The sequence below is a fragment of the Petrimonas mucosa genome, assembly GCF_900095795.1.
In the GTDB taxonomy this organism is placed as follows: domain Bacteria; phylum Bacteroidota; class Bacteroidia; order Bacteroidales; family Dysgonomonadaceae; genus Petrimonas; species Petrimonas mucosa.
The window spans coordinates 3,557,767-3,615,437 of record NZ_LT608328.1 but is presented as its reverse complement, the minus strand read 5'-3'; the positions used below and the strand labels follow the sequence as shown (position 1 = coordinate 3,615,437).

The following is a 57,671-nucleotide window of genomic DNA, read 5'->3' as shown; positions in this document are numbered from 1 at the left end:
TTCATCATGAACATAATTGCTGCATTGGTGGCATATTGTTTCTTTCCCAAAAAGCCTTCAATCAAATTTGAAGTGGAAAAGTCAAGTCAATTAACCATTTGGGGATAATATGTTATCCCGAACTCACGTTATTAACGGGAGTCGATTTTTTAAGATTCCAGATTCGTCCGATTCGATTCAATTTACTTTCTTTGTAACGGATAATCCTTGAGCGGATATGAATGAAAAGACGTTCGAAAAACTGAAAATTCTTGCCGACGCGGCCAAATACGACGTCTCGTGCGCATCGAGCGGTACATCGCGGGGAGGAGTGAAGGGCGGCATAGGTACAGCTGCAGGCTGGGGTATCTGTCACAGTTTCACGCCCGACGGTCGATGTATCTCGCTCTTCAAGATACTGCTCACCAACCACTGTATTTACGACTGTGCCTACTGTTCCAACCGGCGGAGCAACGATGTGGTGCGTACTGCTTTCACGGCCGATGAGTTGGCCAACCTGACCATCGAGTTCTACCGGAGGAATTATATCGAAGGGCTTTTCCTCAGTTCCGGTGTAATGCGTAACCCCGATTATACGATGGAGCGGATGGTGCGTGTGGTGAAACTGTTGCGCGAAACCCACCGGTTCAACGGCTATATCCATATGAAAAGCATTCCCGGCGCGAGCCGTGAACTTGTAGCCCAGGCGGGAGTCTATGCCGACAGGATGAGCGTCAATCTCGAGATTCCGTCAGAACAGAACCTGAAACTGCTTGCCCCAGACAAAGATTACGAATCGGTTTTTGCTCCCATGCGTTTTATCCAGCAGGGGATGTTGGAAAGCGTGGAAGACCGCAAAAAATTCCGTTCGGCCCCCAAATTTGTACCGGCGGGGCAGAGTACCCAAGTGATCATCGGTGCTACCCCCGACAACGATAAGCAGATACTTTCGTTAGCTTCGGCATTATACAAACGTCCCTCTTTTAAGCGGGTCTATTATTCGGGCTATATTCCGGTAAATTCCGGGGACATCCGCTTGCCCGCACTGGCCAAACCACCATTGGTACGGGAGAACCGGCTGTACCAGGCAGATTGGCTGATGCGGTTCTATGAGTTCAAGGCAAACGAATTGGTGGATGACTCCCATCCCGATCTGGATCTGGATGTCGATCCGAAGATGGGATGGGCACTACGCCATCCCGAATTTTTCCCGATTGATGTGAACACGGCACCTTACGAGATGATCCTTCGTGTGCCGGGTATCGGTGTGAAGTCGGCTAAACTGATCGTCACTTCGCGACGATATGGCAGGCTAAGTTCCGAACAACTTAAGAAGATAGGTGTAGTGATGAAGCGTGCCCGGTATTTTATTGTGTGTCGTGAACTACCCATGCAGACCGTCAATGAACTCACGCCCCAGTATGTACGTCGTCAGATTTCACAAAAGCAGAAGAAAGCAGCGGCAGAACTGTTGCAATATTCAATCGATTGGGGGGAATAGCAGGGGTCAAAGCATATGTTACGACGATCTATATATCTTTTTCTTACGATATGTTCCTATGTGCCGGCTTTCGGTCAGAACATCAATTATCAGATTTTCGAGAATATCCATTTAGGGTCCGAGGCGTCTGTCGTGAACAGTTTTATTCAGGACCGGCAGGGAATGATATGGATAGGTACGGATAAGGGGTTGTTTAGTTACGACGGGTATTCAGTGCAACCTCATTTTTCCTACGGGGAACGGAGTAATAGCTGGATCTATTGTGGAATGACCGTTGGGGAAAACTACCTGTACCTTGGATCGGATAACGGATTACTGATCTATAACTATCGTACGGACAGATATGAGAACCCTGGCATCACCTTCCCTACGGATATCCGTGCAATGGTATGCCGTGATAAGGTGTTATGGATCGGTACGCTTAACGGATTGTATACCTATGATTTCGAATCGGAGCGTTTGGAGAGGATCAATAGAACTACACACAAAGGCCTGACACATGAAACGATCTACTCTCTTATCCATTCGACGGATGATCGCATATATATCGGAACCTACGACGGACTGTCATGTTATCTGCCGGAAAAGAATACTTTCGAAACCATTTCCCTTCCCGGTGCCGTCAATAAAAGTAATCTGTTCGTAAACTCATTGTTGGAAGATACCGTGAGGAATTGTATCTGGATCGGTACGGAAGGGAATCTGTTCAGGTATGACCCTTCATCGAAGAAAGTGGGGCAATTAACCTTCTTCCATGAAAATTCGGTCAAAACATTGGCGTTGGATCAACAACAAAATTTGTTGGCGGGAACGGATAACGGACTTTATATCTATCAGGCGGAAGGAGAGTTTCAGCATGTGGTCCACGATTCCCGTAACAGTTCTTCGTTATCAAATAATATCGTATGGACCATTTTTACAGACAAGGAAAAAAACATTTGGTTAGGAACAGATTACGGTATTTCGCTCTCCCGTTTCAATAATGGTTTCCAGTATGTGCCGATTTCACAGATCACCGGTACGGGAGAGGGCAATCACTTTTATTCTCTTTTTAAAGATTCCCACGGATATTACTGGTTTGGAGGTACTAACGGGTTGATCCGTTCCCGGTCTGTTTCCGGACAGGATGCCCGGGCAATCTGGTATAAAATGGGAAACAGACGCGCTCCGCTGTCGCATAACCGTGTACGGAATATTTATGAGGATAAGGACCGGAACCTATGGATCGCCACGGACGGCAGTATCAATCGATACGACTATGCGACGGAACAATTTGTCCATTACAATATAGTAGACAGTACCGGAACATATAATTGTAACTGGGCCTATTACCTGTTTGAAGACAACGACGGTTATCTGTGGATCGCCAGTTTCCTGGGCGGTATATTTGTCGTCGACAAACAAAAATTGATGAAAGCCTATGGAGGAAAAAGTTACGTAGCCGACTACCATTACTCTGTAGACAACGGATTGCCGGGCATGTTTGTCAATCAACTGATTCCCGATCATGAAGGGAATATCTGGATGTTACTGTACAATAACGGAGTGACAAAAATCAATACCCGTACCCGCAGGATTACCCGGATCCCGGTTGACGATATTCCAGGCAGTAACAGCCTTAACTATATTCTATGTGATGGTTCGGGAGTTATCTGGGCCGGATTTCGTCGTGGAGTGATGCGTTTTATGCCGGGAAGTGTGAAACCGGATATCGTTTTACTGGAAAATTTAGGACAAAGCGAAATATTATCAATGATCGAAGTGGAACAGGATATATGGGTATCTACTACTGATGGTTTGTGGACTGTCCACAAAGAGACGATGGATGCACGTCACTTCCATGTGATGGATAAGGCTTTTACAAGTCTGTATTATGACCCCGGGGACCGGTTGGTCTATATGGGCGGTGTTGACGGTTTGGTGATTACCTCTCCCGAAATTGCCAGAATGCACAAGGTGGAACGTCCGATAACGATTACAGCCCTGTATGTCAATAACCGTCTGGTAACACCCGAAGACGGAATCAGTGAAAACGGCATCCGTTATGCACGAAAATTTATATTCGGACATACACAGAATAACCTTTCATTCGAAATATCCGACTTGTCCTATTCGCTGGAAGAGAAACCCAAATTTATGTATAAATTGACGTCGGTAGACCAGGATTGGAATCTGCTGAAACAAAATACCAACAGGATCACCTATCATAACCTGAAATATGGGAGCTATCAGCTTTTGATCAGTGGACCTGACCCGTATGGAAAACCGTCGGATCAACCTTATACAATCGATATCCGTATCAATCCTCCCTGGTACTATACCGCATGGGCTAAAGCGGTTTATATACTTTTGACGCTAACCTTTATTTTCTGGATAATCAATTTTTTCAGAGTAAGAAACCGCCTGAAATTCGAGCGTCTTGAAAAAGAGAAAATACTGGAACAATCACAGTCGAAAATAGATTTCTTCACGCACATATCCCACGATTTTAAAACGCCTTTGAGCCTAATTGTCGCTCCGGTCAGTAAACTACTCCTCGAGGTGAAAAACCCGTCGGAGAAGAAGCAACTGGAGATAGTGCAACGCAATGCCCGGAAATTGAATTCGCTGATACATCAGGTGCTGGATTTTAACAGGATAGATGATAACGCCGGATCTGTCCTGATCCTCTCGAAAGTAGAGTTTATCTCTTTTGCCAGGAGTCTTTTGGCCGTGTATGAGGAGGAGATAACCAAAGAGAAACAAGTCGCTCTTCTTTTCGAAAGTAATCTGCCGGAACTTTATCTGGATATTGATGTGCTTAAATTCGAGTCGATCCTTGGGAATCTGTTGTCAAACGCTTTCAAATATACTTCCGAAGGGGGTGAAATAAGCCTCTCTATACATGCTTCCGATACTACCGGAGAATTGGAGATTACAGTATCCGATAACGGAATAGGGATTCCCGAAAAAGATCTTCCATACATATTCCAACGCTTTTTCCAGTCATCCGGTACATTGGGAAAGAGGGAAGGTACCGGTATCGGACTTTATCTGGTAAAGAGTTATACCGAGTTGCACGGGGGGAAAATCCGTGTGGTTTCGGAAGAAGGCCGGGGTACATCAATCACGTTGATACTTCCATTACCGTCCCGCCAGACATTGCCAGAAGCTCTTCCTCAGGAGGAGACCCGGATTGGTTCGGGAGATAAACCATTGATCCTTGTAGTGGACGATAATGCCGATATTACCGGATTTATCTGTGAAACATTACAACCCCGGTACCGTTGTAAAGTGGCCGAAAATGGTAAGGCAGGGGTAGAACTTTGTTTCGAACTCCAACCTGATCTCATTATTGCGGATGTGATGATGCCTGTAATGAACGGCCTGGAAATGTGTCAGCGGATTAAGAGACATATTCCCACATCGACCATTCCGATCATTCTGCTCACCGCCAAAAACGATAAAGAAACGGAACTCGAAAGTATTCACCTCCATATCGATGCTTTTATAGGAAAGCCTTTCGAGCCGGAGATACTACTTTCGCGGGTGGAGCAACTACTTCTCCGTAAACAGCAGATGGAAGCCAAAGCACGTATGGAGATTATTTCGGAGCCCAGGGCCATCGAGGCGGTATCGTATGACGAGAAATTCCTGTCGAAACTCATACGGATTATCGAGGACCATGTTTCCGATTCAGAGCTGAATGTAAACAGGCTCAGTGAACTATCAGGAATAAACAGTAAGCAGATCTATCGCAAAACAAAGCAACTCACCGGTATGTCGCCTGTGGAATATATCAAATCCATCAGGATGAAAAAAGCAGCCATGCTGCTCCGTCAGAAAAAATTCACGGTGGCCGAAGTGATGTATATGGTGGGATATTCCAATCACTCTTATTTCTCTAAATGCTTCCAGGCGGAGTTTGGGAAGACGCCGCGGCAGTTTATGGAAGAACACGCTGGTAACTGATCGGACAGGATGCCGGGCCATGTCCGAAATCTATCCATTTATGTCCGGGATGTGCTTTTAACCTTCTTTATACATACCTATTTTTGCCTTCATCATTGTTACTAAAAGGCAATACATATGCAAAGACGAATTTTGACCCTTATTTTCTGTTTCGTAATCTTTTTTCCTGCAACGCCAGCAAAAGAAGTCCCCTCCATATATGTTGACAAAAAAGGTGTCATGCGCTGGGAAGATACCCGGGAGGAAGCCTCTTTCTTTGGAGTTAATTATACGCTTCCGTTTGCCCATGCTTACCGGGCAATGGGATACCTGAACGTGGATCGTAAAGCGGCGATCGACAGGGATGTCTATCATTTCGCCCGGCTGGGATTCAATGCTTATCGCATTCATATCTGGGATGTGGAGATATCCGATATCAATGGGAACCTGATAGAGAACGATCATCTCGACCTGTTGGATTGGCTTATCTATAAACTCAAGGAACGGGATATCCATATTATACTCACGGCCATGACCAATTTCGGCAACGGATACCCGGAAAGGAACCAACCGACCGGTGGTTTTTCGTATGCGTATGATAAGTGCGAGATCCATACTAATCCCGAAGCCATCCGGGCACAGGAACGCTATATCGCTTCGCTGGCCATGCATGTCAATCCGTACACCGGGAAAGCATACAAGGACGACCCGTCGGTGGTCGGGTTTGAGATCAATAATGAGCCCTGCCATACAGGAACACAACAACAAACCCGTGATTACATCAACCGTATGCTCGCCGCGTTGCGCAAAACCGGGAACCGTAAACCCCTGTTTTACAACGTGAGTCATAACATGCAGCAGATTGAAGCATACTATGCCACCGGCATACAGGGAACCACCTATCAGTGGTATCCTGTCGGATTGGTGTCGGGATATGCCCGGAAGGGTAATTTTCTGCCGTATGTAGATGATTACCATATTCCCTTCAGCCATGTAAAAGGCTTTGAGAACAAGGCCCGGCTGGTGTATGAATATGATCCGGCCGATATCATGTATTCCTATATGCATCCTGCCATGGCCCGGACATTCCGTACTGCCGGCTTCCAGTGGATCACGCAGTTCGCCTATGACCCAATGGATATGGCATGGGCCAATACCGAGTATCAAACGCATTTCCTTAATCTGGCGTATACCCCACAGAAAGCTATCAGTATGAAAATTGCCGCTGAAGTGGCTTATTCCGTTCCACGCGGTCAATCCTACGGCACGTACCCTGCCGATACGCTTTTCGCAGGTTTTACAGTAAGCTATTCTCAGGATATGAGTATGATGAATACGAAAGAGAAATACTTTTATTCCAACCATACCTCCACCCCGCCTGTTGACGCCGTAACGTTGAAATCGATAGCCGGATACGGAAACTCGCCCATCGTACAATACGAAGGGACAGGCGCTTATTTTATCGACCGGTTGGAAGAGGGTGTGTGGCGGCTTGAAGTAATGCCCGACGCCGTGCCGGTAAGCGATCCGTTTGCCAAACCGTCGCTTCACAAAGAAGTGGTGACCATTGCATGGAACAATTGGGATATGACGCTCCGCCTGCCTGCGTTGCAGGATGATTTTGAAATCAGGGGGATCAACGAAGGGAACCGGTACAGTACCCAGGCTGTGGGCGGTGTTATTCCCGCTCTCGGTCCGGGTGTATATATCCTTCAACGCCAAGGGTATGTCTCCTTGCTACAGTGGGATGCCGATACCCCATGGAACAACATCAGGTTAGGGGAATATGTCGCGCCACAACCCCGCGCACAGACCTACACTGTATTCCATCAGGCCGCGGCTGTTACCGAAAGCGGCAAACCCCTGGTGATCGAAGCACAGATCGCCGGGTCGGCATTTCCCGACTCGGTATGGATATACACCGACCGTATCTCATTCTGGAGCGATAACAATCCCCGTTATCCCATGGAAAGGATACACGGCTACACTTACCGGGCCATCATACCCGGAGAAGTTGTCACACAAGGTAAATTCAGGTATACTATCATTGTTTCACGGGACGGTAACCCAACCACTTTCCCGGCCGGAATATCCGGGACTCCGCTCGATTGGGATTATGCCTCGCCTATGTATTGGGAAACCAGGGTTGTTAATGAAACAAGTGCGATATCCCTTTATAGTGCGACTCGTGAGAACAGCCGGATAGAAACATATACCATGCCTGAATGGAGCCGTGTACACCGCGAACTGATCGATACCTGCCCGGAAACGAGACCTGTGCAACGTTTTATATGCGAATCGGATGATGAGAATCCCCGTTTCTTCCTACGCAGCTATGTAAAGGAGGAAATTGCTTTACGTACAAAACGCCTGGGTAAAAGTAACACCCTTTGCGTGTCACTACAGAATGCCCCTGACAGCCTTAACATCGGTTTTGTTACGAATACCGGTTATACGTATGCCGCTAAAATAGCCGTAAATGAAAAATCCGTATACCGTATTCCCCTGTCGGAATTGCAGCAGACAGCCACGGCGTTGTTACCGCACCCTTATCCGGTGTTTCTGAAAAAATATTTTGACCCCGTCGTGCCTATCCCTTTCCGGCCTGAGGATATTGAACTACTGGAGATCTCATTCGATGGCCGGAAGAATGAGAAAGCTATTATTGAGATCGGCGATGTATGGCTTGAATAGTTCAACATGCATATTATATTTTATACTATGAAGCATTCGATGAAAAATATGAATATGCCAATGATTAAAATGTCTTGTGTCTTGTGTCTTGGCTCTTGAGTCTAATTTTTAATCAAATGAAAGATATTACTATACCATATAATGTAAACTGAATTATGAATGAGAGAAAATTATTTCACCCTATTGTTGCCGTATTCACTATAGCGGTACTGTACATGATCCTTCCCGGAGGAATTTCCTCCCTGTTCGCACAGCAGGAAGGAGGAAGACGGATCACGGGGATTGTGACCGATGAAAACAATGAACCTTTAGTCGGAGCAACGATCCTGGTGCCCGGCACTACCATCGGAACAACCGCCGGTATAAACGGAGAGTATAGCCTGACGCTTCCTGCCGGAAGCACAGGGATACAGGTCTCCTTTATCGGTTATGAGACCCAGGTCATTTCGACAGATGGTCGTGAACAGATTAATATCCAATTGCAACCCGAATCTTTTACCCTCGACAACCTTGTAGTCATCGGCTACGGAACGCAGCGTAAAAGCGACCTTACCGGATCGGTCAGCAACGTAAGCAGCAAAGATTTTAACATGGGATTGATCGGATCGCCCGAACAACTGATCAATGGTAAGGTCTCCGGCGTGCAGATCATGTCCAACAGCGGATCGCCTACGGCCGGAAGCACCATCCGTATCCGCGGAGGTGCATCACTCAACGCCAGTAACGATCCGTTGATCGTACTCGACGGGGTACCCCTGGAGAACGGGGGGATCAGCGGTAACTCCGAGAATTTCCTGAGCCTGATCAACCCTTCGGATGTCGAAAGCATGACCATACTGAAAGATGCCTCTTCCACTGCAATCTACGGTTCACGTGCATCCAACGGGGTGATCATCATCACGACTAAAAAAGGGAGTAGCGACCGATTAAAGGTGACACTTACAACCACTAACTCGGTGCAGACTAGCACCAATATGATAGATATGCTCACGCGTGACCAGTTTATTGATGTGGTCAACACGCAAGGATCGGCGGCTCAAAAAGCTTTGCTGGGCAATGATAATACCAATTGGAATGATCAAGTGTACCAGAGCGCTCTCGGTACGGACAACAACCTCAGTTTATCGGGTCTTCTAGCAAAGAATTTCCCGGCCCGCGTATCCGTAGGCTACTACAATCAAGACGGCATATTAATCACGGATAACGCGGAACGCATTACCGGTAGCGTCTCTTTATCTCCCAATTTCTTCAACGATCACTTAAGATTCAACCTCAACGCGAGAGGCTCTCGTAATAACAACCGTTTTGCCAATTCCAGTGTCATATGGAATGCCGCAACTTGGAATCCGACTATCCCCGTCTATTCGGGCAACAATACCTTCGGTGGGTATACCGAAGCCCTGGATAATGCAGGACAGTTGGTGACCGGGGGCACGATCAACCCGTTGGGAGGGCTGGAGCAGTATCATTCCACTAGTACGGTGTCTCGAGTGGTCGGTAACTTCGATGTGGATTACAAGATGCACTTTCTGCCGGAACTGAGGTTTCATTCCACCTTGGGCTACGATTATGCCAAGGGAGAGGGAGATATATACGTACCTGCTGAAGCGGCTCAATACGAGACGTCGGGAGGGCGTGATTACCATTATGGACCGCAAAAAAACTCGAACCGATTGCTGACTACTTACTTCAATTACAATAAGTACGTGGATACTTGGAAGAGCAGTGTGGATGCTACCGTGGGATATGATTATCAACACTGGAAGAGTACATCGCCTTCTTATAACGAGCTAAATGCCCTGGGAGAGGCGCAGAGTACCATCGCGGCCTCCGATCAGCGACACGTGCTTCTTTCATATTATGCTCGACTAAATTATGCTTTTGACACTCGCTACATGTTAACAGGAACCCTTCGTCGCGACGGCACCTCCCGTTTTAGCAAGGACAACCGATGGGGTACATTCCCTTCCGTGGCTCTGGCTTGGAGATTGTCGGAGGAGACTTTCCTGAAAGAGAGCGGGATGTTGAGTAACCTCATGTTGAGAGCCAGTTTCGGTATTACCGGGCAACAAGAGGGAATTGGGAACTACAACTACCTTCCGGTATACACCTATAGCCAGGATGGGGCACAGGCGCAGTTTGGTAACCAGTGGTATTATACCTACCGGCCTGAAGCGTATGTGGCCGACCTGAAGTGGGAAACGACCGCATCTTGGAACTTCGGTGTCGACTTTGGATTTCTCAGGGAGCGCTTCACCGGTAGCGTCGATTTCTATACTCGAAAAACGAAGGATCTGCTGGCGAGCGTGGCGTCGCCGGCCGGTACCAACTTCGACAAGAATATCCTAACAAACGTGGGGAACGTGGATAGCGAGGGGCTGGAGCTTACCCTGAACGCCATCCCCATACAAACCAACGATTGGTACTGGGATGTGAGCTTTAATATGACTTGGCAGAAGATGAAGGTGAAGAACCTCTCGTTGGTGGAAGGCGGTGCGGTTACCAACATAGCTGCCGGTGCTTGGATTGATGGGCAGAATGTGCAGGTATTGACCGAAGGTTATGAACCCTATATGTTCTACGTGTATCGTCAGTTGTATGACGAAGAAACAGGGAAGCCCATTGAGGGGGCGTATGCCGACCTGAATGACGACGGGGAGATAAATTCTGGAGACCTCTATCGATACAAGTCGCCCGCACCCGATTTCATCTTCGGGTTCAGCACGTCGGTGAACTATAAGAAATGGACATTGAGCACGAGCCTCAGGGCAAACGTGGGCAATTACGTGTACGACGGTATGGCGATGAATACCGGAGCTATGGGGACCATGAGTTATAACTCATATCAACTTAACAACCTGCATAGCAGTTACCTGGAAACCGGCTTCCAGAGTCGTCAGCACCTGTCTGATTACTATGTGAAGAACGGTTCGTTCCTGAAGATGGACAATTTGTCGCTCTCTTATAACTTTGGCCGTGTGGCTCCTTGGCTGAGCATGAACGCGGGTATCATGATGCAAAATGTGTTCTGTATTACAAAGTATTCGGGAGTTGATCCGGAAATACCGAGCGGTATGGACGCTTCTTTTTATCCACGTCCGCGTATTTACTCGCTCAACGTGGGATTTGAATTTTAATTTTAACCGTTAATAACAAGATATTATCCTATGAACAAGATATATTACACATTGCTACTGCTTGGCAGTATATTTTTCACGGTCTCCTGCGTGAATGATCTGGATCAATATCCGAACATCGAAACTACGTCCGCGGATGTCTATACATCGGTGGATAACTACAAGGCGGTGCTCGGCAAGATCTATGTCTCTTATGTCATAACCGGACAAGAGAAAGGGGGCGGGAATAGCGACCTCAATAGTAACTCCGGGTATGACTACATGCGCTGTTATTTTAACATGCAGGTATTAGGTACCGACGAGGCGATCTACACGTGGCAGGAAGGGGACAAAATGAACGGGCTTACTTATCTTAGCTGGGACGCAAACGACGTGTGGGTGTCCGATACTTATTACCGCATCTATTACACGATTGCGCTCTGTAATGAGTTCTTGCGAAACGCTGAAGAGGAGCATATCGAGAAATTCAGCGAGTCCGATCGGGAAGAGATACGTCGTTATCGTGCGGAAGCCCGCTTTCTCCGTGCCCTTTCTTACTACCATGCGCTAGACCTGTTTCGCGATATTCCATTCGTTACCGAGAACGACCCGGTGGGTAGTTACTTGCCGCCGCGCTATACCGCTGACCAGGTGTTTGAATATATCGAGTCGGAACTGAAGGAAGTGGAGACAGAGTTACTAGATCGTACAACCGTTGAATACGGCCGTGCTTCCAAGGAGGCCGCGTGGGCATTGATGGCGCGGCTCTACCTGAACGCGGAAGTCTACACGGGTGCTGCTCGATGGACCGACTGCATTGATTATTGCAACAAGATTATAGCTGCCGGTTACACGTTGGAGGACGATTATACCAAACTGTTTAATGCCGAAAACGATAAGCGTACAAACGAAATTATTTATGCTTTCCCAGTAGATGCAACCTATACCGCATCATGGGGGGCTACCACGTATATCATTTGCGGTGCCATAAGCAATACCTCTGATAGTCAGTTACCGGCTGATTATGGTGTGGAGTCGGGATGGGGAAGTTTCCGCTTGCGGGGCAGCTTCCCCGATCTGTTCAGTAGCGGGGATGGGCGTGCCCTCTTTTATACCGAAGGGCAAACCAAGGAGGTTGAAGTGGTGGATGACCAAGGATACGGGTACCTTTCAGAGAAATGGACTAATCTCACCGACGCGGGAGAGAGACCTTCCAATTTCAGCGACTTTAGCGTGAATACCGACTTTCCTGTGTTTCGTTTGTCGGATGTTTACCTGATGTTGGCGGAGGCCGTGGTGAAAGGGGGAGAAGGAAGTAGCCGTGGCATCGCCTTGGGGTATGTCAACCAACTGCGTGAACGTGCTTTTGGCGATAACTCGGGCAATATTACTGATGGGCAGATGACCGCCGACTTTATCCTTGACGAACGTGCCCGCGAGCTGTATTGGGAGTGTACCCGCCGTACGGACTTGGTACGGTATGGCAAATTTACCACGGCCGATTACCTGTGGGAGTGGAAAGGGGGCGTGAAGGAGGGAAAAGCGGTGGATAGTAAATACAATATCTATCCGATCCCCTCCACGGACCTGACGGCCAACCCGAACCTGTGGAACGAAAATTATTAATCAAAAATCAATTATCAGATTATGAAGGCATTGCATTTATTGAAAAAATACTCCGTCGTCATCTTGCTAATACTCTTGACCGCCTGCGAAGAAGACGGAGACAAAATATATCTTTCGGGGCTGGAAGGGAGTGAATTTATCCTTACCGAAACAGATATCATGTTAAGCAAGGAAAATGCTTCGAAGATCGTACTCTCCGCCGCATGGAAAAACAGTACATTGGTAGTGAGCAACCCGGATATGGGAGCACCCGATGTCTTTACGGCGTACCTGCAGATATCCACGCAGGAAGATTTTTCATCGAACGTAATTGAGAACGAAGGCATCGGCGAATCGAAAGCTTATACCGGTGCAGAGTTGAATGCCATCGCCAGGAACCTTGGACTTGTACCCGATGTGGCGACTCCTGTCTACTTCCGTCTGCGTGGAAGCATAGCCCCCAACATCGAATCGGTATATAGCGAAATAAAGAAAGTCAATATCACGCCCTATCTGATCGATATGACTATCGGGTTTATATTGGATAAGGACAAAAAACAAACAGGTCTTACGCTGGTTTCTCCAGATGCGAATGGGGTATATGCCGGATTTATTGGCGCTACTTCGTGGTACAACTTCTTTATGGAAGAGGGTGACGGAAAGATATGGGGAAATCTTGCGGCAGACGGATCGGCTTTTCTGGCTTCTTCCGAAGAGAATAGCTGGAACTTCTGGTATCCCGAGCCGGGCGGCTGTTATTATACAGAGGTCAATACCGAGCTCAAACGGTGGTCGGCCGTTTATCTTCCGGTTCTCAACATTACCGGCGATATCGGGGGAGAGATGACTTTCGACCGGCCGAATACGAAATGGTACTATGTTTTCAATGCCGCTTCTGCTGGTACGGCAACGATCCGGTTGAGCGGACAGGGAGATGAGTATAATTATGAGACAGGTGATAGCGCTCCCGCTGTCGATAAAGTGACCATCGCTTTTGCGCAGGAAAACGGATCGCTTGTCCTGGCAGGTACGCCGGGTGATATCACAGTGCAAATCCCTGCCGCGGGAGAATGTACGTTGATCCTCGACCTGAGCGATCCGAAAAACTGGACGTGTGAAGTGACGAGCGGATCGGAAGAGCCAGATCACGTCAGCCAGGAGGTCTATATGATCGGTATCGATGACGGTATCACAGGAGGAAGCTGGAATTTCGATAATAAGTTGTATCTTTATGATGAGGACAATCTGGCTTATGCCGGCGTGCTGAATGTACATTCACTATGGGGATACCAGGTTGGAATAGAGAAAGACAATTGGGGTGACGTGTACACGCAAGCCGGAGGCGATGCCTATTCCGGAACGCTGGAATTCCAGGGCCAGAACAATATTGCCGCTCCTGTACCGGGTGTTTATTTCTTCGACCTGTCGTTGAAAAACCTCTCTTATGCACTGACTGAGGTAGGCGACCACGTGTATGTGAACGGATTGGACGATAAATGGGAGTTCAATCAAACGTTAGCGTCCACATCCGTTCCGGGAGTCTATTCCGGAAGCATCACCGTGAACGGGGCTTCAAGCTACGGATTTAAAATTTACCTTGTCCGGGATAACTGGGATATTCTGTTTGGCGGCAGCAACGGGAAGTTAACGTACGGTGGCAGCGATATTCCCGATAGTAACAGTTGGTCGGCAGGTACCTATACCATTACGGTAGACCTTATCAACCGTACATATACTATTCAATAAACGTATCAAAATAGATAAAAATGAACATAAAAAACATATTCCTGAATGCGGTATGGGCGTTGATCGCCCTTACCGCTTGCAGTAGCGACGATAAACCGGTATATCCGGAGCCACCCGTGTACGATATGAGCGGGTTCGCCAAGGGAGCCGATGTAAGCTGGCTTACAGAAATGGAGAAAGCCGGAAATAAATTCTATAACTCTTTGGGTCGCGAAACCGAATGCATGACATTGTTGCGTGATTTAGGGATGAACTCTATTCGCTTGCGTGTATGGGTAAATCCTGTTGATGGTTGGTGTAATAAAGGCGATGTACTGGTAAAGGCATGGCGCGCAAAAAATCTGGGAATGAGAGTGATGATTAACTTTCATTACAGTGATACGTGGGCTGATCCGGGCAAACAGTATATGCCTGCCGCATGGGAAGGACTTTCGTTGGAGGAACTGAAAACAGCGGTGGCCGACCATACTAAAGAGGTGCTGAATGCTTTGAAAGAGAAAGGTATTACTCCCGAATGGGTACAAGTGGGCAACGAAACCAGTAATGGCTTCTTGTGGGAAATGGGGCAGGCCGATAAGAATCCTGCACAATATGCCGCATTGTTTGCTGCCGGATACGAAGCCGCTAAGTCGGTCTTCCCCGATACCAAGGTGATCGTCCATTTGGATAGTGGATACGATAACGACCTTTACAATTGGAATTTAGATATCCTGAAAAATAACGGTGCCAAATGGGATATGATAGGTATGTCGCTCTACCCTTATTGGGCTATGCTCTATGGGGAAGAGACATCCGCGGATAAGGTGATCACAGACTGTATCGAAAACATCAAGAAAGTTAGTGCCAAATACGACTCGGACGTGATGATCGTTGAAACGGGTATGGAGTGTGCGGATGATGATGGACGTTTGGCTGACACTTCGGTATTGGCCGAAGGGAAGGCATTGCTGTCCCGCATCCTGAAGGAGAGTCAGGAGAATACAAACGGCCGCTGTAAAGGGGTCTTCTACTGGGAACCGCAGTGTAAGCCAAGCAAGTATCGGCTAGGGGCATTCACCGAAGAGGGATATCCCACCGTGATAATGGATGCTTTTCAATAAAATAATCGCATACTGGAATGCAAAAATATTGCTTAGTGGTGCTTTGTGGTAGTCCGGTATTCAATAACAAAAAATATGAGGATAAAACTGGTATTTACGCTATTCTTTCTTGGTCTTTTCTATAATTTGTTGGCACAGCGTACGGAGTTCCTGTTAGAGAAAGGATGGAAGTTTGCAAAAGGTGACTATCCGGAAGCCGTGAATAAAAACTTCGATGATAAAAACTGGGAGTCTGTTGTCGTTCCCCACGATTGGGCTATATATGGCCCGTTCGATCGTAAACATGACCTTCAGGAAGTAGCTATTATACAGAACGGGGAGAGGGTGCCGACAGTAAAAACAGGGCGCACAGGCGGCCTTCCGTATATGGGAATCGGTTGGTACCGTACTTTTTTTGATGTGGAAAACTTCCAATCCGAAAAACAAATCGTTACCCTGAAGTTCGACGGCGCTATGAGCGAAGCAAGGGTATATGTGAACGGGAAAGAAGTATGCTTCTGGCCTTACGGATACAATACTTTCCATTGCGATATCACCGAAGTATTAAATGCTGACGGTAAGAATAACCTGCTTGCCGTGCGGCTCGAGAACAAGCCGGAGTCATCCCGCTGGTATCCGGGAGCCGGACTTTACAGGAATGTGCATGTGATACAAACTAATAAGATCCATGTTCCGGTTTGGGGAACGTATATTACAACGCCTTTTGTCTCAACGGAATATGCTTCCGTACATCTGCGGACGGAAATAGCGGGTAATCATAAGGATATACGCATTATCACGGAGATCAGGGATGCGGATAATAAGGTGGTGGCATCCAAGGATAACAGACAGCAACTCAACCACGGGCGCCCGTTTGAACAGAATTTTATCATTGAGGATCCCAAACTTTGGTCACCCGAAACGCCTTACCTCTATACGGCTACATCTACCCTATTTGTCGACGGTAAACAGACTGATGAATACACGACCCGTTTCGGTATCCGGGATATTCAATTTATAGCAGACAAGGGTTTCTTCCTGAACGGTCAGCGACGTAAATTTCAAGGGGTTTGCAATCATCATGATCTCGGCCCTTTGGGTGCGGCTATCAATGAAGCTGCTTTACGCCGCCAGTTGACCCTCCTGAAAGAAATGGGATGCGACGGTATCCGCACGTCCCACAATATGCCTGCTCCCGAATTAGTAAAACTTTGTGATGAAATGGGTTTCATGATGATCGTGGAGAACTTCGACGAATGGGAGGTCGCCAAATGCAAAAATGGGTATCACCGGTTTTTCGACGAATGGGCCGAAAAAGATATGGTGAATATGTTGCGTCATTTCCGGAACAATCCTTCGGTAGTCATGTGGAGTATCGGCAACGAAGTGCCTACCCAGTGCAGTAACGAAGGTTATAAGGTTGCCCGTTTCCTGCAGGACATTTGCCACCGGGAAGATCCTACGCGTCCCGTCACTTCCGGAATGGATCAGATTAGTTGTGTGCTGGACAATGGGTTTGCGGCGGTGGTTGAGGTCCCGGGATTCAATTATCGAACCCACCGTTATGTGGAGGCATACGAAAAACTCCCGCAGAATCTGGTGTTGGGTTCCGAAACTTCTTCCACCGTAAGTTCCCGTGGTGTATACAAGTTCCCCGTGGAGAAAAAAGCCGACGCGCTTTACGACGATCACCAGTCCTCTTCTTACGATCTCGAATACTGCTCATGGTCGAATATTCCCGATGAGGATTTTGTTTTGGCCGATGATTACGATTGGACACTGGGACAATTCGTCTGGACCGGTTTCGATTACCTGGGCGAGCCTTCGCCCTATGACACCGATGCATGGCCTAATCACAGCTCCATGTTTGGAATTATAGACCTTGCAAGTATTCCTAAAGACCGTTATTACCTGTACAAAAGTATCTGGAACAGGGACGAAGCTACGCTCCATATTCTCCCGCACTGGAACTGGAAAGGACGCGAAGGTGAAGTAACCCCGGTGTTTGTTTATACGAGTTATCCCTCCGCCGAACTTTTTATCAATGGGAAAAGTCAGGGAAAGCGTACAAAAAATAATAATTCCTTAACGGAAAGATATCGTCTGATGTGGATGGATGTGCGTTATGAACCAGGAGAAGTGAAGGTCGTTGCTTACGATGAAAACGGTAATAAAGCCGAAGAAAAAGTCGTTCGTACGGCCGGTAAGCCCCATAGGATCGAACTGATTCCCGACCGGGATGCACTGTCGGCCGACGGGAAAGACCTGGCTTACGTAAATGTCCGGGTGGTGGATAAAGAGGGCAACCTGTGTCCGCTGGACGACCGTATGATCCGTTTCACGGTAACCGGAGCGGGGAAATACCGTGCTTCCGCCAATGGAGACCCCACCTGTCTGGATATGTTCCATCTTCCACAGATGCCGCTTTTCAACGGACAACTCACAACTATTGTACAGGCAGGAGAAATTGCCGGAACGCTTACCCTTGAAGCAAAGGCAAAAGGAGTTCAGTCGTCAAAAATCTCTATAAGGGTGGAATAATGATTGTTTTTACATACGATAATACTTTCGACGGATTACTTTCATGTGTTTTCTTTGCGTATGAGCAGAGAAAATTTCCCGATCTGATCCTTTCTGAATTCGATCAAAAACCTCTGTTTATAGATGAGCAGTACTATGTGGATACTGAAAAAGAGAAATCGAAACGTGTATGGAAAGGATTGGAGAAAAAAATATCGAAATTCGCACAAAATATGTTGCTGAGCGTCTGGTTGTCGGAATTGCCGGAGACAGCGATGTTGCTGTTCCGGTATATCCGTAAAAATATCGATCATCCTCAGGGGATTGAAATGAATTTCGGAGATGATGATGTACTTCGTATCAAGGATATCGCACAGAAGGTGGGTGCCGATGCCCGGAAACTGATCCAGTTCATCCGTTTTCAGGAGACGGCCGACGGTATCTGGTTCGCTCCTGTTTCTCCACGTTACAATGTACTTTCATTGATCGTACCGCATTTCAGGTCGCGTTATGCCGGTCAACCCTGGATCATTTACGATACAAACCGGAATTGCGGTCTCTATTACGATACCCGTACCGTTGCCGAGGTCACCTTTCCGCAGGAAGAGTTCTCCCGCCTGAAGTCGGGAATTGTAGACGAGGACCGCCTCTCGGACGATGAAGCCTTTTTTCAGCAGTTATGGAAAGCCTATTTCAAAAGCATCACCATCAAAGAGCGGATCAACCTCAAGCTACAGCGCCAGCAGATGCCGCGCCGATACTGGAAATACCTTACCGAGATGCAGTAAGGGGGTTACTTGTTTTTCAACAGGTCGCGGATCTCGGTCAGCAGAACCTCTTCCTTGCTAGGTTCCGGGGGCGGTGCCGGTGCCTCTTCCTTCTTGCGTTTCATGGTGTTCATCGCCTTGATCACAATGAAAATGGCCGTACCGATGATTACGAAGTCGACAACCGACTGGATGAATGCACCGTAGTTCCATGTGATGGCCGGTACCGCAACATCCGATCCTTCCATTACCGCCTTTTTCAATACCAGCTTAAGCTCTGCAAACCTGCTGTCGCCAACCAGAATGGCGATGGGCGGCATCAGAATGTCATTAACAAATGAGGTGACGATCTTGCCAAAGGCAGCGCCGATAACAATACCCACGGCCATATCGACCACGTTACCGCGCATTAAAAATTCCTTAAGTTCTGTTCTGAATGACATGACGATTAATTTATTAAGGGGTTAAAAGAGCATTACATCACAAAGAAAAGAAAAAAAATGTCAACATACTGTTTTTTACGGTAAAATTTGCAGTGAATCAATGAAACAGCTCTGCGATCATGCAGCGGGCAGAACCTCCCCCGTTGGTTTCAATGGTGGTCAGCTCGGGCGACAGGATCTTGTTGTAGGTGGAGATAATCTTCTCCTGCTCCGATGAGAGCGACTTTCGGGCAGTGGCCGACATCACCATCAGGGGAGTGCCGTTACGGCTTTTCAGCTCCAACATATTCCCGGCAAACTGCTCCATCTGGTCGACTGAGATCTCCACGATCACTTTTCCGGCAGCATGCAACCGTGTCGTTACCTTATTGCGGTCGCCCTCCGACCCGATTGCCTCGAGGCAGACAACGGCCACCTGTGTCCCGATCCCCATCATCACGTTGGTGTGGTAGACCGGATTTCCGTTCCGGTCGACCGCGTCGAAAACCACCGGATCGAAGTTCATCCGGGCGGAGAACTCTGCCAGTACCTTTTCCGATGTGCGGGATGAGCGGCAACAGTAGGCAACCCGCTTGACACGGTCGAAAACCATGCTTCCCGTGCCCTCCAGGAACTCGCCCTTCTCTTCCCAGGGTGTAAGATCGATCAGTTTGGTGTGATTCAGCCTCCGGCGTAAAAAATCGAGCAGATGGGGCTTCCTCTCCAGACGGCGGTTTTCGGCAAACATGGGATAAAGGACCAACTCCCCCGTAAGATGGGAGGAGAACCAGTTATTGGGAAAAATTGCATCGGGAGTGGAGGGTTCCGGAGTGTCCTGCATTACAAACACCTCCACGTCGTTGCTCCTGAGGAGGCTGACATATGCGTCAAACTCCTCCAGGGCTCCTTCCTCCACCCTCTCCTGCCCCCTCTTCCGCTGAAAGAAGTTGTTGGTTGCCGTCGCTTCGTTGAATGCGAACCGGGCAGGCCTGACCATCAATATCCTTGATGAGGTTTGCATCTACTCCAGTGATCTTATCGAATCCTTGATAATTCCGATTGCCTCCCTGATCTCCTCTTCGGTAATCATCAACGGAGGTGCGAAGCGGATGATATGGCGGTGTGTCGGTTTTGCCAGCAGCCCCTTCTCTGCCATCGCAAGACAGATATCCCAAGCCTCCTTGCCGTTGTGGGGCTCGACGACGATTGCGTTGAGCAGCCCTTTTCCCCTGACCTGCTTCACAAACGGGCTGCTGAAGCCGTTCAGTTCTTGGCGGAAGAGTTCTCCCAGGGTAGCTGCCCTTTCTGCCAGTCTCTCCTCCTTGACCACCTCCAATGCGGCAACCGCCACTTTACAGGCGATAGGGAAACCACCGAAGGTCGACCCGTGCTGTCCCGGCTTAACAGTCAGCATCACCTGGTCGTCGGCAAGCACGGCAGAGACAGGCAAAACACCTCCGGAGAGGGCCTTCCCCAGGATAAGGATGTCGGGCCTGACCCCCTCGTGATCACAGCACAGCAGCCTCCCCGTACGGGCGATACCGGTCTGTACCTCATCGGCGATAAAGAGGATATCATGTGCTTCGCAGAGTTGTTTGCACGCTTTCAGGTATCCCTCATCGGGCACAACAACACCCGCTTCGCCCTGTATCGGTTCAACCAGAAATCCGGCAATTCGCTCCCCCTTCTCTTCAAATACCTGCTGGAGTGCCTCCAGGTCGTTGTAGGGGATCACCTCGATGCCGGGAGTGTAGGGGCCATATTCGGCCCGCGCCTCACCATCGGTCGACATCGACACGATCGTGATGGTGCGGCCGTGGAAATTCCCTTCACAGGCAACGATAATCGCTTCATTTTCGGGAATCCCCTTGTTCAGGTATCCCCATTTCCGGGCAAGTTTCAGTCCCGTCTCTACCGCTTCCGCTCCGGAGTTCATCGGCAGCATCTTGTCGTACCCGAAATAGCTGTGCATGAACGCTTCGTACGGACCGAGGCAGTCGTTGTAAAATGCACGCGAGGTGAGACAGAGGGTCTCCGCCTGCCTGGTGAGCGCCTCGACGATCTTCGGGTGGCAATGTCCCTGGTTCACTGCTGAATAGGCGGAGAGGAAGTCGAAATACCTCTTACCGTCAACATCCCAGAGATAGAGACCTCTTCCCCTTGCGAGGACAACGGGAAGCGGATGGTAGTTGTGTGCGCCGTACCGCTCTTCCAGATCGATATAGTGTTGTGATTTTTCCGAGATCAACATGGCCAGGGGTATTGTTTTTTACATCGGTGTCAGCACCAGGTTCCGGAAGAGAATCCTTTTCCCCTCGCTCTGCAGTCCGATGTGTCCCTCCTTGACCCTGCCGGTTCCCCGGTTCTGGTGCACATCGTTCACATATACGTCGATAACCCCGTCCTGAACGGTGATCTTTACCCGGTTCCACTCACCGGCCGGATTTTCACTTGAAGGTTGCTCCTTCTCTACAACCGGGAATTTCGGACGTTCCGTCACCCCTTCAGGAAGTTGGTACTCTTTCACGTCCGATCCGCCAAGCAATACGAAGTCGCCCGCCTTGCCCGCTGCAAGCTGTACCTCCACGCATGTGGGGAAGGGATTTTTTGGATCTTCAATCAGCACGAAGATTCCGCTGTTGCTCGCCTCGTCTGCCCAGCGATACTCCAGTTCCAGGGTGTAGTTGGCATACTTCTCCTTCGTATACATGTAGCCAATCGGTTCCCCCTTGATGGATATCTGGCCTTCATCCACAGTGAAAACCTGATCTGCGGGTACGGCATCGTTCTCTACAACGAAGTTCCAGTTCGATAAATCCTTTCCGTTGAAAATTGTCTCCTTTTCCTGTTGCATGCACGCCGGAGCAAGCAGAAGCAGTGCGGCGAAGAGCGTTACGTTTGTCTTTTTCATCTGATTAATATGTTGTTGGTGAATAGATCTCGTTAACAAAGTTAAGTAAAAATGATGAGAAACAAGTCAGCTTGAAACCATAAAAGCGCTACGACAACCGATATAGTCCTAAAAAAGCAAAAAATGATTGTGAGATAGCCAATAAATGCATATTTTTGCTCAATCTAGTTCAGCAAAACCGTACGAGAGGAATGAACAAAGCGCACATCTTATGGGCGGACGACGAGATTGACCTGCTCAAGCCTTATATCCTTTTTCTGGAGGAGAAGGGGTATGGGGTGGATACCGTGAATAGCGGACGCGATGCCATTGAGAAGTGCCGGACTTCGGTCTACGACATCCTCTTTCTGGATGAACACATGCCCGGACTGTCGGGGCTGGAGACGCTCACCGAGATTGCCTCCTCTCATCCCGACCTGCCGGTGGTGATGATCACCAAGAGCGAAGATGAGGGGATCATGGAAAAGGCTATCGGCAAGAAGATTGCCGATTACCTGATCAAGCCTGTCAATCCCAACCAGATACTGATGACCATCAAGAAAAGGTTGGAGAAGGAGGAGATCATCAGCGAGTCCAATACGATTCACTATCGGGAGGAGTTTGGCCGGTTGAGCCGCGAGATGAATGAATGCCGGAGGGCAGACGAATGGGTCTCAATATATAAGAAATTGACATTCTGGGAAATCGAGTTCTCCCGGTCGCAACACCCGCTGCAGGAACTGCTGGCGGCACAAAAATCGGAAGCGAACGTCAGATTCGGAAAATTCGTGACGCAAAACTACGAGAACTGGTTGCTGGATCCGGAGTCGGCACCGCTACTGAGTCACGGGCTCCTTCAGCAAAGGTTATTGCCGGAGCTCGACAAGGGCGAAAAGATCTTCTTCATCCTGATCGATAATTTCCGGTACGACCAGTGGTTGGCCATCAAAAGCCTGGTATCGGACCTTTTCACCTATACCGAGGATACCTGCTTCAGCATTTTGCCAACGGCCACCCAATATGCGCGTAATGCCATCTTTTCCGGATTGACTCCGCTGCAGTTGTCGAAAAGGTTTCCCGGATTGTGGGTCGGCGAGGGAGAGGCTGAAGGAAAAAACTTGTCGGAAGAGCTGCTTCTGCGATCGCTGCTGGAGCGTTTCAACCGGAAAGAGCGCTATTCCTACCACAAGATCAGCACGAATGCCGAAGGGGAGAAGCTTGTCCAGAATTTTGCCTCGCTTGAACGAAACGAACTGAACGTGGTGGTCTTCAATTTTATAGATATGTTGTCGCATGCACGTACCGAGTCGCCAATGATCCGCGAACTGGCTCCGGATGAGCCGGCTTACCGGTCAATTACCCGTTCCTGGTTCCGTCACTCACCTCTCATCGGGTTGTTGAAAAAGATCGCGGAGAGGCGGGGGCGGGTGCTCCTGACAACCGATCACGGAACCATCCGCGTTCGCCATCCGCAAAAGGTGGAGAGCGAGAAGAGTGTCAATGCCAATCTGCGCTACAAGGTGGGGCGAAACCTCACCTACGATCCGAAGAGGGTGTTCAGCATCACCCACCCGGAAAAAGCGGGATTGCCATCACCCAATATCAGTACGAGATACATCTTCGCCCTCGGCGACGATTTCTTCGTCTACCCCAACCGGTTCAACCACTACGTCTCTTACTACGAAAATACGTTTCAGCACGGAGGTGTCTCGATGGAGGAGATGATTGTGCCATTGGTGACATTACAGGCCAGATAGAGCAAAAAGCAAATGAGTATGCAGTTGAAAATTGAGGATATTTCAGGAATCGGCGAAGCTGCCCGCCAATTTATTTCCGGCATGGGTGATGAGAAGGTGTTTGCCTTTTACGGCGCAATGGGTGCGGGCAAGACCACTTTCATCAAGGCCCTGTGCGAGGAGCTGGGAGTGGAGGAGACCATCACCAGTCCCACTTTTGCCATCATCAACGAGTATCGGGATGGAGGGGGCAACTCCATCTTCCATTTCGATTTCTATCGTATCAATAAACTGGAGGAGGCTTTCGACTTCGGTTATGAGGACTATTTCTACAGTGGAAACCTCTGTTTCATCGAATGGCCCGAGCGCATCGAGCCCCTGCTCCCTGCCGGTACCGTGAAGGTCTATATTGACGGTTCCGACGACGGTGTGCGGACGATCGAAACTCGGCGGGATAATTAAACGCGTCGGGCAGAAAGCAATCCAACAAGTTCAGTAAAAAGAATACCCGAATAGATGAAAAAGATAGCCATATCCGTTTGCTTGTTTCTCTCCACACTGCTGGCCACATCACAGGTGAATACCGACCGGGTGATGATGATCGGCAAGAATGCCCTTTACTTCGAGGACTATGTGTTGGCCATACAATATTTCAACCAGGTGATCGGCGCTAAGCCTTACCTGGCCGATCCCTACTACTTCCGTGCCTTGTCGAAATTCATGCTCGACGACTTCAAGGGGGCAGAAGAGGATGCCAACCTCTGCATCGAACGGAATCCCTACTATACGGCTGCCTACCAGCTTCGCGGAGCAGCCAGGCAGAATCAGGAGAAATTCGAACTGGCTGCTGCCGACTATCAGCGAAGCCTGGAGTTCTTTCCTGAAGACCGGCTCACGTTGGTGAACATGGCCATCGTGAACGTCGAGCTGAAGCAGTATGAGGTGGCGGAGAAATTTTTCGAGGTGCTGCTGCGCCGTTTTCCCGACTATATTCCAGGCTACCTGACCCGCGGACAGATGTATCTCGAGCAGAAAGATACGCTGAAGGCGCTGGCCGATTACGATAAGGCGATCGAGATAGATCCCTATACTGCTCAGTCGTTTGCAGCACGCGGTGTGTTGCAGTTCCAGCTGAAGGAGTACAACAAGGCGCTGGCCGACCTGGATGAGGCGATCAGGCTCGATCCCTATTTTGCCGGGAACTATATCAATCGGGGGCTGGTGAAGTATTACCTGAACGATCTGCGGGGAGCGATGGCCGATTACGACCGGGTGATCGAGATGGACGAAAACAACCTGATTGCCCGCTTCAACCGCGGATTGCTGCGTGCACAGGTGGCCGACAACAACCGGGCGATCAAGGATTTCGACAAGGTTATCGAACTTCAACCCGACAATACGATGGCCTATATCAACCGGGCGATGCTCTATGCCGAGATAGGTGACAATCTGAGCGCCATCCGTGATATGGATGTGGTGCTCGAGGAGCATCCCGATTTCTTCTCGGGCTATTACATGCGTGCCGAGATGAAACGGCAGCTGAATGATCTTCGCGGCGCTGAGCGGGACTTCCTCACTGCACGCAACGAGGAGGCCAAGGCCAAACAACGGGCAACGGTAGATGCGGTGGATGGAAGGAAGCTGGCGGCAGAAGCGAAGGATACCAGGGAGGAGACCGACAAGGATATTGAAAAGTTCAACCTGCTGGTGGTCGCCGACAAGGAGGCAACGGAGAAGAGCCGGAGCAGATACCAGCGCGAGTCGCGGGGCCGGGTACAGGATCTCAATGCCAAGATCGCGCTCGAGCCAAAGTTTGTGCTGACCTATTACGACAAGGGATTCGAGGTGAGCCGGCCGGTCTACTTCTCCGAATCGCTGGAGAGGGCCAACGAGATGCTGAACCTCAACTGGAGGCTTAAGGCGGTGAACAACGAGGCCGCGCTGAACGAGTTGCAGGTGCAGTCGCATTTCCGTTCCATCGACAACTATTCGAGGTTGATGGTGGAACGGCCCAACGATGCCCGACTCTATTTCGGCAGGGGGATGGACTTCATGCTGGTCCAGGATTACGAGAATGCCCTGAAAGATATCAACCGGGCCATCGAACTGCAGCCCGACTTCATGCAATCCTATTTTGTGCGTGCGGTGATCATGACCAAACAGCTCGAAATCGAGCCAATGTTGCCGTCCGAAACGACTAAACCGGAGCCCTCGGTCGGAGTGAACCCGGCAGACAGGCTGAACGAGCTGCCACAGGTTCCCCGTGCAAAAGTGCCCGAAATCTCCACCAAGTCGTTCCGGTACGATGCTATTCTCAAGGATTATGAGACGGTGTTGCGACTCGATCCCAACTTCATTTTTGCCTACTACAACATGGCAGAGATCTACAGCCTCGAAAAGGATTACCGGGCGGCGATCGACAGTTATACCAAGGCGCTGAAGATCGAGCCGCAGTTTGCCGAAGCCTATTTCAACCGGGGATTGTCGCGTCTGTCGATCGGAGATACTGCAGCCGGTCTCGACGATCTCCGGAAAGCCGGAGAGCTGGGAGTGGTACAATCTTACAGTATCATCAAGCGGATGCAGTGATAGTTTGGTCAGGAGATAAACTCCACTCTTGCCTCCTGACCCTTTTTCAACTCGAGCGCGATATATCCGTTTTCAACAGTTATCCTTTTCCCGTTCCGTTTTACAGCGGTAACGTGATCGGGGACTTTCACCCTGAAGGTTCCGCCGGTTTCAGCGCGAAGAGTTGCAGATAACAGGCGGCTGTTTTTCCAGCTGGCATCCACCTCGGCACCGCCGCGTACCCTCAACCCCTTGAAGCTTCCGGAGGCCCATCTGTCGGGCAGGGCAGGTAGCAGCTGGATATACCCATCCTGGCTCTGGATCAGCATCTCGGCAATTCCTGCAGTTCCTCCCAGGTTGCCGTCAATCTGAAATGGAGGATGGGCGCAAAAGAGGTTGGCGTAGGTTCCTGCACCGCTACTCATGCTGATTTCGTCACCGGCAGTAGGTTCCAGCAGATTCTTCAGCAGTTTGTAGGCCCGGTTGCCATCTTGCAGGCGGGCCCAGAAGTTGATCTTCCATGCGCGCGACCAGCCGGTGCCGCCGTCACCACGACGCTCCAGCGTTTCGCGGGCGGCTGCTGCCAGTTCAGGTGTGGTGTTGGGTGATATCTGGTTCGACGGATAGAGACCGTAGAGATGTGAAACGTGACGATGTTGGGGATCCGCCTCCCTGTAGTCTTCGAGCCACTCCTGCAGATAACCGCTGGAACTGATCTGCATCGGGGGAAGCTTGGGCAGCGTCTCCCGGATCCGGGCAGTTGTCCCGTCCTCGATGCCCAGAATTGATGCGGCCGACAGAACATTGGTAAAGAGTTCCTTTATCAGTTGGACATCCATGGTAGGCCCCATGCATACAAAGATCCGGTCTTTATCCCCGGGAATGTAGAAGCCGTTTTCGGGTGAAGAGGAGGGAGCGGTAACGAGCCATCCGTTCTTGGGTTCTGCAATCATGCCGCTGAGGAAGAACTTGGCTGCTCCGGCAAGTGTCGGATAGATGGTGCGCAGGTACTCCTTGTCCTGCGAGAAGGCGAAGTGCTCCCAAAGGTGAGCACAGAGCCATGCGCCCCCCGTGTTGGTCGCCCCCCACGATGCGTGTTCGCCCGGGGCAGTGAATTTCCACGGATTGCTCATCATATGGGCCAGCCACCCTTCGGCTCCGTAAAAAGCTTTTGCCGTGGCCTCTCCCGAGGGTACAAGCGACTGGGTGAATGTGATCAGCGGTTGATGCAGTTCAGAAAGGTTACACACCTCCACCGGCCAGTAATTCATCTGTACATTGATGTTGAGGTGGTAGTCGCCATTCCAGGGAGTCTGCACCTGATTGGCCCACAACCCTTGAAGGTTGAGCGGCAGCGTCCGTTCATTCGTGCCGCAGATGATCAGATAGCGGCCATACTGGAAGTAGAGCGCGGCAAATGAAGGATCCTCCTCCTTTTGGAAAGCGGCTAGCCGTTTGTCGGTAGTTCTGCTGTTGTCCTGTTCTCCAAGCCAGAGCTCCACACGGTCGAACTTCTCCTTGTAGAGTGCGGTATGGGCCCGCTTCATCTTTACGAACGAAAACCTTTTGGCCCGCTCGAGTAACCGGTCAACAGTCGCCAGATACTCCTTGTCGAGCATGTCGGTCGAGGTGGAGATGAGGATAATCGCTTCATCGGCATTGGATAGCGAGAGGCTTTTGTTGCCTGCCGACACTGTTCCACCCTTATTCACGATCTCTACTTTGGTCAGGTATCTGACACCCTTGTCGCCATTGTGGCCATCATTGAGTTGTCCCTCCATGATGAGGCTCTCCCCTTTCACCGAGATGGTAGCCCTCTCTGGGCGGCTCAGTTCTAATTCGAATGAGACAGCACCTCTCCTGTCGGCTGCCACACGGATAGCCAGCACATCATCGCTGTGCGATGCAAGATATTCGCGGTTGTAGGTGATTCCACCCCTGGTGAAGCTGGTCGATGCTACCGCATCGTTGAGCGACAATTTCCGCTGGTAGTTGTCTGCCGCTTCCTGATGAGGGTATTGGTAGTTGATACGGAGGTTTCCCAGCATCTGGAAACAGCCGTAGGGGGCATTCTTGCTTTTACCGCCTGAAGAGCCCACACCTCCACACCTGAAATGTTCGTACATGATTCGTTGTGCATCCCCGTTCTTTCCTGCAAGCAGCAGCTCACGGATCTTCGGCAGATAGCCGATTGCCTCGGGATTGATCGCTTCGGGGTCCTCGCTGCCCGACCACATGGTGATGTCGTTGAGCACCACAAGTTCCCGATCTATTCCCCCATCCGGCATCATGCCGATGCGTCCGTTACCCAGGGGAAGTGTCTCCTCCCAGGTCGACGCCGGTTTGTTGTATCGCAGAGCAAGTTCATTTGCCGTTTCGGCAGATGCCGTGCAGGAAAGCAGTGTGACTACTGCCAGAAGAGTGACTGTAATTTTCATCGGATTTCCCATTATATTGTAGATTATTTTACGCTAACCGCATCTTTTGACGAGAGTTCTGTCCGAATATCACGCTCTGCATCCCATCCACTCTCGAAGTGGTTGTTTTCGATCAGAACGTTGCGTACCCGTTCAAAGAAGAACGGGTGTTTGTTCCAGTGAAACGGTTCAAAATCTGTATTGTAGGTGACACTGTTGTTTCGGATAGTCAGCCCGTCGGTCGATTTGGCATAGACGAGCGGACGGTCGAACGTCTCGAATATATTCTTTTCAATGAGAATACCCGAGTGGAAGAACCGCTGTTGATCCTTGAGGTTAGGTATCTCGGGATAGATGGAGATAATGGCGTTTGTAAACTGATAGTATGCAGTAAGGCCATTGATAAAGCGGTTGTTTCTGATGATCACCTCCTTGCAGGCTCCGGTTTCGTACCATCCATTGCAGTCCCCGCATAGCAAAATTGCCGTCCCGTGGGTATGGTCGAAAAGGTTGTTCTCGCAGATTACCCGTTTAGGTGTGCTGAAGAGCGCACCGCGCGCACGGTTGTTGCGGATGATGTTGTCAGAGAAAATCACTTCGGGAGTCCAGGTGAGGTTTTCAATTCCGTATCTTCCAGTTTCACCCCACTTGAATCCCCAAGCCTGTGGGTGCATGTACCTCGCCTGTATTGTGTTGTCGTTTATACGTTTGGTGACCCGCAAGTAGGTCCCGTGGACATTGATGGCGTCATCGGCCATCATTTCATAGAGTCCGTTTCGGGAGAGAATCACCCCTTTGCACGCCGAAAAGTGAGTTGCATCGGCCTGGGTGGTGAAATAGCGAAGGGAATCGTTCTCTTTCAGGCAAACGGAGAACCGGTCCAAGGTGATATTTTCGCTCATTTGTGCCAACAGACCCATCCCCTCGGCATAGTGTACCTGAACATTCTCAATGACGGTGTTGCTGCTTTCACCGATAAAGATGCCGGGAGCAGGACGTTCCCACGAACGGAGAACATACCGTTCACCCGGTGAGGTTAACTTTACCTGGTCCCACCCCCTGATGCACAAATGATCGGGTGAAGCTTCGGTAACCGACTCTGGGTTGAAACTTATGTCCTGACGGTTGTAAGTCAGGTGTTTGTCCGGGCGGAACGCCATTGAACTCTTTGGAATCACTTCGAAACCTTCACCCAAAAGAACAAGCTTCCCGTCGTCAATGCGGTAATTTCCGCCGGGATAGATCTCAGCCAGCAGCTCATCCTTGTCCGGATCCACCTCAACAATGTTGAGCTGGTGCAAGGCAGGTATCTCAAAGTCGATGGAGAAGTTTTTCAAGGTGATGTTTTGCCCTTTCAGGATGGCAAAGGGGATCATCCGACCGTGAAAGATAAACTCCGAACCCTGTCCGTCGATGGTTACGTTCTGCAGGTTTTCGAGTGCAAACCCCACCTTCCTGGGGTTGCTCTGGTCGTGATTCGAGATGTAATATTCGCGAGAGAAGGCAGTGTCGGGATAGAAATCGTACCGCCCTTTGGGGATAACAACCGTAACGTGTGCCGTATCTTTTCGCGCTTTCAGCTGTTCAATCAGCTTAACAGCCGCAATTGATGCGTCTACCGTTGTGTCGGGTTTTACATCAAATGTATACTCAGTTTTTTTTGTGGAGCATCCTAGACAGACTATCAAGGAGATAACGAGTAAATAGATCTTTCTTGGCATAATTTGAAAATGAATCGAGAAACAAAAATAATCAAAAAGAGCTCAGATCTGCTAAATATGTGGAGGAAATCGGATGATTCCGCGAGGCCAGGCAGGTTCCAGATCACCAGTTTGCCAGGGAACAACCTCCCGGTCTTAAACGCTCTCTCTTCCGGCAACAGAGCCGGCAATCTTGTTTTGATCAGTAGAGCTCAATATTGTTCAACACCGGCGAGGCTTTGGCCTCGAGAATATTCACTCTTATCTTCGATGTCGTTACCGGGTCAATTTTAAGGATTCTCTTGTACCCGATGGTTGTACCGGTGGCTGCCGCTACCCATTTCTTACCGTCCCAGGTTTCAACTGAGAACGATTTCACCCGTTGACCCAGTTTAATCTGCTCTTGCAATAGAATATATGAAACAAGTTGCGGTTTTTTCAACGAAATTTCCAGATTGGCGGCAATGGTATCGTCGTCAGTTGCCCAATGGCTATCCTTCTTGTTGTCAATAAGATTTGTCGCTGCATACTTCTCTGATTTGCCGCGATAATTACTTGCCATTATCTTGGATCCGGCGGCCAGGTTGTTAGCAAAAGTCTCATCCAGAATTTTTCGGAATCCTTTAAGCGACTTTATATCGTTCTCGTGTATCAAGCCTCTCTTGTCGGGAGGAATATTCAACAGGAGGAGTGACCCTCGTCCTACGGAGGTGAGATAGATCTCAAATAACTCTTCCGGGGTTTTAACCATCGAATCCTCTTTTTCATGATAAAACCATCCCGGTCTGATGGAGACATCTACTTCTGCCGGTATCCATTTAGTCCCGTCGATTGAGCCCGTATTCAAGAGTTTGTTGATGCCCGACTTGCCCGCGTATAATGTATCGGGCGTAATCGTGTTCCAATTTGTCTCGTTGACGAACCCCCGCTCATTCCCTACCCAGCGGATATCGGGACCGGCATCGCTGAAGAAGAGTACATTGGGTTGAAGCTCTCTGATTTGACGCAGTGTGGTTGGCCAGTCATAATAGGTCTCCCGGTCGATGCTTCTACTTTCCCTTGCGCCTCCATAATAGCCAGTTCCTCCGTTTGCTCCGTCAAACCACATTTCAAAAATATCACCGTAATTGGTAAACAGCTCTTTTATCTGATTGCGGTAGTAGAGAATATAGTCGGGGTTTCCGTAATCTTTATGATTCCTGTCCCAGGGAGAGAGATAGACTCCAAACTTCAGGCCGTCTCTCTTGCATGCGTCACTCAACTCCTTCACGATATCACCCTGTCCGTTCTTGTAGGGACTCTTTTTTATTGAGTGCTCGGTGAATTGTGACGGCCATAAGCAAAAACCGTCGTGATGTTTGCAAGTCAATATTATCCCCTTGAAACCGGTCTCCTTGATATTGGTCACCCATTGATCGACATCCAATGCTGTTGGATTGAAGATTGACTCCTTCTCGTCACCGTAACCCCACTCAAGGTCGGTGAATGTATTTGTGGTGAAATGGATAAAGGCGTTCATCTCCATCTCGTGCCAGGCCAACTGATTGTCCGAAGGAACAGGATAGACCGGTTCGGGAGGAGCAACGTTTACTTCTGTTTTACATGAAACAACTATTGAAGCGATAAAACAGAAAGAGATGATTCCCTTGGTGCTAAATAGTCTCATTTTATTCGATATTTATAGATTTGATCAATAGTACCATTCTCCACAGCATGGCGAACAACACGCCTCTCCATTGATAAGTCGAGTCTCTCTCATTCTGGTCTCGTTTTACAAGTTAATACAGATTAGGTTGGTTACATCTGGCAGATTTATCGCCGTTAAGTGATATTTTGGTATAATTGTTACCGTAAAATCGAGTGATATTTGAGTGTTGCTTTGTGCCTGAACCATTTGTTGTTTATGTAATGAACTTGTATTTAGTATCTTAAATGTTTATTGATGTTTCGTCGATTAAGCGATAGATCAGGTGCAGGGGTTAAGTAACGGTTTCACATTGTTGTTAGGATTTATCAAATTATGGAGTGTATCCTGTACTGTACTGAGATGATGCAAATATAAGTTATCTTATTTACATCTTTGTAAAGATTCATATGTTATGAAGCATAATAAGCAGTTTTGTGAAGGCTTTTTTTTTTGACAAAAAGGATAAATCTACCCGTGTGAAATGTTAAAAAGAGCTAAATAATCTCTTCCTATCCTTTTCGCCTTTTACCTTGCTCAAATGGCGATGTCTGTTGCAGGATATTGAAGGTCAGCATTGTAGACTATTCGTTATGGCGCTTCCCCCACGTAATGACCCAGGTTATAGGTCTCATACAAGGTTAAAAAGTCCCGTACGGGCGCGGGTTGTATCGGATTGAATTATTTTTTTTTCTACTTTTACACCTCTGTTTATCAATGCGTGAAAAATGATACACTGCTTCTTTAGTGTTATGCCCATGTTTGTGGTATTGTTCTGGCTGGTCCTCTTTTTGCTGGATAGGCCAAGCGATATTGCAAAGCGCTTTCTTCTCTTTTTTCTGGGCGTCGCACTGGTGAATTATACGGCACACTGGATCTATTTCAATCACAATTATACGGCATACCGTCTGATCGACAGCTTCTGGGTCTTCACTTCACTGGCAGTCTATCCCATCTACTACTACTACATCCGCCTGTTGACGGTAGACTCCAAGACCGACTGGAGATGGTGCTGGATATTGGCCCCGGCACTGTTGCTCTCCCTCTTTTCCGGTGTCTGTTATCTGCTGATGAGTCCCGCCGAACTGGATACGTTGACGCATGAACTCCTCTTTTATAACCGCCCTCCCCGGTCGGAGCATACACTGCTTGTCCGCCTGCAGGCGGTGCGGATTTTCCTCTTCAAGGTGATCTTTGCAACTGAAGTGTTGCTGACCCTCTATTTCGGGCTTCGTCTGGTCAAGGAGTTCAACAAGAAGGTGAAGGCTTTCTACTCGAATGTGGAGAATAGGGAGTTGTCCACCATCAGACAGATGCTCTTCTTTATGGTGCTCACCGCATTGATCTCTTTTATCTCCAATCTGCTGGGGAAAAACCTCTTTTCGGGCAGCACCGCGCTGCTTGCAATTCCTTCCATCACTCACTCCATCGCGCTTTTTGGAGTCAGTTACGTCGGTTACCGTCAGCAATTTACCGTCCGTAACCTCAAAGAGGATCAGTTACAGGGTGAGAGTTGCGAGCCACCGTTTGAGAGTGAGACGATGACCGGTATTGAATATGACCTGCTCTATTCCAAACTGGAGATACTCTTCGAGGTGGACCAGATCTTCAAGAATCCGGAACTGCGGCTGACCGATGTGGCACTGGAGTTAGGTACCAACCGGACCTACCTCTCCAAGTTGATTCACGCCAGACGCGACATGAACTTCAGCGATTTCGTGAACGAATACCGGGTGCGTTACGCCGAAGGGATTCTCACCCTGCCTGAATATGCCCATCTGACCATTGATGAGGTGGGCCTTCACTCCGGCTTTTCAGGGAACAGCACTTTTTACCGGGCGTTTGAGAAAAATTACGGTATGCCCCCCGGCAAGTATAGAAAACAGCAGGTTTAGGCCTGGAAGCTACCTTACTCTTTCCTCCCCCTGAAGGTGAAATACCTGAGTCCATAGTAGTCTATTATGTTTACCGCCATGTCCCCAAAAAGTCCACTGCCAACAGTTCCTTTAGCCGGCAGGATGCCGTAATAACCACCCGGCTCGGGCGTGAAGGGAAAGGTATGTTCAAACAGCTCGAAATCATCGTACACAACCCTGTTGTCCTCCCGTCGCGACATGCCCGATCCAATGTAACTTCGTCCGAAATCAACCTCCATGATCTTTTCTGTGGGTTTGAAGCCATATGGCATCCCGTCTGCAAAATAGCCGTATGGTACACCGCTGTATAGGATGGCCCCGATCTGCACCGGCTGCAACAGGTGGCGCATCACTTTGAACTTGCAATGAACCTGTGTGCTGTCGGCCGACAAGTTGACATCACTGGCATGGGGATCGCACAGGGGAGAGAAGTACCGTTCCCAGATGGGATCTCCTTCCAGCGTCAGCTCATCGGTCTCGTAATTGAAGACACCTCCCAGCGTGGTGAGCGATCCCTTGATCTTGCTCTCGGTGTTGAGTGACATCTTCTGGGTCTGTTCAAAGAAGTCCCAGTAGTATCCCATCTTCATGCGTGCATCGGCACTGCAAAGCGCTTCCATCACGCCCCATACCTTGATGCCCGCATCTACCCTTACGCCTGCAGTGGTGTGCACATTGGCCGACAACTCACCCCCTGTGAAGGAGAGGCCATTCTCGCTGAACCTGGATGCCCGGGTGGTGCTGCGGGTTCTGAATCCCTCGTTGCTGTTGTAGGAGAATCCGAGGTCCATCGCGGCGCTGTAGCTCATGCCTGCCCTGATCTCTACTTCTCCCCCCACACCGGCAACACCGTAAAAACGGATCACCGGCACGATGGTGAGCGGCGGTACGGGGATGGGGGCAAAATAGGCGGTTAGCAGGTGGAACGATTTGTCCACCGCATCGGCCTCCACCTCGATGCTCATATCGGCCGAAAGCTGGATGTCGGGGGATATGCTGGCATGGAAATAGTGCAGCTTCTTGTCGAAGATGCCCACCAGCAGCCGCATGCTGAGATCCATGCTGGCTGAAACCTCAATTTCGGAGTTGTCGCCAGGCTCCAGCGTAAAGCTCATGTTGCCGGAGGAGTAATTGTAGCTTTTTCTTCCACTGGCCCGTGTTGTAGGCAAAGAAAGTTCAATTTGTGAACCGTTCTGGGTGAAGCTCACCGTTTCCCCGTCGGGTGTCTCCACCCGGCTCAGGTAGGCACCGAGTTCCAGCTCAACGCCCCCCTCATCGTTCATCGTGCCATCTTCATTCCAGATCGGTTCACCCAGGGAGAGCTCTTCAAACACCTCGGTGATATCGGTCACCGGTTCAGCCACCACGGCAATGTATTCGCTTTCGGGGTTGCCCACCGAGACGATTCTGCCGATATAGCCTTCCGGGAACAATTTGGAGGGAGTATCGAAAAGCAATACCTCACCCATCCTGGGTTCAAACTCTTTTTTCACCGTCATAAAGAGCGTGTGGGTTTGTAATTTGACCATATTGACCCATTCGTCATAGCTTACCACCCGGGCATCTACGATATATTCCATTCTTTCCGCATCGACCAGGGTAGCATCCTCCTGCAGTTTGTATTCTACTTCGTCCGATGTAGTGACCGTCTCTCCCACCGGGTATACCCTGCTGCGCTCAATCATTTTTCCCGATGTTGTACCGATCGTCTTTATCACTTCACTGCCGTCATCCATCACGAATTTCACCTCAAATCCCTTTGTGTAGTCGCGGGGAGGAATAAAGAGATAGAAATGGTGCAGGGTGCCATCGAGCAATACTCCTTCACCACAGTCGATGGTAAGGGTAAGTGAGGTTCCACTGCCGCTCTCTGGAAACCGTGCATCGGGGATCCCGTCGCTCCAGGCGACCGTGAAGCTCCCGCTCACCGGTTTGCCCGAGAGATCCCGGAAATGTACCTTGAGCAGACGGTCACCCTCAGTACCGCTGTAACCCACCTTGAGCAGCGCAAAGAGGTTGCGGAAGCCGATGCCCGATGCACTGCCCTTGCCGGCCATGAAGTTAGCAGGGGCATAGGGTTGCGACACCCGCTCCTTGAGGGTATAGGGCTGTGTGGCCGGGAAGGTGAGCGTCAACTCGCTGTTGTTGCCAATAGAAGTTCCCTCCCGATAGGGGTAATAGGCCGTCACCTCGCCCGTGGGCATGCTGCCGGTTGTCCTGAACCGGGCTTTTTTGCCGTTTTCCAGGATGTCATCCACACCGGCAGTGAAGAGCAGGTTGCTACCCCCTCCCTTGCCGAAGACGCCGATCCGGTCGTTCACCTCCCAACGGACTTCTGCCTTGATGCCGGGATGATCAATCACTGCGGTTCGGGTCGTTTCTTCCCCCTCAATGATGGTAGCTGTCAATACGTTGTCGCCGGGAGCTGCTCCCTGTCCAAACGGTTCGGCGGTACAACCAAGCAGTGCGAGGCCAATCACCAGCAGGGAGAATTTATGCAGGTTTTTCCTATCTCTTGTTCTTTTCATGATCAGTTGCTGTTTGTGGTTAATCCCATCCCGTGGGGTCATTGTAATCGTAATCATCATTGTCGGAAGCCTCTTCCGCCTCTTCTTCGTATACCCATAGTTTTTGAGTCAGTGTGCTGGCATAGACAATAATCTCCTGCCCCGGTCTCATCTGGGTGCTGTTGTTGGGCGTTGAGGTGATGGTGAACTGCGTATCGTTGATCTTATTCACCTGCAACCACTCTCCAACATATCCCAGGGTGAACTCGGTCACGTTGGTTATCACCGTAACGACGATGGTTCCTCCATATGAGGGGAGGGGTATGTTGGTGTTCCCAACAGGGGAGAAGAGGAAGAGCTCCGGCAAAGGATCCTGGTACACCGTGATGGAAGCGAGCGAGTCGCCCTCATTCCCATAGAGGGTGACCAAGGCTTGTCGGGGAATGTTGCCCGTCCAACTTTCATCAACGGTGATGCTAATGCCTTCGTCCGAATTTTTTTCTGTCCGGCACCAGGACTGATCGGAGCGGCAACTCCACCCGGTTATGTTGGTTTTAATCCCAATTCCGTTAGAACCCCCCTGATAATTCATGATCACCTTATCGGTAACCGGTTTGATGAAAGCTTCCGCCGGTTCGACGGCCGCATCCTGCGTCACCTCGATGGTCACCTTTTTGGTAGTCCCTTCTGCTGTGACGGTTAACATGGCATTCTCCGGAGGAGCGAAAGCCTTGTTTTCAGTTGCAGTTACCGTGAAGTTGGAGGCTCCCTTGCTGACCGTGCACCAGGTCTTGCTGGACGTGACGTTCCAACTTTTAGCATTGGTCGTGACTGTGATCTCCTTGCTCCCCCCCTCAGCAGGAAAGTGGATGGGTGTGTCGGTTACCTCCAGGGTGATTGTTTTATTTCCATTCCCATTTCCCCCTCCACCGGGGACCTCTTCCTTACCGCAGCCTGACAGGAAGAATAGAATCAAGGCTATGACAGATAGTGCGAGTGTTGATGATTGCATGATATTTCTCAAGTGTTGATGCTTCATTTATCTAACGGCTGGCGCCGTGGCGTGGCAGCAAAAATAGTGTTAACCGGCAGGAGTTTTTTCCCAAATAGACAAAAAAATCTTTTGGATTCACAAAAAATGGACAAAACCGACAAAAATAGGGGCAAAAAAACAAGGCCGGCTCAGTTGAGCGGCCTTGTTAAACAATATAAAAACAGTGATCAATTAATAGCCTAATTTGCAAACGCGTGCCTGAATCCTTTTACATCATTCCAGTGTCCCCGCGTGAAGTCGGGAACCGCTACCGGAGCGGAATTGTTTTCGAGCGATAACGCGGTCAGCGGAGCCAGGCAGCACCATTCTGCCAGGTCGTATACATCCATGTCGAGCGGGAGTCCGTTCTGCAGGCAGTAGATAAGTCGATAGTCCATGACATAATCCATCCCGCCATGTCCGCCCACCTTCTTGGCGGTCTCTTCAATTTCAATATGGATCGGATGTTTGTACTTCTCCATCAATCCTCTTTTTACCTCTTCCGGTACATAGGAGTGACCGGTGATCTTTTCGTGGTTGGGAACTGCATCCTTCTCCACGGCATCAGCTTTCAGGGCATAACCCTCACGTGGATACTTGCTGGCAAATCCCTTGGTGCCCTGTACCTGGTACATGCGGCTGTAGGGACGGGGAGAGGCAACATCGTGCTGGATATGGATCGTTTTTCCCTTTTCGGTGCGGATCATGGTCATGGTGTGTTGACCGTTCTGGAAGTCGGTAACCTCCTCGCCCCGTTTCGCTTTCAGGTAGGCCGGGATACTTACCGGCTTGCTGTCCATGGCTACCAGGTAGTTCATCTTGTCGCCCCGGTGGATGTCAAGCACCTGGCAGGCGGGTCCCATGCCGTGCGTGGCGTAGATGTCGCCCCGGTGTTTCTTGTTGTACTCCATGCGCCAGTCGCCTTCGTACTCTTCCCAGAAATCTTCCAGCATGTGGATATAGGCACCCTCGGCATAGAGGATCTCTCCAAGTACTCCCTGCTGGGCCATGTTGAGTGTGGTCAGTTCAAAGAAGTCGTACACGCAGTTTTCGAGCTGCATGCAGTGCTTCTGGGTGCGTTCGGCCGTATTGATGACGTCCCAGATCTCCTCCAACGTCATGGCGGCGGGAACTTCGCTGGCAGCGTGCTTCCCCTGCTCCATGGCATAGATCAGCATCGGGGCGTGATGTACCCAGTCGGTCGCGATATATACCAGATCGATATCCTCCCTCTTGCAGAGTTCCTTCCAGGCCTCTTCGCTGCCGCTGTATGCTGCGGCGCGGGGAAGACCGGCCTTCTCGAGTATCTCTTGTGACCGTTCAACCCTGTCGGCATGGAGGTCGCACAGCGCCACTATCTTTGTGCCCGGAATATGAGTGAATCGCTCTACTGCGCCTCGTCCGCGCATGCCCAGACCGATGAATCCCACACGGACAGTATCCAGCTTGGGTGCTCTCAATCCCAGGACATGCTTCTGTCCGGCTGGCCGGGCAGGCACCGGAGTCTCGATAGGTTGGTAACTTCCTGCGCCCTTGCCTTGTTGCGATCCATTGGTGCAGGATGCAAAAAGAAGAGCAGCAGCAATGATTGATAAAGTGAACAGTTTCTTCATTATTATTTAAACAGTTTAGTTATTTATGAGTTGTAATGATATATTTGCTAACCGGGATCTACTGCATTCGCCAAGCCCCTTTTCATCCCGTGATTCTCCTCCGGTTTGTCCGTATGCCGTACAGCGAGACGGCGAGAAAACAGATGAACGGCAGTATGAACGAGGCATTCACAGCGGGTAGCCATGCCACACGCCCCAGATCAATAATGGCTCCCTGCAGTGGGGGCATCAGTGCACCACCAACGATCGCCATCACCAGCCCTGCAGCTCCCAGCGTTGAATCGTCACCCAGCCCTTTCAGTGCAATCCCGTATATGGTGGGGAACATCAGCGACATGAAGATGGAGGTGGCTACCAGGCAGTAGAGTCCAATGGTTCCCCCGATGAAGATAACCCCCAGGGTGGTCGACATCGCCCCTATGGCAAAGAGGGTCAGCATCAGTGACGGTCTCAGGTATTTCATCAGGTAGGTACTGATGAAGCGGCTCGACAGGAACAGCACCATGGCCAGGATGTTCCAGCGTTGACCTACAGCCTTTGGAATGCCAATGTTCTCTGCATATTGGATGATAAATGTCCAGCACATGATTTGTGCCGCCACATAGAAGAACTGGGCAATGACCCCTTCGCGGTAGTTGGAGTTCCTGATCAGCCGTCTGGCCGAATCGCGGGTCCGGATGTTCTTTGCCTCGGCCGACTGTGTCCTGGGCATCTTTGTCAACGCAATGACGACAAATACCAGCAGGACCACCCCCCCGATAATCACATAGGGATTCCGGATAATGGCCAGGTCGTGGGTGCGGACAACAGCTTTTTCTGCATCGCTCAGCGTGTAGAAGATCAGGTTGCCGGCCGCATCCCGTTTCTCGGAGCTGAGGGAGGTGAGCACGTAGTTCGATGCTACAAACATTCCCAGCAGCGATCCCATCGGGTTGAACGACTGGGCAAAGTTCAACCTGCGGGTGGAGGTGGCCTCATCCCCCATCGAGATGATGTAGGGGTTGGCGGTTGTCTCCAGGAAGGCCAGTCCGAAAGTCAGGATATAGAGCGACAACAGGAAGTAGGAGAATTGCTCGAACTGGGCCGCGGGAATGAAGAGGAATGCCCCTGCGGCATAGAGTGCCAGACCCAGGAGTATCCCTTTCTTATAGCTGTATCGCCGTACGAACAGTGCCGCCGGGATGGCCATGGTGCCGTAGCCGCCGTAGAAGGCAAACTGTATCAGCGCCGCTTCGGAGGCCGGAAGCTCCATGATGGTCTGGAATGCCGCCACCAACGGGTTGGTGATGTCGTTGGCAAAACCCCACAGTGCGAACAGGCTGGTGATAAGAATAAACGGAAGCAGGTACCGCTTTTCGATAACCGGCTTGGAAGGTGATGCGCCCTGTTTCATCTTACCACTCCTTTTTTCAAGATGATATTGGCATAGAGTGCCTCCTCGCCGGTCGCTACCACAGCATAGGCCTTTTTCGCCCTTTCGTAAAAGTCGAACCGTTCCAGGTAGCCGATGGAGAAGGGTTCTCCGGAAGCACCCAGAATGGCCTTGTAATCCTCCCAGATCTCCGGTTTGTAATCGTCGCCAGGAACCACCTCCATCAAGATGACCGACGGATCGGCATAGCTGTCGAGCGGGAAGAGCTCCAGAATCGCCTCCAGCAGGACGGCTCCACTGAGGCCGTCCGCCCGGATCACATTTGACGATACACTGCTGCTCGGAAAATTGGCATCGCCAAGAACAATCTCATCGCCGTGCCCCATCTCCATGAGGGTCTTTACCAACTGAGGGGAGAGGGATTTGGGTATTTTTTTCAGCATACTCTAAGTTATATGAGGTTGCAATTCTATTTGTAGATCGGGCCGAATGTGGCGCAGGCGCGATAGTCGGCTCCCTCCTTCTCCATGCCGAATGCGTTCCATGCGGCGGGACGGAAGATCTTCTCATCATCCACGTTATGCATGCAGACCGGAATGCGCAAGATCGAAGCCAGCGTGATCAGGTCCTGACCGATATGTCCGTAGCTGATGGCTCCATGATTGGCTCCCCAGTTGTTCATCACCGAGTAGACATCCCTGAAGGCCGGCTTGTCGCTCAGCCTGGGAACAAACCATGTGGTAGGCCAGGTCTGGTCGGTCCGTTCGTTAAGCACCTTGTGGATCTCCGGATCGATCTCCACGGTCCACCCTTCCGCAATCTGCAGTACCGGTCCAAGCCCCTTCACCAGGTTCAGGCGGGACATGGTGACAGGCATGCCGCCTTCGGAGAGGAAATTGGAGGAGAAGCCACCGCCCCGGAAATAGTCGCGGTTTGCCGGACACCAGTTGGTGGCTGCCAGGCAATCCTCCACCTCTTTTTCGTTGATCTCCCAGAAGGGTTTCATTGCCGGCTTGCCATCCTTCCGCTGTTTCCCGGTGGCATCGAGGGTGGTGGCTCCCGAGTTGATGAGGTGGATGATCCCGTTGCTGGCCATGCCGGTGAGCTCTTTTCCGGTAACCCGTTTTACGGCCTCGGGACTCCAGTATGTGCGAACATCGGAGAAGATCTGTGAACTATTGGTGAGGAGGTGTCCAAAGAGCATAGCGATACCGTTGCAGGCATCGTTTTCGGTAGCCAGCACATAGGCTTCGCGGATACCGTTCCAGTCGAACGACGAGCAGAGCAGTGCTTCGGTGAAGTCGCCGTTCGGCTTGTAGTCGGTCCACTGCCGTTGACCCTGGAAGCCGCCGGCAATGGCGTTGTGGCCGATTGCCTCCTCCTTGAATCCCATCTCCTCAAGTTTGGGGTTTCCGGTCATCAGGTCACGGATGATGATGGTCATCTTCACCACAAACTCCCAGTCGGCATCCTTCTCTGCGCGGCTTTTGACCTTGTCGGTCCGGTTGAGGTCGGCCGCCTCGTTGGGGATACAATATTTTTTTGTCCAGGCCATCGCCCTGGCAAACTCCTCCTTGTCGTAGATTCCCTCCTCCATGCGGCGGAGAATCTCGACCGATTCCACCTGTTCGTTCCGCATGCCCAGGTACTCCTGGAAGAAGTCGGGATTGACGATAGAGCCGGCAATCCCCATGGAGACGCTGCCAATCGAGAGGTATGACTTTCCTCTCATGGTTGCAACCGCCTGTGCGGCACGGGCAAAGCGCAGCAGCTTTTCTGCCACGTCATCGGGAATGGTATTGTCGTCCAGATCCTGGACATCACGGCCATAGATGCCGAAGGCGGGCAATCCCTTCTGGGCATGAGCTGCCAGGACTGCTGCCAGATACACGGCTCCCGGACGTTCGGTCCCGTTGAAACCCCATACTGCCTTGGGGTAATGTGGGTTCATGTCCATCGTTTCCGACCCGTAGCACCAGCAGGAGGTTACGGTAATGGTAGCACCCACACCTTCCCGCTCGAACTTTGCGGCACATGCGGCACTCTCACCCACACGCCCTATCGTGGTGTCGGCAATCACGCACTCGACCGGGGAACCGTCGCCATTTTTCAGGTTTGAACTGATCAGGTTGGCAACTGCTTTTGCCAGGTTCATGGTCTTTTCCTCGAGGCTCTCTCTTACGCCTCCCTGACGTCCGTCGATAGTGGGACGGATACCGATTTTTGGATAAGTTTTCATGATCTTTTCTCTTTTATTGACTATTTATTATATGGATTGCTGAAGTCTGAACAGTGCTGGCACGGCAGTAAAAAAAGATCAAAATGAACCCCGCCGTATAATCTTCGTGGGCAGATAGCAGGAAATCGGCTTGCCGGTCAGCACAAAATCGGCGGCCAGATTGCCCATCTCCTCCCAGTCGATACTGATCGCCGAAATCCCGTTTTCGATCACCTCGTAAAACGGGTTGTCGTTATACCCGATAATACCGAACTGCCTGCCCACCGTGAGCCGGTCGACCTTGCTCCGTTTGATCACCTCAACCACGTCGGTCTGTTTGATGATGATGTACAGGGCGTTCTCCTCCACCGGCTTGCCGGGAGGAAAAACATCGATGATCTCGAATGCAAGTCCGTTCTCCCTACAGAACCGGACAAAATGCTCCTTGCTGCTCTGCGGATGCTTGTGCCCCTTATTGAAGAGGAAGATGATCTTCCTGTATTTGCCGAAATCTACCCTTGTCTGATCCAGCGCATCGTAAAAACCCTGGTCGAAATCCTGACAGACGTACGACAGCCCCTGCTTGTCGAAATTGCCAAAATCGAGCAGCAGCAGCCGTTTCGGGTCGATTCTCGATACCGACCCGGCCAGCACCTCGTTGCTGTAGTTCATGATCAGGTAACTGTTGTACATGCCGTACGACTCCCTGACAATGGTGTTGAAGAGCTGTTCGTTATACTGGTGAAACCAGAGATCGATCTTGTAGTTGGAGGGGAGTCGCGATACCAGTGCGTTGTAGAGCACATCCTTGAACGGCGTGTACTCGTCGAGAAGAAGCAGTACATTCTTCAACCGATGGCTGACATAGTAGTTCTTGCCGTGAATGGATTCAATCACTCCCCGTGCCCTCAGCTCGTTGAATGCCTTGAACACGGTGTCGCGCGAAATGTGGTATTTCTGGCTCAAGGTGTTGATAGACGGTAACTTGTCGCCCGGCATCAGCTCGTTCATAGAGACAGACCGTTGGATATGATCTGCCAACTGCTTCACTTTCGTGTTCCTGTTGTTGAATTCCAATTCCATGATATGCCAGTATCCTGCTCTGTTCTGATTGCAAAGGTATCTGTTTATTGCCTATACTGGCGCCAGATTCATATGTTATAAAACATAAAAAAACCGACAAAGCTCTTCACAGAGTCTTGCCGGTCATGGAAAATCAAAAAGTCATATAAGAAATAGAACTAATTAAGTTATGGTTATCTAATAGTATTCATTGGATGAGACAACCGGTATGGGTGTTGTTAGCCTGGCTTCAACCAGCATCTGATTATACCTGTAGACCAGGTCGACTCTCTTGGTCTCCTCTCCCTCCCTTGCTTTTAGAGCCAGGATGACCGAGTCGGTATCTGCCCGTTGCAGCGGTTTCAGGTCGAAGCAGACAAACCCCTCATAAAGTCTTTGGCTTGTACTGCCGAAAGCGTTGTGGCGGAGTTCCAGTTCAATGGTGTCGGGGACGCTTGCCGCGGGCTTCGGTGCGGTCACCAGATTGATGGCGTGAGGCCTGACCCCGCCGTAGTTGAACAGGAAATCGATATTCAGGTAGTCGTTCCCTATCCAGGCATCGTTGATGATTATCGGATCGTTGCCGATACTGTCGGCATGCTCTGTTGCCGGCCCGATGATCTTTTTGGTCAGCACGTTCCAGATGTCGTTCACCTTCACGTAGTGATCATAATTACCCTGGCGACCCGACAATACCGTATAGTTCACAAAGACCCGCTGGTCGTCCGACGGCAGATAGTATACGTCGGTAGCTACCGGCCAGAGCTGCTTGCCGTTGTCGAGCAGTAACCGGTATCCACTTTCCCCGGTGGGAATTACCGTTGCAATGTCAATATGAAACGCGCCCAACGAGTGATCCTCCTTCTTGTTGCACGCAACAGCAGAAAGTAGAATGGAGACAAAGGCGATTCTCAAAGCGGTACGATTCATATCTTATTATGCTTCTATACCGATTAGATGCAAAAAATGGAAAAACGCTGCACGGAAAGAGTTGAAAATTGAATATTTAACCTTATTTAACGTCTAGGTGAAGTTTTTTGATCAGGTCGGTGCGGCGGAGCCGTTTCAGGGCCGCAATCAGTTTCGCCCGGTTGCTCTTGTCGTACCAGAAGAAGAACTGTCGTTGGGCCGTTTTTTGTGCGGGGGTGGTGGCGGTATAGACCTTCTCGAGCGTGTAGGGGTGATAACCGGTGTAATAGATCTCGGTGGCCAGTGTCATGGGTGACGGGGTGAAGTCCTGTACCTGTTCCAGCTTGAAGTTCAGCTCCTTGGTGATGGCGGCCAGTTCAGCCATATCCTCCTCGGTGCAGCCCGGGTGGGATGAGATGAAGTAGGGGATCAGTTGCTGATTGAGGTTATGTTTCCGGTTCTCGGTATCAAAGATCTTCTTGAACTGCTGGAAGAGGTTGAACGACGGTTTCCGCATCACATTCAGTGTGCGGTCAGACGTGTGCTCGGGTGCCACCTTGAGCCGACCCGAAACGTGATTGAGAATCAACTCCCTGGTATACTCTTCAGCCGCCCTGTTGGCCTTCTGCTCCTTTCCCCGATGCAGCAGCATGTCGTAACGGACGCCGCTGCCCACGAATGATTTCCTGATGCCCGGCATGCTGTCGACCGACCGGTAGATATCCAGCAACGGTGTGTGGTCTGCGTTGAGGTTGGGGCAGACGGCGGGAAAGATGCATGAGGGGCGTTTACATTTGGCGCAGACCGAAAGGTCGCGGCCCTGCATCTTGTACATGTTGGCCGACGGACCGCCCAGATCGCTGATATAACCCTTGAATCCGGGCATCCGGGTGATCTGTTCCACCTCCCGCAGGATCGATCCCTTCGAGCGGGAAGCGATGAACTTCCCCTGGTGCGCCGATATGGTGCAGAAGGCGCATCCACCGAAACAGCCCCGGTGGAGATTGACCGAGAACTTGATCATCTCGTAGGCCGCAATACTCTTCTCCTTGTATCTGGGATGAGGCAGGCGGGTGTATGGCAGGTCGAAGGAGGCGTCGATCTCCACTTCACTCATCGGCGGAAAGGGGGGATTCACCACCAGCGTCTTCTCCTCCACATCCTGCAGGATGCGGGCTGCCTCCATCCGGTTGGACTGCTCTTCCACGATCTTGAAATTCTTTGCCTGTTTCAATTTATCCTTCAGGCACTCCTCGTGAGAAAAGAGCCTCACCTCGTCGGCAAAACGGTTTTCAGGTACCATCCCCTTTTCGGCAAGGAAGGCGGTCTGCGGCACATCGTGCATTCCGGAGATGCCCCTTCCTCCTTGCAGCTCCTTTACTATACGGGTGATCGGCTGTTCGCCCATCCCGTAAACCAGCAGATCGGCGTTGCTGTCGACCAGTATCGTCTTGTGAAGCGAGTCGCTCCAGTAATCGTAGTGGGTTACCCGGCGGAGCGAAGCCTCCACGCCGCCGATGATCAGCGGAACGTCGGGATAGAGCGACTTCACAATCCGGGAGTAGACCGTAACAGCCCGGTCGGGACGCATATCGGCCCTTCCATCGGGAGTGTAGGCATCCTGCGACCGCAATCGCCTGTTTGCGGTGTAGCGGTTGATCATCGAATCCATCACGCCGGCGGTCACTGCGAAGAACATCCTGGGGGTGCCCAGCTTCTTGAAGTCGCGCAGGTCGTCGCGCCAGTTTGGTTGGGGAACAATCGCCACGCGCAATCCCAGCTTCTCCAGCAGCCGCCCAATCACCGCGGTCCCGAACGAGGGGTGGTCGATATAGGCATCACCCGAAAAGAGGATCACATCTGCCCGGTCCCAGCCGAGCAGATCCATCTCTTTCCGCGTGGTGGGCAGGAATCGGGTCAACGGATAGGGCTGCCTTACCATACGCTCACGATTTATGCTTTTTGATTCTATCCTCTTCGATCCTGTTATTGAGCTCGTTGGCTCTCTCCACAGCCAGGTGGATGTTCGAACAGATATTCTCTTCGCCGATGATCTCCGGTATGCTGGAATTACTGATCTTTGCCCTGACATCGTCGTTCACTCCCGAAAGGATCACCTGGATCTTCTCCCGTTTCGATTTCTTGCAGAGGTTCTGGAGGTTGTTCAACCCGGTCGCATCGATAAAGGGAACCTTCCGCATCCGGATAATCCTGATCTTTGCCCGTTCACCAATCTCGCGCATCAGGTCGTCGAACTTGTTGGCCACTCCGAAGAAAAAGGGTCCGTCGATCTCATACACCTCCACCCCCTTAGGCAGGTGCAGTACCTCCTCCTGCAGGTTTCCGGTGTGCGATTCGATCTCTTTCGACATCTCAATCTTCCCTGTTGTTACCGACATATGTGTGCTTTCGCTCATCCGTTTCAGGAAGAGGAAGATTGCCAGCAGCAGACCCACCTCGATGGCCACGGTAAGGTCGAACACCACCGTCAGGATGAAAGTGGTCAGCAGTACGGCCATTGTTCCGCCCGACTGCTTGAGGAGCGAGACGAAGTTGCGCCACTCACTCATGTTGTACGACACCACAACCAGCACGCCGGCCAGACAGGCCATCGGAATATGCTTGGTGAGGTCGCCCAAAGAGAGCAGGATCAGCAGCAACACTATGGCGTGGATAATTCCCGCTATCGGCGTACGGCCGCCGTTGTTGATATTGGTCATGGTCCTGGCAATGGCACCGGTGGCCGGTATCCCACCGAAGAAGGGGGTGACGATGTTGGCCACACCCTGGGCCACCAGCTCCATGTTGGAGTTGTGGCGTTTGCCGGTCACACCGTCGGCAACCGTTGCCGAGAGCAGCGATTCGATGGCGCCCAGCATGGCAATGGTAAATGCGGAGGGAAAGAGCAGCCGGATGGTGTCGAGATTGAACCCGATCGGCGTAGCTTGGGGCAGATGATTGTCGATATGGAACCGGTCGCCAATCGTCTCGATAGCGCCAATTCCGAAATAGTTTTTCATCACCAGCGCGATAAGTGTCGTCAGCACGATCGCTATCAGCGATCCGGGGATTTTCCTCGAAAAGCGGGGGGTGATGAAGATGATCACCACGCTCAATAGCCCGATGCCGGTCGCCCACCAATTGATGGTCTCCAGTTGTTGAAAATAGACTCCCCACTTGGCAAAGAAGTCGGAAGGCACCTTGGCGATGCTCAATCCGAAGAGATCCTTTATCTGGGTGGAAAAGATGGTGAGGGCAATTCCACTGGTGAAACCCACCACAATGGGGTAGGGGATGAACCTGATCACCGTGCCCAGCTTGAGTACGCCCATCAGTACCAGCATGATGCCGGCAAGGAGAGTGGCAATGGCCAGTCCCGTCACACCAAACTGCTCCACGATCCCGTAGACGATTACGATGAATGCACCGGTGGGGCCGCCTATCTGTACATGGCTACCGCCCAGAAACGAGATGATAAAGCCGGCAATGATGGCCGTGATGATACCCTTCTCCGGTGTTACGCCGGAAGAGATCCCGAAAGCGATGGCCAGCGGCAAGGCGACGATCCCTACGATAAGGCCCGCCATCAGGTCGGCCATGAGCTTCTCCCGGGTATACTTTTTTAACGATAAGAAAAGGGTGGGTTGAAAATCTTTTAGAAAGTCTCTTTGCATACACTCGAAAATTGGTTGCAAAATTAACCATTTTGCGTGTAAAAAAGAAAGTAAATGTGGTAAAAATCAGAACAGACCCTGTTCCACCAGCACGCAAACTCGCTCTGTCATGCGGTCTTCGTTGTAGGGATCGTACCGTTTCTTGAGGCTGTTGCCGAACATGTTGGCAAATGCGTTATAGAGGAATGCCTTGGCGCTGCCCATGTAGGCGTCGATGATATGGTACGACGAGGAGTTGGTTTCGCGGTCCACCAGCTTCATCAGCAGCTGTCCCTGCGAGCGGGTCAGTTTCTTCATCTTGGGGGTATAGGCATCCATCAGGTACTTCTCCATCTGGTTCAGGTGCTTCTGGCGGGCCTTGTCGTCGGGCAGCGTCTCCATATACTCGTAGGTTTCGGTAATGATCCGGGCAATCTGCTTGGCGTAGGGAAGGGTAACCTTCACATCGCGAATCAGTCTGGCATACTGTGCCTGCTCCCTGGTGCTGTTAAAACGGAGGGGAGAATACTTGATGAAGTCGTGCAGACTCATGCAGACCACCGTATCGCCATTGATCACCACCGCCGGATAGACGTTGGGTAACAGGTAGATCGTTCTCTGCTGACTGTTGGCACCCCTGTTTTCGGCAATAAACTCCTGCCCCTTTGTCTGGCAGACAAAGAGGATGGAAAGAAAGAGTGATATGGGAATAAATCGTCTCATGAATCCGGGGCAAATATACTATTATTGTTTTATTTATACTCTAAAAACTCGTTAAGTGTAGTTAATCAATTCTCTATTTAGGGATTGTTAATGATAAGAGTTGCGCAAAAAAGGCCTTTTTTTTACCCGTTTTCCTCCAATTTCGATTACCTTTGAATAACAAAACAGATAACATATGGCATACTATCATTTGGGTGAGATGATTCACCATCAGGCCGAGAAATACAAGGGGAGAACGGCGCTGAAATACCTGTCGTCCGAAGGGAAATGGATGCAGATGTCGTGGGAGGAGCTCTCGGGAAAGATCATGCAGACTGCCCGTGCAATGGCAGAACTGCAGATCGAGCCGGAAGAGAACGTGGGGATCTACTCCCAGAACATGGCGAAGTATCTGATTACCGATTTTGCCGCATATGCCAACCGTGCAGTAATGGTACCCATGTATGCTACTGCCTCGCCGTCGCAGGTGGAGTATATCGTGAACGATGCGAAGATCAGGGTGCTTTTCGTGGGCGAGCAGTTCCAGTACAACAACGCCTACAAGGTACAGCAGGAGTGTCCGGTCCTGGAGAAGATCATTGTGCTCGACCGGAATGTGGTGCTGAAACCGGAGGACAAGAGCTCCATCTACTTCGATGACTTTATCGCCACGGGCGACAATTCCGAATCGCTGGCGCTGGTCAATGCCCGGTTGCGCCATCTTCACGGCGGCGATCTGGCCACCATCATCTACACCTCGGGAACAACGGGCGAGCCCAAAGGGGTGATGTTGACGCACGACAACTATGTTCAGGCGTTCATCATTCACGATGCCCGCCTCAACCAGATCTCCGACAAGGATCTCTCGATGTGCTTCCTGCCGTTGACCCATATCTTTGAGAAAGCGTGGACCTACTACTGCCTCCACAGGGGGATAACGGTTGCCGTGAATCGTGATCCTACAAAGATCCAGGAAACCCTCAGGCAGATTCGTCCTACTCTGATGAGCAATGTGCCACGCTTCTGGGAAAAGGTATACGACGGCATCCAGCAGAAGATCGAGAAGTCGAGCGGCATCCTGAAATGGCTGTTCGAAGACAGCGTCAGGGCGGGACGTAAGCATAACCTCCTTTACAAGAACCAGGGGAAGCGGCCGCCAATCGGCAACACCCTGAAATTTTTCCTCTACAGGCAGACCATCTTCTTCCTGATCAAGCGGGTGGTGGGAATCGACAAGGGCAACTTCTTTCCCGTGGCGGGCGCACCCCTGTCGGACAAGATCAACGAGTTCATGCAGTCGATCGACGTACACCTGATCTACGGGTATGGGCTCTCTGAAACCACCGCGACGGTCAGCTGCTTCCCCGACACCGGCTTTACCATTGGAACCGTTGGAAAGGTGATGCCGGAAGTGGAGGTGAAGATCGGGCCGGACAACGAGATACTGGTGAAGGGGCGGACCGTGATGAAGGGGTACTACAACGAGCCGGCCGAGACAGCCGCGGTATTTACCGAAGATGGGTTTTTCAGGACCGGCGATGCGGGCAGGCTGACCGACAACAATGAGATCGTCCTGACCGATCGCATCAAGGATCTCTACAAGACCTCGAACGGGAAATATATCGCCCCGCAGATGATCGAGACCCGGATGAGCGAGGACAGGTACATCGATCAGATAGCCGTCATTGGCGATGAGCGGAAATTTGTGAGCGCACTGATCGTGCCCAATTACGAGCTCCTGAAGCAGTATGCCCTGGAGCATCAGCTTCCTTGCGAGACGAATGAGGAGCTGGTCGGAAACAAGGCGGTTCACGACTACCTCTTTGGTCGGATCGAACTGTTGCAGGCGCAGTTTACCTCCTACGAAAAGATCAAGAAGATCACATTGCTGCCCCAACCCTTCACCCTGGAGTCGGGAGAGTTGACCAATACGCTGAAACTGAGACGCAAGATCATTCTTCAACACTATGCCGACGAGATCGGAAAAATGTATGAAGAGTAGCTTTTGGGTGGAAAAATCATTATCTTTGCACCGTTTTTTAAAAGTGAAAAGATGGAATACAATTTCGGAGAAATAGAAAAACGGTGGCAACAGTACTGGAATGAACATGAGGTATACCGGGTAACGGAAGAAACTTCCAAACCCAAGTTTTACGTGCTCGACATGTTTCCCTATCCCTCGGGAGCAGGGTTGCACGTGGGGCATCCGCTGGGGTATATCGCCTCCGACATCTATTCGAGATACAAACGGCTGAAGGGGTTCAACGTGCTTCACCCCATGGGGTACGACGCCTACGGACTCCCTGCGGAGCAGTATGCAATCCAGACCGGTCAGCATCCGGCCATCACCACCCGCAACAATATCGCCCGCTATCGCGAGCAACTCGATAAACTGGGATTCTCGTACGACTGGAGCCGTGAGGTTCAGACCTGCGACCCGCAATACTACAAGTGGACGCAGTGGGCCTTTATCCGGATGTTCCATTCCTATTACTGCAACCAGGCGCAGCAGGCTCGCCCCATCTCCGAACTGGTGGAGCTCTTCTCCCGGCAGGGTACTGAAGGACTCGATCTGGCCTGCAGCGAACCGATGAGTTTTACAGCCGCCGAGTGGAACGGCAAGAGCGAGAAAGATCAACAGGAGATACTGATGAACTACCGCATCGCCTACCTGGGCGACACCCTGGTCAACTGGTGTCCGCAGCTGGGGACGGTGCTTGCCAATGATGAGGTGAGTGAAGGGCTCTCCATCCGGGGAGGCTATCCGGTGGAGCAGAAGAAGATGCGCCAGTGGTGTCTCCGGGTCTCCGCCTACGCGCAACGGCTGCTCGACGGGCTCGACGGGCTCGACTGGTCCGACTCGCTGAAAGAGACGCAACGGAACTGGATCGGACGTTCGGTCGGCGCCGTGATCAACTTCAAGACGGCCGATGACTTCTCCTTCGATATCTTTACCACCCGTGCCGACACCATCTTCGGCGTAACCTTCATGGTGCTGGCTCCGGAGAGCGAACTGGTGGACCGGCTCACTACCCCCGGTCAGCGGGAGGCTGTGGATGCCTACCTGCTGCGGACGAAAAAGCGGACCGAACGGGAAAGGATCGCCGACAAGTCGGTTAGCGGAGTCTTCTCCGGCTCCTACGCGCTGCACCCCTTTACCGGCGAAAAGCTACCCATCTGGATCTCCGACTACGTACTGGCCGGCTACGGAACAGGAGCCATCATGGCAGTGCCCGCGCACGACAGCCGCGACTACGCCTTTGCCAAACATTTCAACCTCCCCATCATCCCCCTGATCGAGGGGTGCGACGTGTCGGAAGAGAGTTTCGACGCCAAGGAGGGGATCATGATAAATTCCGGTTTTCTGAACGGGCTCACCGTGAAGGAGGCCATCACCAAAGCGATCGAGGAGGTGGAGAATCGCAATCTCGGATACCGGAAGGTGAACTTCCGGCTCAGGGACGCCATCTTCTCCCGCCAACGCTATTGGGGCGAACCCTTTCCCGTCTACTACAAGGATGGGATGCCCTACACGCTCGACGAGAGCGAACTGCCACTCGAACTGCCCGAAGTGGACAAGTACCTGCCTACCGAGACGGGGGAACCGCCGCTGGGCCGTGCCAAGAACTGGAAAACGAAGGAGGGATACCCGCTGGAACTGAGTACGATGCCCGGATTCGCCGGTTCGTCGGCCTACTACCTGCGGTACATGGATCCGAGGAACGACCAGACATTGGTGTCGGAAGAGGCCAACCGCTACTGGCGGAATGTCGACCTCTATATCGGCGGTACGGAGCATGCTACCGGTCACCTGATCTACAGCCGCTTCTGGAACAAGTTCCTCTTCGATATCGGCGTCTCGTGCGAAGAGGAACCGTTCAAGAAGCTGGTCAACCAGGGAATGATCCAGGGAAGGAGCAACTTCGTTTACCGGATCAAGGGTACCAACACTTTCGTCTCCTACAACCTGAAGGGTGAGTACGACGTCACCCCCATCCATGTGGATGTCAACATCGTCCATAACGATCTGCTGGACCTGAAGGCGTTCCGAAGCTGGAATCCCGAATATAGCGATGCGGAGTTTATCCTGGAGGATGGCAAGTATATCTGTGGATGGGCGGTAGAGAAGATGTCGAAATCGATGTTCAACGTGGTGAACCCCGATGTGATCGTGGAGAAGTACGGTGCCGACACACTCCGCCTCTATGAGATGTTTCTCGGTCCCCTTGAGCTTTCCAAACCGTGGGATACCAACGGTATCGACGGGGTACACCGTTTCCTGCGCAAGCTCTGGAACCTGTTTCATGCCAACGGGGAGTTCTCGGTTTCGGATGAAGAGCCGACCAGGGAGGAGTTGAAGTCGCTGCACAAGCTGATCCGGAAGGTGACTTTCGATATCGAGAATTTCTCGTTCAACACCTCGGTGTCGGCCTTTATGATCTGCGTCAACGAACTGTCGCAACTGAAGTGCAACAAGCGGGCCATCCTTGGCGATCTGCTGATCTGCCTGGCGCCCTTTGCCCCGCACATTGCCGAGGAGCTGTGGCATAAGCTGGGAAACCGGGAGACCATCTGCGACGCCACCTTCCCCGAGGTGAACGAAGCCTACCTGAAGGAGGATACCTTTGCCTACGCCATCTCGTTCAACGGAAAATCCCGTTTCGTACTCGAGTTTGGAGCCGACGCCACCAACGCCGAGATCGAGAAGGTGGTGCTGGAACACCCCCAATCGCAGAAGTGGCTCGATGGAAAAGCTCCGAAAAAGGTGATCATCGTACCACGTAAAATTGTAAATGTAGTCATCTGATATTGATGAGCCTGCCTGCGAAGAAATATCTGAAGACGTTTGAGTGGCGCGATTACCTGCTGGTAGTCATTGGTCTGATGCTTTACGCCATCGGACTCACCGGCTTTCTGGTACCCAACAAGATTGTGACGGGAGGATTGGCGGGAGTCTCCGTGTTGATCAACTACTCGACCGGTATTCCTGTCTGGGTCTCCATCCTGGTGATCAACTGCTGCCTGCTGGTGATCGCCTGGTTCATATTGGGACGGAAGTTCGTGATTAAAACCCTCTTCGGGGCATTCGGCCTCACCTTGATGATCGGGATCGCCGAGAAGTACCTTACCCATTCGCTGTTGCCCAGTGCCGATCCGCTTATGGCGAGCATTATCGGGGCCATCTGCTGCGGCGCCGGTCTCGGTCTTGTCTACTCGGTAAACAGCACTACCGGCGGCACCGATATCGTCGGGGCCATCATCACCAAGTACCGCTATGTCAGCATGGGGCGCGGGCTGATGTATGTCGACGTGGTCATCATCCTCAGCTCCTGGTTTCTGTTTCAGAGTCTCGAGACGATCATCTACGGGCTGATCATCATTGCCGTCCTCTACTACGTGGTAGACTTGGTGATCAGCGGCTCACGCCAGTCGGTCCAGTTCCTCATCTTCTCGACGAAGTACGATGAGATCGCCTCCCATATCAACAGCGAGCTGCACCGCGGTTGCACCGTCATCGACGGCACCGGATGGTACTCCAAGAAACCACAGAAGGTGCTTGTCGTCCTGGCCCGGAAAACAGAATCTACCCCCATTTTCCGGCTGGTCAAACAGATCGACAAGGATGCCTTCATCTCGCAGAGCAATGTGGTAGGCGTCTATGGGAAGGGATTCGACCAGATGAAATAACCTTTCAGAAGAAGTATCCGAAACTTACAAAGGGGTGAAATTTACGGGAGAGCCCCGAATAACCCAGTTCCACCCGCAACGGACCGGCCACCGTAAGGCTGGAGTATCCCACATTTACCCCCGTATAGGCATCTCCCTTAAAGAGGGTCTGTAGCCGACCACTGTCTGTGGTGAAATTGATGTTGGTGTAGAGGTGGCTCTTCGCCGAGAATCTGTAGTGCAGCATCAGATCGGCTGCCAGGAGTGCGTTCTGCATCAACTCCATTCCGGCCGATCCCTGCAGGGAGATCTGTTGTTGCAGGTATTGACCGTCGAACTTGCCGCCAACAATGTTCCGGTACATGTAAGGCACACTGTCGTTCATCACATACCTTGCGTTGATGCGGGGAGTAATGCAGAACTTATCGTTTACCGGCAGCGGCTTGTAAAAGTCCATCTTCAGTACGCTCAGGGGAGTATTGTTCCTCATGCCCACGAAATTGTCGGTATGCAGCGAATACTGGAAGGCAAAGTAGAGTCCCGACGTTGGAAAATTGATCCGGTTGAGGTTGTCGTACACCCCGTTTAGCCTGTAGCTGAAGAAGAGCTGGTTGTCCGGTTCCGTCTGCCGGGGATCGGACCTGCTTTGCAACGCCTTGAAAAAGTGGAAATGCTCCATTCCCCCCTTCAATTGCAGCATGATGTTGCCGAAATAGAACTCCGAAAAGACCAGGTCGAGTGCGTTGCGGGTGATGCCCAGGTTATGGATGATGTCGCCCCTCCGGTAGATGCTGATGTCGTTGCTGCTGATGGTGTAGTTGAGCCCACCCCTGTAGAAGATCCCCTTGTTGATGGAGTAGTCGATCATCAGGTAGGGGTTGCGGCTCAGCCTGGCCGAGAGATCAAAGAGGGAGTTGAGCGAGGTGTTCAGCCGGATGGTGGTATTGGCCAGAATTGCAGCCATGTCGTTGGTGTCGAAATAGATGCCCAGGTTGAGGTTGTTCGACTCCTTCACCTCCACCATAAAAACCAGGTCGAACGGGTTCTCCCCCTCCAGCCGGTAACTCACCTTGGAGAACCAGCCACTGCCGTAGATGCGGGCAGTCATCCTGTCCAGCTCCTCCCTGGTTACACTCTGCTTCTGGAGATCGATCCAGCGGGCGATATGGCTTGTCTCCTGCTGCGGAATCCCTTCGATCCGGATGGTGTTGATCCGAAGCGTGTCGAGACCCAAATAGGGGTTTTTCCCCGGTTTGGCCACTGGGATGCTCCCGTCGGGAGTCAACGACTCTTTCAGTTCGATCAGCTCTTTCCATTTTCCTTCAGCAGCCTCCCTGCCCCGTGAGATGATGGTGTCGATTGCCGGTCGCTGGAACTCCAGCATTCCGAAGGAGTTGACGTCGGGAGTGATCAGCAGGTCGGTATCCGCCATGTTCCGGCGCAGTTTCCCCTGGCCGATGAAGTTCCAGAGCTGTCCTGTCACCTCGTTGATGCTCCCCTTCTGTTTTTCAATCTGCTCCCTGTCGGGTGGAAAGATGACCCCGATCACCAGGTCTGCCCCCATCTCCCGCACCAGGTCCACCGGGAAGTTGTTAATCACTCCACCGTCGATCAGCAGCATGCTGTCCTTTTCTACCGGGGTGAAGACCCCCGGGATGGCCATGCTGGCCCGAATCGCCTCCGGAAGGTTTCCCTCCCTGAGTACCACCTCCCTGCCGGTGCGGACGTCGGCAGCCACACAGCCAAAAGGAATGGGAAGTTGATCAAAATCGATATTCTGGTGATAGCCGGCGGTCAACTTCAGAAAAAGGGCGTAGATGTTCTGCCCTTCATAGACTCCCGGCGGTAGGGTAACCTTGCCTCTCTTCCCCCTGAACTGCAATTGGTAGGGTAGGGAGATGAGGTATCTCTCCCTGCGGTCCCTCATGAAGACATGCTGGTTCTTGCGGTAGATATCGTCGCGCATCAGGTAGCTCCAATCCTGTACCTTGACCAGCGAATCGATCATGTGGCTGGAGTAGCCCGCCGCGTAAAGTCCCCCCACAACGGCACCCATGCTGGTGCCGGCAATGAAATCGATCGGGATTCCGGCCTCCTCCAGCACCCTCAGCACACCCACGTGTGCAAATCCTTTTGCTCCGCCTCCGCTGAGTACTACCCCCACCTTCTTGCGTTGCAACTCTTGTCCCGCCAGGGTTGCCGTGAGACAGCAAGTGATCAGAAATATGGAGAGAACTTTTTTCATCTTGTCAAATTCCTCCCATCTGCCGACCTGTTACACCTTATCTTCCTCTTCCTGTGTCAGATCTAGCCTCACATCATCCTTGCCGCGATCGAAGAACATCTTCTGCAGCGGATTCTCCCGGGCTTCGTCGTAGGCGCGCCGGTTATTGTATATGTCTATCGCCATGTAGATAGCCTGCCTGAACGACTCCTCCGACGCCCTGTTCTGACCGGCAATATCGTATGCCGTACCGTGGTCGGGCGAGGTGCGAACCACGGAGAGTCCCGCCGTGAAGTTCACGCCCGAATCCATGGCGATGGTCTTGAAGGGAACCAGGCCCTGGTCGTGATACATCGCCAGCACCGCATCAAACTCGCGATACCTGCCGGTTCCGAAGAAGCCGTCGGCAGCAAAAGGTCCTGCACAGAGTATCCCTGCCTC

37 protein-coding genes (2 of these 37 only partly in view) are annotated in these 57,671 nt (G+C 51.1%); 17 read left to right on the top strand and 20 right to left on the bottom strand.

All coding sequences use genetic code 11. The features are described from left to right. From ING2E5A_RS14445 to ING2E5A_RS14400, 10 genes are all read left to right on the top strand, one after another. On the top strand, positions 1-108 hold the 3' portion of the coding sequence (locus tag ING2E5A_RS14445) for an IS982 family transposase (RefSeq protein WP_005842164.1). 804 nt of this gene lie to the left of the window's left edge; only the last 108 of its 912 coding nucleotides appear in the window; its start codon lies beyond the left edge, outside the window; the stop codon is at positions 106-108. A 109-nt stretch (positions 109-217) separates the two neighbouring features. After that, entirely contained in the window at positions 218-1,480 is a 1,263-nt protein-coding gene (locus tag ING2E5A_RS14440; RefSeq protein WP_071138014.1) for a putative DNA modification/repair radical SAM protein, read from the top strand. Positions 1,481-1,495: 15 nt separating this feature from the next. Next, positions 1,496-5,431, top strand: a complete 3,936-nt coding sequence (locus ING2E5A_RS14435; RefSeq protein WP_071138013.1) for a hybrid sensor histidine kinase/response regulator transcription factor — start codon at positions 1,496-1,498, stop codon at positions 5,429-5,431. A 117-nt stretch (positions 5,432-5,548) separates the two neighbouring features. Next, entirely contained in the window at positions 5,549-8,104 is a 2,556-nt protein-coding gene (locus ING2E5A_RS14430) for a cellulase family glycosylhydrolase (RefSeq protein WP_071138012.1), read from the top strand. Between the two features lie 215 nt (positions 8,105-8,319). Next, the gene (locus tag ING2E5A_RS14425; protein ID WP_231960480.1) at positions 8,320-11,241 is read left to right on the top strand and encodes a SusC/RagA family TonB-linked outer membrane protein; all 2,922 of its coding nucleotides are present in this window, start codon (positions 8,320-8,322) and stop codon (positions 11,239-11,241) included. Positions 11,242-11,271: 30 nt separating this feature from the next. Further along, a complete protein-coding gene (locus ING2E5A_RS14420) occupies positions 11,272-12,846 on the top strand; it encodes a RagB/SusD family nutrient uptake outer membrane protein (protein WP_071138010.1) in 1,575 nt (524 codons plus the stop codon). Between the two features lie 21 nt (positions 12,847-12,867). Then, positions 12,868-14,571 carry a DUF5114 domain-containing protein gene (locus tag ING2E5A_RS14415; RefSeq protein ID WP_071138009.1) on the top strand — a complete coding sequence of 568 codons (1,704 nt, stop codon included), beginning with the start codon at positions 12,868-12,870 and terminating at the stop codon, positions 14,569-14,571. Positions 14,572-14,591: 20 nt separating this feature from the next. Continuing rightward, a complete protein-coding gene (locus tag ING2E5A_RS14410; RefSeq protein ID WP_083373376.1) occupies positions 14,592-15,671 on the top strand; it encodes a glycoside hydrolase family 53 protein in 1,080 nt (359 codons plus the stop codon). 75 nt (positions 15,672-15,746) lie between these two features. Continuing rightward, positions 15,747-18,191, top strand: coding sequence for a beta-galactosidase GalB (gene galB / locus ING2E5A_RS14405; RefSeq protein ID WP_071138008.1), 2,445 nt, complete (start codon positions 15,747-15,749; stop codon positions 18,189-18,191). Further along, positions 18,191-18,958 (top strand): TIGR03915 family putative DNA repair protein, encoded by a 768-nt coding sequence (locus tag ING2E5A_RS14400; protein WP_071138007.1) that lies wholly within the window; start codon positions 18,191-18,193, stop codon positions 18,956-18,958. The genes galB and ING2E5A_RS14400 overlap by 1 nt, the downstream gene beginning before the upstream one ends. A 5-nt stretch (positions 18,959-18,963) precedes the next feature. Here the strand turns inward: ING2E5A_RS14400 and mscL are convergent, their stop codons facing one another. The 4 genes from mscL to ING2E5A_RS14380 all read right to left on the bottom strand — a co-directional run bounded on the left by mscL (position 18,964) and on the right by ING2E5A_RS14380 (position 22,270). Then, positions 18,964-19,380, bottom strand: a complete 417-nt coding sequence (mscL, locus tag ING2E5A_RS14395) for a large-conductance mechanosensitive channel protein MscL (RefSeq protein ID WP_071138006.1) — start codon at positions 19,378-19,380, stop codon at positions 18,964-18,966. Between the two features lie 97 nt (positions 19,381-19,477). Then, positions 19,478-20,380, bottom strand: coding sequence for a citrulline utilization hydrolase CtlX (gene ctlX, locus ING2E5A_RS14390; RefSeq protein ID WP_071138005.1), 903 nt, complete (start codon positions 20,378-20,380; stop codon positions 19,478-19,480). Then, complete coding sequence (gene rocD, locus ING2E5A_RS14385; RefSeq protein ID WP_071138004.1) at positions 20,381-21,610, bottom strand: ornithine--oxo-acid transaminase; 1,230 nt, start codon at positions 21,608-21,610, stop codon at positions 20,381-20,383. An 18-nt stretch (positions 21,611-21,628) separates the two neighbouring features. Continuing rightward, on the bottom strand, positions 21,629-22,270 hold the full coding sequence (locus tag ING2E5A_RS14380; protein ID WP_071138003.1) for a 3-keto-disaccharide hydrolase: 642 nt from the start codon (positions 22,268-22,270) through the stop codon (positions 21,629-21,631). Positions 22,271-22,461: 191 nt separating this feature from the next. On the opposite strand from ING2E5A_RS14380, the gene porX reads away from it, so the two are divergent. Genes porX through ING2E5A_RS14365 form a run of 3 tightly spaced genes read left to right on the top strand, consistent with a single transcriptional unit; the run spans position 22,462 to position 26,574 of the window. Beyond that, positions 22,462-24,006 (top strand): T9SS response regulator signal transducer PorX, encoded by a 1,545-nt coding sequence (porX, locus tag ING2E5A_RS14375; RefSeq protein ID WP_071138002.1) that lies wholly within the window; start codon positions 22,462-22,464, stop codon positions 24,004-24,006. Positions 24,007-24,024: 18 nt separating this feature from the next. Beyond that, positions 24,025-24,447 (top strand): tRNA (adenosine(37)-N6)-threonylcarbamoyltransferase complex ATPase subunit type 1 TsaE, encoded by a 423-nt coding sequence (tsaE, locus tag ING2E5A_RS14370; RefSeq protein ID WP_071138001.1) that lies wholly within the window; start codon positions 24,025-24,027, stop codon positions 24,445-24,447. Between the two features lie 54 nt (positions 24,448-24,501). Beyond that, the gene (locus ING2E5A_RS14365; protein WP_071138000.1) at positions 24,502-26,574 is read left to right on the top strand and encodes a tetratricopeptide repeat protein; all 2,073 of its coding nucleotides are present in this window, start codon (positions 24,502-24,504) and stop codon (positions 26,572-26,574) included. An 8-nt stretch (positions 26,575-26,582) separates the two neighbouring features. On the opposite strand, the gene ING2E5A_RS14360 is transcribed toward ING2E5A_RS14365, so the two are convergent. The 3 genes from ING2E5A_RS14360 to ING2E5A_RS14350 form a co-directional block, all read right to left on the bottom strand. Continuing rightward, positions 26,583-28,991 (bottom strand): glycoside hydrolase family 95 protein, encoded by a 2,409-nt coding sequence (locus tag ING2E5A_RS14360; protein WP_071138394.1) that lies wholly within the window; start codon positions 28,989-28,991, stop codon positions 26,583-26,585. A gap of 23 nt (positions 28,992-29,014) precedes the next feature. Further along, positions 29,015-30,691, bottom strand: a complete 1,677-nt coding sequence (locus ING2E5A_RS14355; RefSeq protein WP_071137999.1) for a right-handed parallel beta-helix repeat-containing protein — start codon at positions 30,689-30,691, stop codon at positions 29,015-29,017. 181 nt (positions 30,692-30,872) lie between these two features. Continuing rightward, positions 30,873-32,336: an alpha-L-fucosidase gene (locus ING2E5A_RS14350; protein ID WP_071137998.1), complete on the bottom strand. Its 1,464-nt coding sequence runs from the start codon at positions 32,334-32,336 to the stop codon at positions 30,873-30,875. A 776-nt stretch (positions 32,337-33,112) separates the two neighbouring features. Between ING2E5A_RS14350 and ING2E5A_RS14345 the strand changes: the two genes are divergently transcribed. After that, positions 33,113-34,249: a helix-turn-helix domain-containing protein gene (locus ING2E5A_RS14345; RefSeq protein WP_161942048.1), complete on the top strand. Its 1,137-nt coding sequence runs from the start codon at positions 33,113-33,115 to the stop codon at positions 34,247-34,249. A 14-nt stretch (positions 34,250-34,263) separates the two neighbouring features. Here the strand turns inward: ING2E5A_RS14345 and ING2E5A_RS14340 are convergent, their stop codons facing one another. The 11 genes from ING2E5A_RS14340 to ING2E5A_RS14285 all read right to left on the bottom strand — a co-directional run bounded on the left by ING2E5A_RS14340 (position 34,264) and on the right by ING2E5A_RS14285 (position 49,360). Beyond that, positions 34,264-36,798 (bottom strand): fimbrillin family protein, encoded by a 2,535-nt coding sequence (locus ING2E5A_RS14340; RefSeq protein WP_154670098.1) that lies wholly within the window; start codon positions 36,796-36,798, stop codon positions 34,264-34,266. A 19-nt stretch (positions 36,799-36,817) separates the two neighbouring features. Next, positions 36,818-37,789 (bottom strand): BACON domain-containing protein, encoded by a 972-nt coding sequence (locus ING2E5A_RS14335; RefSeq protein ID WP_161942047.1) that lies wholly within the window; start codon positions 37,787-37,789, stop codon positions 36,818-36,820. A gap of 221 nt (positions 37,790-38,010) precedes the next feature. Continuing rightward, complete coding sequence (locus ING2E5A_RS14325; protein WP_092032376.1) at positions 38,011-39,423, bottom strand: Gfo/Idh/MocA family protein; 1,413 nt, start codon at positions 39,421-39,423, stop codon at positions 38,011-38,013. 82 nt (positions 39,424-39,505) lie between these two features. Then, positions 39,506-40,816, bottom strand: a complete 1,311-nt coding sequence (gene fucP / locus ING2E5A_RS14320; protein WP_071137992.1) for an L-fucose:H+ symporter permease — start codon at positions 40,814-40,816, stop codon at positions 39,506-39,508. Next, positions 40,813-41,238: an L-fucose mutarotase gene (fucU, locus tag ING2E5A_RS14315; protein WP_071137991.1), complete on the bottom strand. Its 426-nt coding sequence runs from the start codon at positions 41,236-41,238 to the stop codon at positions 40,813-40,815. Before fucU ends, fucP begins: the two co-directional genes overlap by 4 nt. A gap of 26 nt (positions 41,239-41,264) precedes the next feature. Continuing rightward, on the bottom strand, positions 41,265-43,034 hold the full coding sequence (fucI, locus tag ING2E5A_RS14310; protein ID WP_071137990.1) for an L-fucose isomerase: 1,770 nt from the start codon (positions 43,032-43,034) through the stop codon (positions 41,265-41,267). Positions 43,035-43,112: 78 nt separating this feature from the next. Further along, complete coding sequence (locus ING2E5A_RS14305; RefSeq protein ID WP_071137989.1) at positions 43,113-44,096, bottom strand: GntR family transcriptional regulator; 984 nt, start codon at positions 44,094-44,096, stop codon at positions 43,113-43,115. Positions 44,097-44,273: 177 nt separating this feature from the next. Continuing rightward, positions 44,274-45,005 carry a NigD1/NigD2 family lipoprotein gene (locus tag ING2E5A_RS14300; protein WP_071137988.1) on the bottom strand — a complete coding sequence of 244 codons (732 nt, stop codon included), beginning with the start codon at positions 45,003-45,005 and terminating at the stop codon, positions 44,274-44,276. Between the two features lie 82 nt (positions 45,006-45,087). Beyond that, positions 45,088-46,926, bottom strand: a complete 1,839-nt coding sequence (locus ING2E5A_RS14295; RefSeq protein ID WP_071137987.1) for a YgiQ family radical SAM protein — start codon at positions 46,924-46,926, stop codon at positions 45,088-45,090. A 4-nt stretch (positions 46,927-46,930) separates the two neighbouring features. After that, positions 46,931-48,658, bottom strand: coding sequence for a SulP family inorganic anion transporter (locus tag ING2E5A_RS14290; RefSeq protein WP_071137986.1), 1,728 nt, complete (start codon positions 48,656-48,658; stop codon positions 46,931-46,933). Positions 48,659-48,724: 66 nt separating this feature from the next. Then, on the bottom strand, positions 48,725-49,360 hold the full coding sequence (locus tag ING2E5A_RS14285) for a DUF4294 domain-containing protein (RefSeq protein WP_083373374.1): 636 nt from the start codon (positions 49,358-49,360) through the stop codon (positions 48,725-48,727). A gap of 175 nt (positions 49,361-49,535) precedes the next feature. On the opposite strand from ING2E5A_RS14285, the gene ING2E5A_RS14280 reads away from it, so the two are divergent. From ING2E5A_RS14280 to ING2E5A_RS14270, 3 genes are read left to right on the top strand one after another with little or no spacing between them, the layout of a single operon-like run. Then, positions 49,536-51,341, top strand: coding sequence for an AMP-dependent synthetase/ligase (locus ING2E5A_RS14280; protein ID WP_071137985.1), 1,806 nt, complete (start codon positions 49,536-49,538; stop codon positions 51,339-51,341). 51 nt (positions 51,342-51,392) lie between these two features. Continuing rightward, entirely contained in the window at positions 51,393-54,146 is a 2,754-nt protein-coding gene (gene leuS, locus ING2E5A_RS14275; RefSeq protein WP_071137984.1) for a leucine--tRNA ligase, read from the top strand. 5 nt (positions 54,147-54,151) lie between these two features. Further along, positions 54,152-55,027: a YitT family protein gene (locus ING2E5A_RS14270; protein WP_092032391.1), complete on the top strand. Its 876-nt coding sequence runs from the start codon at positions 54,152-54,154 to the stop codon at positions 55,025-55,027. A 4-nt stretch (positions 55,028-55,031) separates the two neighbouring features. Here the strand turns inward: ING2E5A_RS14270 and ING2E5A_RS14265 are convergent, their stop codons facing one another. Both ING2E5A_RS14265 and pdxA read right to left on the bottom strand, forming a co-directional pair. Next, positions 55,032-57,251 (bottom strand): patatin-like phospholipase family protein, encoded by a 2,220-nt coding sequence (locus ING2E5A_RS14265; protein ID WP_071137983.1) that lies wholly within the window; start codon positions 57,249-57,251, stop codon positions 55,032-55,034. 30 nt (positions 57,252-57,281) lie between these two features. Then, positions 57,282-57,671, bottom strand: the final stretch of a protein-coding gene (gene pdxA, locus ING2E5A_RS14260; protein WP_071137982.1) for a 4-hydroxythreonine-4-phosphate dehydrogenase PdxA. Its footprint extends 711 nt past the window's final position; 390 of the gene's 1,101 nt are visible here — the last part of the coding sequence; its start codon lies off the right edge, out of view; its stop codon occupies positions 57,282-57,284.

Bases quoted from the DNA above. Each gene is read 5' to 3' on its own strand.
- ING2E5A_RS14355 (WP_071137999.1), bottom strand. From the start codon at position 30,691: ATGCCAAGAAAGATCTATTTACTCGTTATCTCCTTGATAGTCTGTCTA.
- ING2E5A_RS14335 (WP_161942047.1), bottom strand. From the start codon at position 37,789: ATGCAATCATCAACACTCGCACTATCTGTCATAGCCTTGATTCTATTC.
- fucI (WP_071137990.1), bottom strand. From the start codon at position 43,034: ATGAAAACTTATCCAAAAATCGGTATCCGTCCCACTATCGACGGACGT.
- ING2E5A_RS14300 (WP_071137988.1), bottom strand. From the start codon at position 45,005: ATGAATCGTACCGCTTTGAGAATCGCCTTTGTCTCCATTCTACTTTCT.
- ING2E5A_RS14290 (WP_071137986.1), bottom strand. From the start codon at position 48,658: ATGCAAAGAGACTTTCTAAAAGATTTTCAACCCACCCTTTTCTTATCG.
- porX (WP_071138002.1), top strand. From the start codon at position 22,462: ATGAACAAAGCGCACATCTTATGGGCGGACGACGAGATTGACCTGCTC.
- ctlX (WP_071138005.1), bottom strand. From the start codon at position 20,380: ATGCAAACCTCATCAAGGATATTGATGGTCAGGCCTGCCCGGTTCGCA.
- ING2E5A_RS14365 (WP_071138000.1), top strand. From the start codon at position 24,502: ATGAAAAAGATAGCCATATCCGTTTGCTTGTTTCTCTCCACACTGCTG.
- ING2E5A_RS14425 (WP_231960480.1), top strand. From the start codon at position 8,320: ATGATCCTTCCCGGAGGAATTTCCTCCCTGTTCGCACAGCAGGAAGGA.
- ING2E5A_RS14400 (WP_071138007.1), top strand. From the start codon at position 18,191: ATGATTGTTTTTACATACGATAATACTTTCGACGGATTACTTTCATGT.
- ING2E5A_RS14325 (WP_092032376.1), bottom strand. From the start codon at position 39,423: ATGAAGAAACTGTTCACTTTATCAATCATTGCTGCTGCTCTTCTTTTT.
- ING2E5A_RS14285 (WP_083373374.1), bottom strand. From the start codon at position 49,360: ATGAGACGATTTATTCCCATATCACTCTTTCTTTCCATCCTCTTTGTC.
- ING2E5A_RS14280 (WP_071137985.1), top strand. From the start codon at position 49,536: ATGGCATACTATCATTTGGGTGAGATGATTCACCATCAGGCCGAGAAA.
- leuS (WP_071137984.1), top strand. From the start codon at position 51,393: ATGGAATACAATTTCGGAGAAATAGAAAAACGGTGGCAACAGTACTGG.
- ING2E5A_RS14345 (WP_161942048.1), top strand. From the start codon at position 33,113: ATGTTTGTGGTATTGTTCTGGCTGGTCCTCTTTTTGCTGGATAGGCCA.
- ING2E5A_RS14440 (WP_071138014.1), top strand. From the start codon at position 218: ATGAATGAAAAGACGTTCGAAAAACTGAAAATTCTTGCCGACGCGGCC.
- ING2E5A_RS14295 (WP_071137987.1), bottom strand. From the start codon at position 46,926: ATGGTAAGGCAGCCCTATCCGTTGACCCGATTCCTGCCCACCACGCGG.
- fucP (WP_071137992.1), bottom strand. From the start codon at position 40,816: ATGAAACAGGGCGCATCACCTTCCAAGCCGGTTATCGAAAAGCGGTAC.
- ING2E5A_RS14305 (WP_071137989.1), bottom strand. From the start codon at position 44,096: ATGGAATTGGAATTCAACAACAGGAACACGAAAGTGAAGCAGTTGGCA.
- ING2E5A_RS14360 (WP_071138394.1), bottom strand. From the start codon at position 28,991: ATGAAAATTACAGTCACTCTTCTGGCAGTAGTCACACTGCTTTCCTGC.
- tsaE (WP_071138001.1), top strand. From the start codon at position 24,025: ATGCAGTTGAAAATTGAGGATATTTCAGGAATCGGCGAAGCTGCCCGC.
- ING2E5A_RS14420 (WP_071138010.1), top strand. From the start codon at position 11,272: ATGAACAAGATATATTACACATTGCTACTGCTTGGCAGTATATTTTTC.
- ING2E5A_RS14415 (WP_071138009.1), top strand. From the start codon at position 12,868: ATGAAGGCATTGCATTTATTGAAAAAATACTCCGTCGTCATCTTGCTA.
- galB (WP_071138008.1), top strand. From the start codon at position 15,747: ATGAGGATAAAACTGGTATTTACGCTATTCTTTCTTGGTCTTTTCTAT.
- mscL (WP_071138006.1), bottom strand. From the start codon at position 19,380: ATGTCATTCAGAACAGAACTTAAGGAATTTTTAATGCGCGGTAACGTG.
- ING2E5A_RS14430 (WP_071138012.1), top strand. From the start codon at position 5,549: ATGCAAAGACGAATTTTGACCCTTATTTTCTGTTTCGTAATCTTTTTT.
- ING2E5A_RS14435 (WP_071138013.1), top strand. From the start codon at position 1,496: ATGTTACGACGATCTATATATCTTTTTCTTACGATATGTTCCTATGTG.
- ING2E5A_RS14350 (WP_071137998.1), bottom strand. From the start codon at position 32,336: ATGAGACTATTTAGCACCAAGGGAATCATCTCTTTCTGTTTTATCGCT.
- ING2E5A_RS14340 (WP_154670098.1), bottom strand. From the start codon at position 36,798: ATGAAAAGAACAAGAGATAGGAAAAACCTGCATAAATTCTCCCTGCTG.
- ING2E5A_RS14265 (WP_071137983.1), bottom strand. From the start codon at position 57,251: ATGAAAAAAGTTCTCTCCATATTTCTGATCACTTGCTGTCTCACGGCA.
- ING2E5A_RS14270 (WP_092032391.1), top strand. From the start codon at position 54,152: ATGAGCCTGCCTGCGAAGAAATATCTGAAGACGTTTGAGTGGCGCGAT.
- fucU (WP_071137991.1), bottom strand. From the start codon at position 41,238: ATGCTGAAAAAAATACCCAAATCCCTCTCCCCTCAGTTGGTAAAGACC.
- rocD (WP_071138004.1), bottom strand. From the start codon at position 21,610: ATGTTGATCTCGGAAAAATCACAACACTATATCGATCTGGAAGAGCGG.
- ING2E5A_RS14410 (WP_083373376.1), top strand. From the start codon at position 14,592: ATGAACATAAAAAACATATTCCTGAATGCGGTATGGGCGTTGATCGCC.
- ING2E5A_RS14380 (WP_071138003.1), bottom strand. From the start codon at position 22,270: ATGAAAAAGACAAACGTAACGCTCTTCGCCGCACTGCTTCTGCTTGCT.